This window comes from Ruegeria sp. BJ5, assembly GCF_056537865.1.
This window is the reverse complement of sequence record NZ_JBQFSH010000001.1, coordinates 1,459,594-1,500,426: the sequence shown is the minus strand read 5'-3', so window position 1 is coordinate 1,500,426 and position 40,833 is coordinate 1,459,594. Positions and strand designations below refer to the sequence as shown.

Annotated in this window: 40 protein-coding genes and 1 tRNA gene (1 of these 41 only partly in view); 17 read left to right on the top strand and 24 right to left on the bottom strand. The window is 59.1% G+C overall.

Features of this window, described 5'->3' with window-relative positions; translation table 11 throughout:
- The first annotated feature begins 26 nt into the window (after nt 1-26).
- Nucleotides 27-103 (top strand) — tRNA-Met (locus tag ACR0NY_RS07460).
- 321 nt (nt 104-424) lie between these two features.
- Here ACR0NY_RS07460 and ACR0NY_RS07455 read toward each other — a convergent pair.
- From ACR0NY_RS07455 to ACR0NY_RS07445, 3 genes are all read right to left on the bottom strand, one after another.
- Nucleotides 425-727 carry a recombinase family protein gene (locus ACR0NY_RS07455; RefSeq protein ID WP_170339364.1) on the bottom strand — a complete coding sequence of 101 codons (303 nt, stop codon included), beginning with the start codon at nt 725-727 and terminating at the stop codon, nt 425-427.
- A 6-nt stretch (nt 728-733) separates the two neighbouring features.
- Nucleotides 734-1,258 (bottom strand): recombinase family protein, encoded by a 525-nt coding sequence (locus tag ACR0NY_RS07450; protein WP_170337398.1) that lies wholly within the window; start codon nt 1,256-1,258, stop codon nt 734-736.
- Between the two features lie 219 nt (nt 1,259-1,477).
- Nucleotides 1,478-1,882, bottom strand: coding sequence for a site-specific integrase (locus tag ACR0NY_RS07445; RefSeq protein ID WP_170337399.1), 405 nt, complete (start codon nt 1,880-1,882; stop codon nt 1,478-1,480).
- A gap of 136 nt (nt 1,883-2,018) precedes the next feature.
- Between ACR0NY_RS07445 and ACR0NY_RS07440 the strand changes: the two genes are divergently transcribed.
- Both ACR0NY_RS07440 and ACR0NY_RS07435 read left to right on the top strand, forming a co-directional pair.
- Nucleotides 2,019-2,225, top strand: a complete 207-nt coding sequence (locus ACR0NY_RS07440; protein ID WP_170337400.1) for a cold-shock protein — start codon at nt 2,019-2,021, stop codon at nt 2,223-2,225.
- Nucleotides 2,226-2,297: 72 nt separating this feature from the next.
- Nucleotides 2,298-3,311 (top strand): fatty acid desaturase, encoded by a 1,014-nt coding sequence (locus tag ACR0NY_RS07435; RefSeq protein ID WP_170337401.1) that lies wholly within the window; start codon nt 2,298-2,300, stop codon nt 3,309-3,311.
- Here ACR0NY_RS07435 and ACR0NY_RS07430 read toward each other — a convergent pair.
- The 4 genes from ACR0NY_RS07430 to ACR0NY_RS07415 all read right to left on the bottom strand — a co-directional run bounded on the left by ACR0NY_RS07430 (nt 3,303) and on the right by ACR0NY_RS07415 (nt 7,186).
- Nucleotides 3,303-3,551 carry a ParB N-terminal domain-containing protein gene (locus ACR0NY_RS07430; protein WP_170337402.1) on the bottom strand — a complete coding sequence of 83 codons (249 nt, stop codon included), beginning with the start codon at nt 3,549-3,551 and terminating at the stop codon, nt 3,303-3,305. The two genes, ACR0NY_RS07435 and ACR0NY_RS07430, sit on opposite strands and share 9 nt — an antisense overlap.
- A gap of 74 nt (nt 3,552-3,625) precedes the next feature.
- A complete protein-coding gene (locus ACR0NY_RS07425; RefSeq protein WP_170337403.1) occupies nt 3,626-4,315 on the bottom strand; it encodes a hypothetical protein in 690 nt (229 codons plus the stop codon).
- The gene (locus ACR0NY_RS07420) at nt 4,315-4,452 is read right to left on the bottom strand and encodes a hypothetical protein (protein ID WP_170337404.1); all 138 of its coding nucleotides are present in this window, start codon (nt 4,450-4,452) and stop codon (nt 4,315-4,317) included. Before ACR0NY_RS07420 ends, ACR0NY_RS07425 begins: the two co-directional genes overlap by 1 nt.
- 1,495 nt (nt 4,453-5,947) lie before the next feature.
- Entirely contained in the window at nt 5,948-7,186 is a 1,239-nt protein-coding gene (locus tag ACR0NY_RS07415) for a tetratricopeptide repeat protein (RefSeq protein WP_170368914.1), read from the bottom strand.
- 236 nt (nt 7,187-7,422) lie between these two features.
- On the opposite strand from ACR0NY_RS07415, the gene ACR0NY_RS07410 reads away from it, so the two are divergent.
- From ACR0NY_RS07410 to ACR0NY_RS07400, 3 genes are all read left to right on the top strand, one after another.
- Entirely contained in the window at nt 7,423-7,665 is a 243-nt protein-coding gene (locus tag ACR0NY_RS07410; protein ID WP_170337406.1) for a hypothetical protein, read from the top strand.
- Between the two features lie 35 nt (nt 7,666-7,700).
- Nucleotides 7,701-9,329 (top strand): sulfatase-like hydrolase/transferase, encoded by a 1,629-nt coding sequence (locus tag ACR0NY_RS07405; RefSeq protein ID WP_254432914.1) that lies wholly within the window; start codon nt 7,701-7,703, stop codon nt 9,327-9,329.
- Between the two features lie 378 nt (nt 9,330-9,707).
- The gene (locus tag ACR0NY_RS07400; protein ID WP_170368913.1) at nt 9,708-9,902 is read left to right on the top strand and encodes a hypothetical protein; all 195 of its coding nucleotides are present in this window, start codon (nt 9,708-9,710) and stop codon (nt 9,900-9,902) included.
- 1,606 nt (nt 9,903-11,508) lie between these two features.
- On the opposite strand, the gene ACR0NY_RS07395 is transcribed toward ACR0NY_RS07400, so the two are convergent.
- The 5 genes from ACR0NY_RS07395 to ACR0NY_RS07375 form a co-directional block, all read right to left on the bottom strand.
- The gene (locus ACR0NY_RS07395) at nt 11,509-12,741 is read right to left on the bottom strand and encodes a DUF3179 domain-containing (seleno)protein (protein ID WP_170337409.1); all 1,233 of its coding nucleotides are present in this window, start codon (nt 12,739-12,741) and stop codon (nt 11,509-11,511) included.
- Nucleotides 12,742-12,788: 47 nt separating this feature from the next.
- A complete protein-coding gene (locus tag ACR0NY_RS07390) occupies nt 12,789-14,462 on the bottom strand; it encodes a sulfatase-like hydrolase/transferase (protein WP_170368912.1) in 1,674 nt (557 codons plus the stop codon).
- A gap of 128 nt (nt 14,463-14,590) precedes the next feature.
- Entirely contained in the window at nt 14,591-15,571 is a 981-nt protein-coding gene (locus tag ACR0NY_RS07385) for a CobW family GTP-binding protein (RefSeq protein WP_170337411.1), read from the bottom strand.
- Between the two features lie 4 nt (nt 15,572-15,575).
- Nucleotides 15,576-17,048, bottom strand: coding sequence for a guanitoxin biosynthesis MBL fold metallo-hydrolase GntH (gene gntH, locus ACR0NY_RS07380; protein WP_217354885.1), 1,473 nt, complete (start codon nt 17,046-17,048; stop codon nt 15,576-15,578).
- Nucleotides 17,049-17,058: 10 nt separating this feature from the next.
- Complete coding sequence (locus tag ACR0NY_RS07375; protein ID WP_170337412.1) at nt 17,059-17,292, bottom strand: hypothetical protein; 234 nt, start codon at nt 17,290-17,292, stop codon at nt 17,059-17,061.
- Between the two features lie 99 nt (nt 17,293-17,391).
- On the opposite strand from ACR0NY_RS07375, the gene ACR0NY_RS07370 reads away from it, so the two are divergent.
- From ACR0NY_RS07370 to ACR0NY_RS07345, 6 genes are all read left to right on the top strand, one after another.
- Entirely contained in the window at nt 17,392-18,726 is a 1,335-nt protein-coding gene (locus tag ACR0NY_RS07370; protein ID WP_170368911.1) for a tetratricopeptide repeat protein, read from the top strand.
- 386 nt (nt 18,727-19,112) lie between these two features.
- A complete protein-coding gene (locus ACR0NY_RS07365) occupies nt 19,113-19,562 on the top strand; it encodes a c-type cytochrome (RefSeq protein WP_170337414.1) in 450 nt (149 codons plus the stop codon).
- 24 nt (nt 19,563-19,586) lie between these two features.
- Nucleotides 19,587-19,907 carry a hypothetical protein gene (locus ACR0NY_RS07360; protein ID WP_170368910.1) on the top strand — a complete coding sequence of 107 codons (321 nt, stop codon included), beginning with the start codon at nt 19,587-19,589 and terminating at the stop codon, nt 19,905-19,907.
- Between the two features lie 55 nt (nt 19,908-19,962).
- Nucleotides 19,963-20,535: a c-type cytochrome gene (locus ACR0NY_RS07355; RefSeq protein WP_170368909.1), complete on the top strand. Its 573-nt coding sequence runs from the start codon at nt 19,963-19,965 to the stop codon at nt 20,533-20,535.
- Between the two features lie 9 nt (nt 20,536-20,544).
- The gene (locus tag ACR0NY_RS07350; RefSeq protein ID WP_170368908.1) at nt 20,545-21,444 is read left to right on the top strand and encodes a c-type cytochrome; all 900 of its coding nucleotides are present in this window, start codon (nt 20,545-20,547) and stop codon (nt 21,442-21,444) included.
- Nucleotides 21,434-21,943, top strand: a complete 510-nt coding sequence (locus ACR0NY_RS07345; RefSeq protein WP_480771282.1) for a c-type cytochrome — start codon at nt 21,434-21,436, stop codon at nt 21,941-21,943. Before ACR0NY_RS07350 ends, ACR0NY_RS07345 begins: the two co-directional genes overlap by 11 nt.
- 99 nt (nt 21,944-22,042) lie before the next feature.
- On the opposite strand, the gene ACR0NY_RS07340 is transcribed toward ACR0NY_RS07345, so the two are convergent.
- The 4 genes from ACR0NY_RS07340 to ACR0NY_RS07325 all read right to left on the bottom strand — a co-directional run bounded on the left by ACR0NY_RS07340 (nt 22,043) and on the right by ACR0NY_RS07325 (nt 26,162).
- Nucleotides 22,043-22,822: an IclR family transcriptional regulator gene (locus ACR0NY_RS07340; RefSeq protein WP_170337418.1), complete on the bottom strand. Its 780-nt coding sequence runs from the start codon at nt 22,820-22,822 to the stop codon at nt 22,043-22,045.
- A gap of 11 nt (nt 22,823-22,833) precedes the next feature.
- Nucleotides 22,834-24,192 carry a TRAP transporter large permease gene (locus ACR0NY_RS07335; RefSeq protein ID WP_093962896.1) on the bottom strand — a complete coding sequence of 453 codons (1,359 nt, stop codon included), beginning with the start codon at nt 24,190-24,192 and terminating at the stop codon, nt 22,834-22,836.
- Complete coding sequence (locus ACR0NY_RS07330; RefSeq protein ID WP_093962895.1) at nt 24,192-24,857, bottom strand: TRAP transporter small permease; 666 nt, start codon at nt 24,855-24,857, stop codon at nt 24,192-24,194. The genes ACR0NY_RS07335 and ACR0NY_RS07330 overlap by 1 nt, the downstream gene beginning before the upstream one ends.
- A gap of 66 nt (nt 24,858-24,923) precedes the next feature.
- Nucleotides 24,924-26,162, bottom strand: a complete 1,239-nt coding sequence (locus tag ACR0NY_RS07325; protein WP_093962894.1) for a TRAP transporter substrate-binding protein — start codon at nt 26,160-26,162, stop codon at nt 24,924-24,926.
- Nucleotides 26,163-26,270: 108 nt separating this feature from the next.
- Between ACR0NY_RS07325 and ACR0NY_RS07320 the strand changes: the two genes are divergently transcribed.
- Nucleotides 26,271-27,866 carry a GMC family oxidoreductase gene (locus tag ACR0NY_RS07320; protein ID WP_170368907.1) on the top strand — a complete coding sequence of 532 codons (1,596 nt, stop codon included), beginning with the start codon at nt 26,271-26,273 and terminating at the stop codon, nt 27,864-27,866.
- A gap of 44 nt (nt 27,867-27,910) precedes the next feature.
- On the opposite strand, the gene ACR0NY_RS07315 is transcribed toward ACR0NY_RS07320, so the two are convergent.
- Nucleotides 27,911-29,113, bottom strand: coding sequence for an APC family permease (locus ACR0NY_RS07315; protein ID WP_254432912.1), 1,203 nt, complete (start codon nt 29,111-29,113; stop codon nt 27,911-27,913).
- Nucleotides 29,114-29,499: 386 nt separating this feature from the next.
- Here ACR0NY_RS07315 and ACR0NY_RS07310 point away from each other — a divergent pair, with 386 nt between their 5' ends.
- Together ACR0NY_RS07310 and ACR0NY_RS07305 are read left to right on the top strand one after the other, a co-directional pair.
- Nucleotides 29,500-30,888, top strand: coding sequence for a bifunctional enoyl-CoA hydratase/phosphate acetyltransferase (locus ACR0NY_RS07310; RefSeq protein WP_170368906.1), 1,389 nt, complete (start codon nt 29,500-29,502; stop codon nt 30,886-30,888).
- Nucleotides 30,885-32,132, top strand: a complete 1,248-nt coding sequence (locus ACR0NY_RS07305) for an acetate/propionate family kinase (protein WP_170368905.1) — start codon at nt 30,885-30,887, stop codon at nt 32,130-32,132. Before ACR0NY_RS07310 ends, ACR0NY_RS07305 begins: the two co-directional genes overlap by 4 nt.
- Nucleotides 32,133-32,357: 225 nt before the next feature.
- On the opposite strand, the gene gph is transcribed toward ACR0NY_RS07305, so the two are convergent.
- Nucleotides 32,358-33,032, bottom strand: coding sequence for a phosphoglycolate phosphatase (gene gph / locus ACR0NY_RS07300; RefSeq protein ID WP_170368904.1), 675 nt, complete (start codon nt 33,030-33,032; stop codon nt 32,358-32,360).
- A 220-nt stretch (nt 33,033-33,252) separates the two neighbouring features.
- Between gph and hemP the strand changes: the two genes are divergently transcribed.
- Nucleotides 33,253-33,420 carry a hemin uptake protein HemP gene (hemP, locus tag ACR0NY_RS07295; RefSeq protein WP_005978533.1) on the top strand — a complete coding sequence of 56 codons (168 nt, stop codon included), beginning with the start codon at nt 33,253-33,255 and terminating at the stop codon, nt 33,418-33,420.
- Entirely contained in the window at nt 33,417-33,893 is a 477-nt protein-coding gene (locus ACR0NY_RS07290; protein WP_170368903.1) for a hypothetical protein, read from the top strand. The genes hemP and ACR0NY_RS07290 overlap by 4 nt, the downstream gene beginning before the upstream one ends.
- Before the next feature lie 43 nt (nt 33,894-33,936).
- Here the strand turns inward: ACR0NY_RS07290 and ACR0NY_RS07285 are convergent, their stop codons facing one another.
- The 6 genes from ACR0NY_RS07285 to ACR0NY_RS07260 form a co-directional block, all read right to left on the bottom strand.
- A complete protein-coding gene (locus tag ACR0NY_RS07285; protein ID WP_170368902.1) occupies nt 33,937-37,002 on the bottom strand; it encodes an aminotransferase class III-fold pyridoxal phosphate-dependent enzyme in 3,066 nt (1,021 codons plus the stop codon).
- Between the two features lie 102 nt (nt 37,003-37,104).
- Nucleotides 37,105-37,977 (bottom strand): NAD(P)-dependent oxidoreductase, encoded by an 873-nt coding sequence (locus ACR0NY_RS07280; RefSeq protein ID WP_170368901.1) that lies wholly within the window; start codon nt 37,975-37,977, stop codon nt 37,105-37,107.
- A 133-nt stretch (nt 37,978-38,110) separates the two neighbouring features.
- Nucleotides 38,111-38,869: an SDR family NAD(P)-dependent oxidoreductase gene (locus ACR0NY_RS07275; protein ID WP_170368900.1), complete on the bottom strand. Its 759-nt coding sequence runs from the start codon at nt 38,867-38,869 to the stop codon at nt 38,111-38,113.
- Nucleotides 38,866-39,798 carry an SDR family oxidoreductase gene (locus ACR0NY_RS07270; RefSeq protein WP_170368899.1) on the bottom strand — a complete coding sequence of 311 codons (933 nt, stop codon included), beginning with the start codon at nt 39,796-39,798 and terminating at the stop codon, nt 38,866-38,868. Before ACR0NY_RS07270 ends, ACR0NY_RS07275 begins: the two co-directional genes overlap by 4 nt.
- Nucleotides 39,795-40,697 (bottom strand): bile acid:sodium symporter family protein, encoded by a 903-nt coding sequence (locus ACR0NY_RS07265; protein ID WP_170337429.1) that lies wholly within the window; start codon nt 40,695-40,697, stop codon nt 39,795-39,797. Before ACR0NY_RS07265 ends, ACR0NY_RS07270 begins: the two co-directional genes overlap by 4 nt.
- Nucleotides 40,694-40,833 carry the 3' end of a flavin-containing monooxygenase gene (locus ACR0NY_RS07260; RefSeq protein ID WP_170368898.1) on the bottom strand. Its footprint extends 1,177 nt past the window's final position, so only the last 140 of its 1,317 coding nucleotides appear in the window; its start codon lies off the right edge, out of view; its stop codon occupies nt 40,694-40,696. Before ACR0NY_RS07260 ends, ACR0NY_RS07265 begins: the two co-directional genes overlap by 4 nt.

The following is a 40,833-nucleotide window of genomic DNA, read 5'->3' as shown; positions in this document are numbered from 1 at the left end:
ATAGGCAACAGACCAAACCAAAGTGTCGCGGGATGGAGCAGCCCGGTAGCTCGTCAGGCTCATAACCTGAAGGTCGCAGGTTCAAATCCTGCTCCCGCAACCAAACTCAAAAAATCAAACTACAGCCCGAAAACCCAAACGGCCAACGGGAAGTAAGTAAGATATGCGCGTAGTCACTGCGCGAAAAGTGCAGCGCGCCGCCGAAGAAATCTTGGAATTTTTCGAAACCCTCGTCAGCTCCGCGGCTCTTGGCACACCCGTCACGGTAACCAAAATATCGGTGTCTGCCCTCGGAACGGGACAGTCCGATCACAAGCCGATGGGTGAAAGTAGACCCTGATGATCTGTCGCTATCGGCAGCCGATCCGCCGGATAGGCCGATTGCGGCGCTGCGCGTTTCTTCGTGTCGCCCCTTCACAACGTTCTACAGGTCATCGGACATGATCCGTAGATCGGGCACCTCTTCTATTACCCAGTCTTCGGGCGGGTTCAGTTGCGCCTGTCGTTTGCCGGTGTTTGGGTCTTTGACGAAACGCTGCCGGTTCCAAACCAACCGCCCGATATAGAGTTCGTTGTTCAAGATGCCGGTGCCACGCTGGTAGTTGCCGTAGATCGTCGATGATCCCCATGTGCCAAGGGGGCCGTGAATGCCCTCATTGTTCAGTTGAGCAGCGATGTTGCGTGGGCTTTGCCCATGGCTGTAGTCCTGAAAGATACGTTGAACGATCTGGGCTTAGCTTTCATTGATCCGCCGTTCCCCTGTGGTGATAGACCCGTCTGCGTCCATATCTAGCGCAATGTCGTAACGGTATGTGATACCACCGGTTGATTTACCTTTACGCACACGTCCTTCAAGGTCGCGATGGGTCTTTTGAGCCAGGTCTTTCAGGATCAGGCTGCTCATAGTGCCTTTGAGACCGATATGCAGTTCAGAAATTTCTCCCTCTGCCACGGTTACAATCGGGATGCCCTGAAACCGCATCTGCTTGAAAAAGGCCGCGATATGTTCCTGATCTAGGCTTAAGCGGTCGAGACCTTCGGCTACGACGACTTCGAAATTATCAAGCCGGGCGTCTTCCAAAAGCCGTTGATAGCCAGAGCGAAGATGAGATGCTCCGCTCAGTCCTCGGTCGGAAAAGGTCTGGGCCTCCTGCCAACCATTGCTATTGATCAAGCGCAGGCACAGCCGATGCTGGTCCTCAATGGAGGCGTCACTTTGAAGATCGGTGGAGTAGCCGGCGTGGATAGCGGCGCGCATGGGTCGGGCCTTTCGGCCTTAGGAGCTGGTTGGTCCAACCCGTTATAGGCATGGATTGGGCCGTGTTTTGTACTTTCATTGCAACCCGTTGCAATGAAAGATGCTTCGGTCATAGGTATTTGGCCGAACCGACGAGCGGCTTTAGGGTGCGATAACTTGCCGTTTGCGACCCAAGGTCTTCATCTTTAACTGCAGGAGAGATTGGTAGTCGTCACAGGCTTACAGTCCGATGGAGCGATTGTAATGCTTCTGAGACATGTCCAGCGTGGCATGTCCGAGGATATCCCGGATGATGTTGACATTTTCCGGGTCTGTCTCTGCGAGGCTGGTCGCCGCAATGTGCCGAGAATTGTGTGTGCGCAACTTAACGCCCAGCAAGCGTTTTGCCGCTTTCGGCAGCTCACGAGACAGGCCATTGGCGGTAATCGGGTCTCCATATTGGCTGATCCACAGCGCATTGGATGTCTTGGGTCCAACCAGGATCGGACGATAGATCCCCAGATAAGACACCATCGGTTGCACCAGTAATTTGGGTAGAGGAAACCAGCGCTCTTTTTTGTCTTTGGTGTCCTCAGCCGAAAGATGAACTTCGAAAGCATCAGGGCTTGTATCGTGCGTACCCAAAGTCCATATACACACGGCTTACGTTTTTCTTTTTCGACCTGCTGTCTCCTCAATTCGGCGTTCAGTCTCTCGATTCAGACCGACCACGCCGAGTCGCCGCAATGATGCGGGCGACAAGCATTAGGAGACTTCCACCATGGCAAATGGCACAGTAAAATGGTTCAACTCAACCAAAGGTTTTGGCTTTATCGAGCCTGACGATGGGAAGCGCGACGTGTTCGTGCATATTTCCGCACTTGAGCGTTCCGGCATTAGCGAATTGAAGGACGGCCAGAAGGTTACCTTCGACGTCGAAGCTGGCCGTGACGGACGCGACAGCGCTTCCAACCTGGCACTCGCATAGCCTGCTACGGGCATCCTTCTGGGGTGCCCGGTTGCTCAGAGGGTTCCCAAGAGCCGTTGGAGAACAAGTCAGTTGCAACAGCAGGAATTGACCCGGGCGCTCGTTCAATACCGCGTACCCGATACGAAGCGTAGTGTTTTTGAACTGACTATTACTGTTATCCCTTTTTTCGCGCTATGGGGCGCAGCGTGGTTTGCGCTTTCCCTTGGTGTCTGGGTCGCTATTCCACTGGCAATCCTTAACGCTGCATTTCTGGTGCGTCTCTTCATCATCATGCATGATTGTGGTCACGGATCATTTTTTAAAAACCGTACCGTTTGCAATTGGACAGGCCGGGTCTTGGGTGTTCTCGTCCTCACACCTTATGACGTCTGGCGGCAAAGCCACGCGATTCACCACGCCTCAACCGGCAACCTCGATCGGCGCGGGATGGGCGATATCCCTACGTTAACTGTAGAGGAATATCTGAAGCGAAAGTGGGTCGGGCGTGCCGCTTACAGGTTAATCCGGAACCCCTTCTTCCTGTTCTGTATCGTGCCTGTCTACACGTTCTTTCTGCAAAATCGCTTACCCTTTGGTTTCATGCGGTCAGGCTGGCTGTATTGGGCAAGCGCAATGGGAACAAACGCCGCGATTGCGGTGGTCCTGGCCCTGATTTTTTGGACCGGAGGCCTGGATGTGCTGGTTTATGTATTCCTGCCGACCATGATCGTCGCCGCCTCGATTGGTATTTGGCTTTTCTATATTCAACACCAGTTTGAACACACGACATGGGAACGGGAAGAAGAGTGGAACCTTCAGGACGCCGCATTCTATGGAAGTTCTCATTATGCCTTACCAGGCATCCTGCTTTGGTTCTCTGCAAATATTGGCGTACACCATGTTCACCACCTTGCCAGCCGCATACCGTTTTATCGGCTAAACGAAGTTTTGCGGGACCATTCCGAGTTGGAAAATTGCCAACGTATTACTCTATATGAGAGCCTTCACTGTGCACGATTGCATCTTTGGGACGAAAAAAGCCAGCGCCTGCTGACATTTTCCGAGGCTTTGTCGAACGCCAATTCCAATAGGCATTTAGTGTAGCCTGGCGCGTACCAGATAGGCTTCGACTGTATCACCGCCCAAGGCACGAATGGCCTCTAACCGGTGAAGGCCTTCAATCAGCACGAATCTCTTGTTGTCCGAGCGTATCTGGATCGGGGTTTGCTGGCCGTTTTTCAAAATATCTTCGGCCAGCGTCAGAACTTTTTGTTGATCAAGCGTTTTTGCCCGTTTCACAGGTACATAAATCAGGTCGAGCGGATATGGTCGTTTCTCCAACATAAGCTACGTGACCAACCTTTCGTACATTTGTTCCGATTTAGAGCTCACTTCAAAAGCAGGGGCTGGAACGTGCGTCATAGAACTGAACGAACAGCGTCGCGCAGTTCCTGATGCATAATCCAAGTTGCGGGCTCGTCGTCACTTTCGATGTAAGAAAATGCCAGAACCTGTGCGGCTCCATCATTCTGTGCCGATCCGGCTTCGGGAAGATCCAGCTCCAGATATTCCGCAATCAATAGCCCGATTTTCTTGAAGACCTTGATAGAGGCTTCGCGCGATTTGTAACCGGCCGCCTGAGACAAGTTACCAATGGTCAGACCGTCCTTGCCTGCGATTGTAAGTGCTTTCAGCAACCTGACCTGCGCAGGGGTGAGCCTGATCTGGCGCAATGCCTCGGCATATTCTCTTTCACTGGGAACGAGGGTTCCGGAGTTTCCCTCCAAACGGCGTTGACCGCTACGCTTCCTGTCTCGTGCTTCGAGAATTTCTTTCAAGGCTTCTATAGCCAATGCTGGTGTTTCTCCAACTGCATCGGCAATCATTGTCTGCGTTTTGGCCGGCGGTTTGGGAAATGCCCGTGCAACACTATCGCCGCTCAGAACGCCGGCCTTGATCAAGTACTTTCCAAACTCTTCCTCAATCACTCCTGATACGTCAGCGTTCCGCGACTTACGAACACTGCGGTCCTGAAATGCTCGTTGTTCCAGACCTCGAGCTGACATCTTTGAACCGGAAAGGGTAATTTGAGGGGTATTTTTGCGCATCAGAGAAACACCACTACAACTATCGCTGCGACAAACACCGCCGATGCAATAGATATCTTTATCCCATTGGACCGGCGGCGCGCCTTTTCAGCCTTGATGCTCTTGCCCAGGTTTTCATCAATCGAGTCATTGTTCACGGCTTTGTCCTTCCTGATTTCTCATGCGGCATAGGTTTCCACCAACGCATTGTTATGGCACATTTTCCGTGCACGTATCGTTCTGTCTTGTGAATGGACGATTACATTCCCAACCGTCACCTCTTCGGTTCAAATGAGCGTTGGAAGGAACTTGAATCTTATCGCACCTGTTCCGGTTTGCGCGAAAACCACGTTCGCATTTCCATCCGGAAAAAGTCTCAGGGGCGAGATATGCATCCTGTGGAATTGCCACTGGTTCACAGCTGCTCTCCGCCGCCCTGTAACCTCTGAGGCACACCCATCCATCCGAGCTTCTTTTGTCGCTCAGACGACCGTTTTTTGGGACATCTATTTCAACACAATCCTGGCTCTCTTTACGAAATCCCCAGTTGCAGTGTATTTCCTGCACGCCAAACCGAGTTTCGACGTACCCATTTTGGGGCGAAATCACTTCTTCACACTCTTCTCCGGCACGCTGGAACAGCCGATTGCACGCCCACTGATCTCCGGTTGATGCCAGGTAGGCATTTTCAGGAACTCTTATTTTCTCACAGAGTTCTCCGACATTCTGAAAACCGTGATTGCATTCCCACCCGCGGTCATAGGAGCTACCCGTTAAATATGCGTTTTGGGGTACGTCTGGACTTTGGCAGGATCCGTTTCTGTTTTCGAAACCTTCGTCACAAACCGTTGCACTGGCATTGCCTGCGACTTGGGCAGCAAGCTGCGTTCCTGAGAGCGACACCAAAAGTGTCGAGATCAAACAAAGTATGCAGCGCGTAAACCCAATGAGTGACTGATCCAAACGGAGCCAGAGACCTGATCTATCGGGCATCAAACACGCAATTCATGTGCCAAGTGCTGTTCATGCGGCGCCTTCTTTCCTTGGTCACGCGATGACAGGTGCATGTCCTGTGACAGTTGCAAATGCTTGCGAGGAACGAGCTCATAGCGAAGACCCCAGCGAAACCCGTTCCTATGCTGGGGCACATGCTACAGTTAGTCTGAAGGCCATTGGTTTATCGTAACCGGCAGCATCGCGGCGACGAGATACTTTCACCAATACACTTTTGTGGTTCGTGGCAGCGATAGAGTCAAGGAACTTTCCTTCGTCGCCGTGGCAGCACCGTTAGGGCAGGTAGTAATTGAAACTGCAGGTGACCAAGTTGCCAAACAAGCCTCCGAAAGAAATTAACTGGCAGCGGTCTGACGTTGTAGAGATTTCGGACTGGACCAACAGCGAATACCAACTTTGTCTCGCGTCGCCCTTATCGGGCCTGAGCGCCGCGAAAGTGCTGTACGTGATCAAGGTTTCCAGGTGTCTATAGATGATTGGCCAGACGTCATCAGGAGCAGTGCAGCGACAAAAGTGCCGCATGCTGCGCGATGCTCAAATTACAGCAATGCACATGAAGCGGGCATGGTGCAGTCGCTGAGCATTCGGTCTCAATGACATTGTGAGAAACACTATTGGCCGAAGTTTGAATTCAAACTCCTAACTTGGTGGTTTCCAATTGGCTTGTCTCATGGCGTAACTGAGGTCTTTGCCGTATTTCGAATCTACAAATAGCTCCTCAAAGAGCGCATCCACGCGACTGTCAGGCCACTCGCGTGACAGTTGCTCAGATAGAGTTTGAGCTTCTGCCTTATTCCCCAACATCTGATGTGACGCCATAAGGTAAGCAACGGTTACTGGTCCCACAGGGCCGCCTTTTTCAGCTACGCTTTCAAAGGCTGACACAGCGCCTTCGTAGTCCTTCATATGGAACTTTGCTGACCCCATCGCGTTCTGAAAAACATAACCCCGCTCTAGCTCGATTTTTGAGAGTGCGTCCTCGCTAATTTCTACGACTTGTTCAAACGAACCGGAATAGAGCAGGACCAGCGACACGAACTCCAAAACATGTACATCGTGTGGTGCCAAACGCCGTGCTCTTTGCGCAAATTCTATGGCTTCAAGCCAGTTTCCCTTGGCAAATTTGACCCAAGCCATTGCGGCTTGGCTCCACCCCGCTTCCGGAGCCAATTCGATGGCCCTGTTGGCCTGAGTGTCCGCGTAGTTCAACATGTCCTGAGCTAGGTCGACGTCGGATGTCAGCACTGCAATTGTGGCGGCGACTTGTGCAGCGCCTGCATGGCCGCCGAAATAGCTGTCGTCGTTTTCAATTGCTCCCTGGAATATGGTTAAGGCCGCGTCAAGACGCGCAGGTTCCAAGGCCGGAAAGATCAGGTCCCGACCAGTATGGGCCAGATTTACAGCCTGAAGACGCATTGGGGATGCATCAAAAATGGCGCTGCGCTCATCACGGCTCAGCCCATCGACCGATAAGTCAGTTGGAACATCCTGCTTTGTCGAGCTCACCAAAAAAGCAATCGCACAACAGCCTAGAATTGTGATCCCGACAATCCTAACAGCTGGCCGTGCCAATGCACGAGCACTGGCGTCCAGCTCGGAGAAGTGGGGGTGAGCCGTTTCGGAGCCGCTCCTCGTAATCCGAGGTGCGTAACCACCCTTTGGCAGTTCAAACACCGTTTTTTCCCCGTGCCCATCTGCAGCGTAATATTCGGCAAGCTTGCGTCGCAGGCGCCCAGCGTCCACTCGCACCACATTTTCACGGCGAGCCATCTCGGACATTGATCCGCCATAGACATCCATTGCAATCGTCTTGGCGCGAATTTTATCGGCCCTTCCATTGAGAGACTCCTCGACCACATACGCAAGAAAGTCCTGCAAGCGCTGCGAGCCCGTGAAAGTCGAAGACCTGATAAGCCGCTGAAGTGCCGCCCGAACATCTTTTGCAGCAGGTGACCCGCTCTCATTCAGTGGAGAAGATGTGTCTTTGGTTAAACCCATATTTTCAGTAAGTTACGCATCTGATTACACCGTATTATGCCCCGATATACCTATTGTTAAAAGTGAATTCGTCCAACACTCCCCTAAACCAGTTGATCCATTGAACGAGCTCCGAAATGAAAGGCATCGCCCTTGATAACCTGTTTCCCAACCATCGGGCCGCGATTGCGGACCTAAGGCGGGCGGACACCGTTTTCGATGAAATCTGCCGAGACTATCAGCTTCTAAGTGACGAGTACCTCTCCGTGAACACTGAGCCGAGAAGTCGGTCGTACACGATTGCCCGCGACATCCGCGAGTCTTTGGATGGTCTTCGGGATGAAATTGCTGAATCGCTGCGGCGTGCAGGGAAGATATAATTCAAATAGGGGAAGGGAAACCGATGAGATCAATATTGAAACATGCCACAGCCATGGTGCTGATTTCTGGCGCGGGTTTTGCCCAAGAAGCGCCTATCATACACGACGGCGAGTTCGAGTTTCTCCGCGCGCAGTTTGGCGAGCAATGGGATGCTCAGGATGCGGAGGTAGAAGTTAAGCTTGCCGAGATCCGTGGCGCGAATGGAGGACAACCACCCAACATTCTCTACATTCTGATTGACGATGTGAGTTTCGGTCAAATGGGCAACCGGACGATGAACTATGTCACCGGTTTCGATACGCCCAACATCAATGACTTTGCCACAGAAGGCATGTCTTTGATGCGAATGTACACGGAGCCATCCTGCACACCGACTCGAACGGCGATGTTGACCGGTCGACATCCGGTGCGCGCGGGCGTGGAAGAGGTCAAGGTCGCCCTGGTCGGCGAAGGTCTTGCGTCCGAGGAAGTCACCATCGCCGAAATCCTCAAGGAAGTAGGGTACAACACCGCGCACGTCGGGAAATGGCACCAAGGCGATATTGAACAGGCCTATCCGCACAATCAGGGCTTCGACTGGGCGGCTTTTCCCTTGCATCAGCAGGTTCAGCTGAGCTTGATGACACGTGATGCGATGGTCGCCAACAATATGCTTGGTTACCATTGGTCAGGGCAGTCCAACCAATTTCAATTGGACGAGCGGTTCAAACCCTATGGCCTTGTGACCGGCGTAGAAGGTGAAGCGGGTGGTCTGGCTCGCGAAGTCGAAATGGAGCCCGGCGAAGAATGGACCCAAGCGAAATACGAGGAAATGAACTTGCGCTATCAGCTTCAAGCATTGGAGCAGCTGGAGCGGCTGGCTTCGCAGGACGCGCCATTCTTTATGCAATACTGGCCACTCTATCCGCTGAACTTTGCTTATCCTGAGCAGGCCGTATCTCGCAACGGCGGCTTCCATGCGGACAAATTGCAGGTTCTAGACGGTTGGATCGGCGAGGTTTTGGCCAAGCTGGATGAAACCGGCAAGGCAGACAATACCGTCGTCATGATCATGGCCGACAATGGTTTGATGTACCACTACGAAGGTACATCCGGCCTGAACCAGCTGATATATCGCGGCGGAAAGACACAGCACCTTGAAGGCGGAGTGCGAACCGATGCCTTTATCCGCTGGCCCGGCGCCATTGAGGCGGGCAGCGCGGCAGGTGACATCGTGCACGTATCTGACCTGTTCACCACCTTCGCCCGTATAGCAGGTGCGACTGACCGTATTCCACGGGACCGTGTGATTGATGGCATCGACCAGACGGCATTGTTGCTTGAGGGAGAAGGCAATTCGCGCCGTGACTACGTCTACGTGTACGAAGGGCCTGTTCTGCGCTCAGTTGTGAAGCAAGAGTTCAAGATGCATTTGCCGGCCCCCGGCCAGCCCGGCGCTGCGGCCCCCGTTTTCAATGTCTATCGAGACCCACGTGAAGAACATCCGCTTGTCGGGTACTCACTATGGTCCGGTGCATCTTTCCAAGACATGGTGAAGCGCCATCAGAAAACTATAGCAAAGCACCCGCATCTGCCACTGGGAAAGGGCGTTCCGTATGAGGGGATCGAGAACCTTCGTCCTGAAAGCGAACTGACCCGAGAAGTCTTCTCCAGTTGGCAATGATGAATGTAGACGGCGGCGCAAACCCGTCGCCGTCTAACCAGACCATTCAATTTCTCTCAGGCATATGATGCCACGCATCTTCCTGTGTTTTGTTCCCCTGATCTCTGCGCTGCTCGTGGTGGGCTATGCAGCCGAAGCTGAGGAAACGCGTCAATTCCATTGGCTGTGGTGAACAACACCGACATTCGATATCAGTATTTTGATTTGGGAGGGGGTACAGACCTTCAGGATTCCTTTGTCGATGGTGCATACATGCTGCGCCCTGATCTAAAACTAAAATACGAGCTCCACTAAAATTCAACGAATGCGACTGGCGAAAGGTTCAACGGGTTCGAAAAGACCAGCTTCAAGCTGATCTACTTTCCCTCACAGAAACCCTTGTCTGACACCTGGAGCAAAAAATCCGCACTTGGTTTGGAGTGGATCCTCGATTTTGGTGACCCCGACGAAGGCATCGGCATCGGTACGGATCAGATCGCCCCATTTGGTGGGTTCGCTTTTGCAAACACGAATACTGGGCTGACTCTGATCCCTCTGGTCCAGCACTTTGCTTCGCATAACGCTTCTACTTGATATCAGCCAAATTGCGCTGCGCCTGATTGCGCTTCAGCCATTTGGTGACGGGTATTGGGCAAAAGCAGATATCAAAGCGCCATACGATTGGGAAAATGACGCGTGGCCCGCGACCGCCGAGTTCCAGATCGGTAAAAACCTCAACCCTGGAACTGCTCTCTACACCGATGTGTTGGTCGGTATTGGTGCTAACAGACCCTACGACCAAGGTGCCGGGATAGGTCTCAGGTCCAACTACTAAGCACCGCCAATATGCAAGGAAGCTTTGATGCTCCACCTCAGATGAATTAGCGCCCTCGTAGTTCTGACCGGCGTATTTTCTATGCCCGGGCTTTCCCGCGCTCAGACTCTACCTGCGCCAGGTCAAAACGAAACAGGCTGTCGGCATGGAGCCTCATTCTATCTGTTCACACCCCTGCGAATCACGGGTAAGTCAACCGTGGCTGGACAATCCGCGGATTTGGATCTGGACCTTGGTGACGTTCTGGATGTGCTCGATTTCGCGGCAGCTGGCCAGTACGAGGCATGGAACGGGGGTTTTGGGATAATCGTAGATGCGAATTAAGTGGTGATCGAACAGTATACCACTTTGCCTGGCCCCCTGGGAGCCGGGGTTAACGTTGACGTTCGTCAAAGATGGTTTGGTGAACTGTGGCCTTACTGTATTTCAGATGGCGAATACAGCAGCAGCGGCCAGAGATGTACAATCGATCTCCAGGGCGGCCTGAGGTACAATTCCATCCGTTAGGAAATCGACATAGCGACCCCAGGTCTGGGAAACCCACCAACATTGGACGGAGATCAGGGTTGGATAGAACCAGTCGTCGGCATACGCGGAATGTGGCGGCTAAACCAGAAATGGACTGGGATTGCGTCTGTGGAACTTGGCGGTTTTGGTGCCGGTGGAAATGATCTCCAGATTGGCACAAGTATTGGCTTTGACTATCAGCCCTGGGAGAAAACCTCACTGACATTCGGGTATCGTTACTTTAGCGTCGACTATAGCGACACACTGAGTTCCGGTGAATTTGCCTATGACGTCGATCAGCATGGTCCATACATTGGTATCAAGTACTTTTTCTAGCGAGCGGGCGTAAGGTGAATTTCATAAGAAACGAACTGGGCCGGAAACTCGCGCTGCGTCAGCTCAGTCGCTAGTCTGATCGCGGCCGGGCCACATGTGCTTAATCGCGTTGAAGGTCGATCAACACCGGCATCAACTGCAACTGCAAAGCGCGGTTACCTCCGGCATTTGGTTAGCAAAAAACTCGGTTCATATTGTCTCCCTTGGGTTGCGAACATTCCTTGATTGTTCAGCCTTCGATGACGGCTTTGTCCGCACAACGTAATTCTAAGAGTGGCAACACTGACGTCCGCTTGGCGAATAAACCTGACATCTCAATTGCGTTCGGAAACGGTGGTTGCGCCCTCCCGCAACCAAACTCAAAAAATCAAACTAGCGCCCAAAAAACCAAGCTGTGGGCAAAGGTCGGCCCTATTCCGATAAGGCAATGCCTTGGGGCGCCAAGCAGAAGCGCTTTGGGAGTGTTTCAGCGAAAGTGGTCCACTGTAACGACGCACCTTCACGCCCGATGAGCCAATCCGCCTAACTTACGTTCGCGCTACCGTCGATGCGATTGACATCTGTGTTGGGAAAGAACTCTGCCCAGACGTGCCAGAACAAACCGGCACGCAAGGTTTCAACCCGCGTGAGTTGCCCCTGATCGCTATTTCCCCAAAAGTCACAACGCTTTACTGGTTTGCCGCTGTCGTTGTACCAGACCCCGAGGCTTTCGAAATGTGGGTCTATTTGAACCACAAGATCACGCCCTCCGACTTGTGTGTTCACCAGCCAGTTCTGGTCAACCACGAAGTCGTCGGTCCAACACACGGCATCCGACCCGATGGTCACGCCCCAAACAGGTGTCTTGTTGGGCAGGCGCGTGTCAGGCGCGCGCTCCATGTTGTCCATGACGGGGTCAGCCTCCTGATGCTGCCTGGCGATCCCCCATCCGAAAACGATCTCCAGCACCATGTCCAGCAGTCTCAGGAACGGGTTGCTCGACGGCTTGTTCAGAAAGACCTCACCGTCCGGGTAGGCTTTCTTGAAGCCACGGAATGTCATGCGGAACGTTGGCCATGGCTCCATTTGAGCTTCCGGACGCAATGGGCAGGCGGGCCCGTCCGACGCGGTGTCCCGATCCGCTTCTCGGAACCCATAGATGTGTTGGATTGGCTCCCCGGAGTCGTTGTCCCGCAGGATCAAGTTGTTGCCATGTTGCGCTAGAACTTGAAGGTTAAGCCGTTTTCCTTCGATGGATGGCCTGTAACCCTGACCAAGATTGGCCATTGCGCAATAGGTCATGACCACGTCTTCGCCCCCAAGCCCCTTGGCGTCGCCGGCCAGATGCGGCCGCATGATCTGGGCGTCAGGATGTGCCCGGGCGAGATCGCCGTTTGTTATCACGATCACGGGCGCGGTCGGTCCGACGAACCGTTCGGCTTCGGCAATGCTGTAATACCGGGCTGTGTTGAGCTGGTTTCTCAACCCTAAATGGACCCACACATAGGGAAAGCCATACAGAACCAATGCCAGAGCCGCGCCCAACCACCAGATCGCGCCGATGCCGGCACCGAACGCAAAGTGGGCTATGGTCGCAACCGCAAAAGCCGCAAGGCCAAGCCCGATCAACCGATATTCGTTGCGAATGAAGCGGATCATGTTTTCTCGCTTTACCTTCAGCAACATCTGGGAAACGTCACCGAGGTCGCGGAAATAGACAAAGCCAATCCCGAGCGAGATAGCGAGGCCAGTATAGAAGATCAGATTGGCAAGCATGGAGGTGCCTCTTGAACGTGGCGGGCCGAGGTGAGGTCGGACTGCAGTTAGCGTTCGACCGCAGTCTGTTTGGTCAGAAAGGCTTCGACCGCGGCAACGGTTTCTGGGCGCAGGTTTTCGATGCCTTCATACGGCACGCCGCGCGCAGGTTCGGTATCAGGATACAGCTTTTTTCGGGCAAGATGCCGTCCCAGAATGCGCTGGAATTCCTGGCCGCCCCACGCGCCAACTTCGGTCGAAACCGGGTACTTTTCATGCGTATCCCGATAAATATCGAAGAAATTCGCCAGAATTGCACTTTCTCCGGCACCCGGAAGGTTCAGTTTCAACTGATCCTTCACGATCGCCTTCGGGGATGCCACCGAATAGATGATCACATGATCGCGACGCGTTTTCGACTCGTCGCCGAACAGGATTGACGCGGATTGGTCCACCCCATCCACAAGCCTGTCCCGTGGGATGAACGCGTCGGCACCAGCCAGGCGGGACAGGGTCGTATACAGATCCGACACATGGATGATGTTGTTCACGATCGAGTCCGCCTCGATCATTCCGGGCCAACGGATAAAGGCATCCACACGTACGCCGCCTTCTGTCGTATCTCCCTTGCCGCCACGGAAAATCATCGGCGTGAAACCTGACTGTGGGGAATATTTCGTGAAGTGCCCGTTGTCGCCCATCAGCACCACAATGGTGTTTTCGGCTACGCCAAGCGTCTCCATCTCGTCAAACAGCACGCCCAGATATTCGTCCAGCAGTTGCAACTTGTCCGCATAAAGGCCGCCATTCACGCTTTCAGGGCCGTCGCGTCCGGCGCGCGTGTTGTCGAGCGGGATCATCGGCCAGTATTGCAGAAAGAAGGGGGTGTCACCGCCTGCCAGCCGCTGCAGTTCAGACAGCGCCTTGAGCTGGAACTGTTCGTTCATCTCATCGTATTTTTCTGCGTCCCAACGCTCGCCGGGCTGCATGCGGATTTCGCGGATTGGACCGCCAGCCTCACCTTCGATGACGGTGGCCATGGCGGCAGGATCCGGGCGGAACCAATCGTCTACGATATAGTCCTCTTCAAAGTCCTGGATGCCGACCGAGACCTGCTCGCGGATCGCATCATCGTTGAAGATTGTCAGTTGACCCTGTTGATGGATGGCATGCTGCGCATAGTCGAAACCCTGATTCATCGCCCAGCTTTCGGCGATATCACCCATATGCCATTTGCCGACATGACTGGTGGCATAGCCGGCCTCTTTCAGAACCTCTGCCAGTGTGACCTCATCTCCGGGAAGGCCAAAGCCGGCAATGTCGACCGTAGTGTCGCCCATACCCATGCGCACCGGCAGCCGCCCGGTCATCTGGGCCACGCGCGTCGGCGTGCAGGACGGCTCGGTATACATTCGAACCATGCGCATGGCTTCGTCCGAGAACGCATTGATGTTGGGGGTTTCAATTCCGCGTACCGCATTCAGTTCGGGAATGCCCATGTCGCCGAAACCCAGATCGTCGATCAGAATGGACACGATGTTGGGATGGTTGCCAGCATTGCCTTCCCGAAACTCGGCCAGTAACGCATCGACGGCAGCGTTGTCTTCAATCCACTGCTCGCCATTCTGCGCTTCCAGAATATAGTACTGTGCGTCATGGATGATCGGCGTGTCCTGCGCAAAAAGCGGGGAAGACAACAGGATCGAGATGGCCGGCGCCAAACAAAAAAGTCTTGTGAACATAAAGGGTTCCCCGCTGTAGGAAGGTTGCGATTGCGACAAGTCTAATTATTTCGGCCTCTAAATCAAATTCAGGGGCGGTGGCACGAGGGCCGGTCGCCCCGTTTGGGGGCAAACCACCGGCGTGATCGCTAGGCTGTTTCGAACAGGGCGTCGGTGAGCAGGTGTTCCGAAAGCGCACCGGGCGCGCCGATCGCCACAAGCCGCGTCTCGGGTTTTCGATCACCCCATGCGCCATCCCGTGAAATGTCCATGCGCTTTCCGACGACCTGCACAAGAATGCGATGATCCGGGTCCTCCTCGCTGAAAACAAATCCTTTGAGGCGATAGACGTCGCCCGGTAGCTTTCGAATTGCGCCTCTCAGCGATGACAGGCTGATGGGTTGCTCGGCCTTCATCATCGTGGTTGAGAATCCGTCAGAATGGTCAGCGTGTTGGCACCCGCAGTCAGGCCCATGCTCATGATGCTCCGGCACTTCTGTCTCAAGCTGTTCGGCAGCAAACCGGCCGACCGACAGCAATATGTCCAGCGGGACATCCGCATTGACCGCTTCGACCAGGCGATACCTGCGGAAACGCGAGCCGAGCCAGTCGTGCACTTTCTGAACTGTTTCTCTGCTGACCAGGTCCACCTTGTTCAAGATGACCATGTCGGAAAACGCGATTTGCCTGAGTTTCAACTCCATCTGCTCTGGTGCGGCGAACAGCTGCTCGGCGTCGACAAGGCACATGAGGCTGTCGAGGCGGATCATGTCCCGGAACTTCTGGTCCGTGAACGTCATCGCAATTGAAGACGGATCAGATACGCCACTGGCCTCGAGGACGATGTATTCCGGTTTTTCCGGCCGGGCGAGAACGGCCTCGACCGTTTCGATCAGGTCATCCCGGATCGAGCAGCACACACACCCATTCGCCAGGCTCATCACATCATCTTCCAGGCCAACCACAAGATCAGCATCCACATTGATCGAGCCGAAATCGTTGACCAGAACTGCAACCCGCAGACCATGATTGCCGGTCAGGATGCGGTTCAGAAGGGTAGTTTTCCCCGCCCCGAGAAAGCCGGTCAGAATTGTGACCGGAATTGCCGAAGTCGAACCAAACTCGATCATAGTGTCACTCCGTCTTCTTCTTGCGGTTTGGAATGACGTCGTCGGTTTTGATCACGAAGTCGCTGGGCCATTCGGGATTGGGCGCACGGAACACGTCGGAGGGGTAGTATTCCTTGGGGTCGATCTCCATGTCGCGGTACTTTTGGTCCTGCTGCTCGGCGCGCGATGACCGAGGGGCAGGTGGCTTGATTTCATCGGGCAAGGTGATCTTGCCTTCGGCTTCCATCTTGCCCAATTCACGGAACGGTGCGACCGAGCCTGACTTACCGGGCAGTGTCGCCTTCCGATACCAGATCGCATCTTTTGTGACGTTGACCACGGCCACGTCCAGACCCCAGGCGAACAGCCCATCATAATGGGCCCGGATACCCGCCAGCATCTCGGCATCAATGTCCTCGTCCTGCGTGTAATGGGTCACCATCGCAAGCCGGGGGCGTGCCTCAGCCATCATCTTGCCAACCGCATAATGCGAGGTGTGATGGGTATCGATCGTGTAGTTGAACAGCTCCTGCGGCAGGCCGTATTTGTAGGTCATCAACTGGCCGATATCCTGACCGGACATTTCGGTGACGAACACATCAACGCCTTTGCCGTATTCAAGGCTCAATTCATCCGGTCTGCCGTCCCCGGTCCAAACGAAGCTCAGGCCGTTCCAATCCAGACGATACCCGACCGCGCCGTCCTTGGCGTGGCTGCGTGGCCAAGAGCGCACGGTGACGCCATCTTCGTCATAGACGATGCCGCCTTCCTGACGGAAATCGAACTCGTTGACCTCGATTTCGTAACCGTCTCCGATCGGGAATACGTCGAAGGCCTCCAGATGCCATTTCAGCATTTGCTTCATGCCGTCCACCATGCCCGCCGTCCCAAGCTCGGGGGTCCGACCGGACGGGCCGTAGATCCGCAGCGGTGTGTAGCCACCCGACCAGGCTCTGAACGGGTAGATATAGGGGATGTCGGCGTAGTGATCGACATGCAGATGCGTGATGAAGATATCGTTGATCAATTGCGCAGGAACCTGCATCCCGATGATGTTGCGCACACAGCCCGACCCGAAATCGAAGAAGAACCGTTTTCCATTGCCCAGCTCGACCATCACACAGGTGCCTGCCTGATCCTCACGCGGAGGAAACGGCGTGGACCCGCAGAACGAGATGCGCATCTCGTCTGGCCCCAATTCCTCGGAAAGCGGGAAATAGTTTGCGTTCGACCCGGTCATGTATTTCGTCGGCCGGAAGTACTCGGGCAGAGTGATGCCGCCGGCAGGCCGGCCGCCATAGGGGTTCTTCAGGCTTTCACCCAGAGGGCCGTCCCCCTCATGCGCCTGTGCTGCGCCGGAGCCGTAGCTGACAGCGCCCGTTGCCACCGCACCTGCCGCCAGCCCCTGCATGACATGCCGGCGCGAAGGGTTTTCGATCTCATCCGCTGGCTGGTTTTGCTCGTTTTCGTGATCGTTGCTTTGGTCTTTGTCGGTCATTGCGATACCCTCAGTCGGATGCGTTTCTAAGATTGCGCTTCGCCAGACGACGAAGCTCGTTCACAAGTTCAGATTTGATGTGGGCCCATTCCTCGCGCTCGGACGCGGTGATCGACGTATCCTTAAGCTTTGCGCAGACTTTGCCGAAGTCCTCGATGGCCTCGCTCAGAAATGCGTCCGGTTTGAACTGGCTGGAAAGCGCAGTCGAAAGCTCGGGTAGCTCGTCTTTGAGGTCGTCCGTCACTGGATAAAGCCCGATTCCCACTATCTATTCTCGCATCAAGATGCGTGCGGTTGACCGGGGCGGCCAAGTGAGTCACCGTGAGTTGGGGGTGAGTTTGCAGTGAACCAAGCCAATGATTTATCGATAGATCAAGATGTTGGGCTGCCATCACCTGACCTGGTTCGGCAGGCGCTGCGTGACGTTGTTGCCAGCGCCGAGTTCCAAACGTCGCCCCGGCTTCAGCAGTTCCTCACCTATGTCGTCGAGGAAACCCTCGCCGGTCGCGGTTCCCAGATCCGCGGCAAGGCCATTGCCGTCGAAGTGTACGGTCGCAGCATTGATGGCAGCGGCGGTCGAAATCTGGTTCGGGTAGAGGCCAGGCGACTACGGCGTTTGCTGCGTGAGTTTTACGAAGACCATTGGGACGGTCAGGGCGTTCGGATCTTCGTCGATCCAGGCGGATACAAACCGCGGTTTTCACACCAAGCTTCCCTGGATGATCCCAAGTCGGACTTGGCAAGCCACGGCCCGTCCGGCGGACCCAGCCACCTGCGTGGACTTCTGTTGGTCGGGCTGTGCGTTGTGGCCATGATCGTCATGCTGGGCATGTGGCTGAGACCCGGCAACGACGAGGCCGGGCAACCCACCAACACCACCCGGCAGGCCGAACGGGCTGCGCTTGGTCAGCAATCGCTTGCCAGATTGCAGGCGGCCAACCTGGCGGATCAGGCGCGGGGGATGTTCTTTCCGGTCTTCGATGTCAAACGCCAGCAGATCGCCCTGGGAATGTTCCAGCATTCCACCGAGCTCGACCCGGCCTTGCCCGATGGCTATGCGGGAATGGCTCAGGTCTTGGCCACACTGGCTCTGCTGTCTCAAGACGAGGACACACGAGAGGATCTGTTGCGGCAAGCATCCCAGATGTCAGGAACGGCGTTTGAGTTGTCCCCGTCGGGTGCTTGGGCCAACGCCTCGAACGGTTGGCGATTGGCGGTGTCGGGCGACGCGGATGAGGCTTTGAAATATGCGCGCCTGTCTGCTGAACTAGCGCCTGAAGATGGCCATGTTCTGGACCTTGTCGGGATTGCCGCCCTGATTGCGAACGAGCCTGAACTTGCGGCCGAGGTCAGTAATCCGACGCGGGTCAGATCCGGATCCGGCCGATTTGGGGCGAGAAATATCTGGGGGGTATCCCAGCTTGTGCTCGGGAACTACGAAAACGTTGTCGAAGCCTTTCAGGGCGCACCGGCTGCTGGAGCGCCCGTAAGCGGGCCATCACTTTTATTCCAGGCCGTCGCTCATGATCGGCTGGGCAATTTTGACGAAGCACAAAGACTTGTTGACGAGTTGGACACCACGTGGCCGGATTTTCCGTCCGAATTTCTGGTGCAAAGGATTTTTCCGGGTGATGCCGATATGTGGAAGAAGATACTCGAATCTCTGGCGAAGTACTGACAAGCCCGTCGCAGCCGGCGCCATTCAGAAGTCTTCAAGTTTCAACTGACGGCGTCATGAACGGTCCGGGAGATTTGCGCTGTGCATCCCGGATCCGGCTTACACTTCGACCACAGCGATGGGGGATTCGGCCGTTTCTCACGATTGGAATCCTCGGGCGGCTTAGCTCGGCGATGACCTTTCGGTACGGTGCTGCAGTCCTTCGTCGGCTTTGGGGGAATTTGCAGCAAACTTCTTTTGACCTTCCAGCGCGGGAATGGGGCAGACAGTCCCCCCGAAACTGTGCGCAAGGCGGCAAAACCGGCAGGTCAAGCAGGTTTGATCAGTGTCAGACCGTTTCGGTGTCGCCTGCGCCAAGCCAAAAAACAACCGAGTGAAACGAGCCGATGAACAAACTGACGCTATTGGTAGGCGGCGTTCTGATCGCAGGCGCTGCCGTATTTGTCTACAACTACAACCAGCAGCCTGCGGGCCATTCGATGGTGGTGCCCGACACGTCGTCGCTGTCGCAAGGGGAACCAATCGCGCAGGTCCGGGTGCCAGCGACGTTGAGTGCGCAGGCGCAGATGGGCAAGGTTGCCTTTGACGTCAAATGCGCTGTCTGCCATGGGGCGAATGCCACGGGGTTGGAAGGCCTGGCGCCGCCGCTGGTGCATAAGATCTACGAGCCCAGCCACCACGGGGACGAGGCCTTTCAGCGGGCGGTTCAATATGGTGTTCAGGCCCACCACTGGCGCTTTGGCGACATGCCGCCGGTCGCTGGCTTGACCCGTGCAGACGTGCAGGGCATCGTTGCCTATGTCAGGGAACTGCAGCGCGAGAACGGGATAAACTGAACCTTGCACAGCTGGGCGGACAGGATGATCGGACGGTGGATTCTGGCCTTGGGCCTGGTTCTGGCCGGTATTCTGGTGTTCTCGGAACCCGCCTTTGCGCATGGGGGCGATGGGGGCACACATGCCGTCGTCGATCTGGGAGCACCCGACCCCGAACACGTCGAAAAGGGCCACCCGGGCCATTGCCACGGCGGGGCCTTCTGCAACGGCGTGGCAATGACCGTCGCCGCGCCAGTCCTTTCCGCGCTGGTATCAAGGATCAGCCGTCGTGCCATCCCGCCGGGCCGGTACCGGATGCTGCCGGTGGCCCTGTTCGATCCGCCCCCGCCACGCGCCGTGTCCTGAGTCATGAAAGGCCCCTTTCGGCGGGCGAGTTGAAGCAGACATACAGGACAAGACGATGACCCTTTTCAAACTGACGACGGGCGCCGTGCTGGCGTCGATGATTGCCTTGACCGCCCTGGCGCATGGTGGCGCCACCGGGATCGTGAAGGAACGGATGGACGGCATGTCCGCCATGAAGGACGCCATGAAGACCCTGACGCCGATGATGCAGGGCAAGACGCCCTATGACGCCGCCACCGTCCGGCGCGCAGCCGAGACGATCGGCCGCCATGCCGGCGACAGCATGACCCGGCTGTTCCCCGAAGGCAGCAACGGCATGCCCTCCGAGGCCAAACCTGCGATCTGGCAGGACTGGGACGCTTTCGCCGAACTGGCCGAACAGCTGCAGACCTATGCCGAGGGCCTGGCCCTTGCGGCCGACAACGGGCTGATGATGGCCGGTGCCGGGCAAGGGTCTGGCATGATGGGCGGATCGGGCAAGATGGGCGGCGCCTCGATTATGGGGGGCGGGGCCATGATGGGTGGAACCCCCGGGCGCGAGGAGTTGTCAGAGATGCCCGCCGATGGCGTGTTCATGATACTGGGCCAGACCTGCTCGGCCTGTCACACGCGGTTTCGGTCGGAATAGGGGATTTCGATGAAACGCATCTATCGTCTGGGCCTTGCCTCTGCCGTTCTGGCAGCGGCGGGGCTGGCCGCCGTGATCGCGTGGCCGATCGGCCTGACGCCGCAACTGCCCGACCTGACAGGCGAGGTTGACCGCGGGGCCTACCTGGCGCGGGCGGGCGGCTGCATCGCCTGCCACACCAACTTCGCCGAGGGCGGCGCGCCTCTGGCCGGCGGCGTCAAGCTCGAGACGCCCTTTGGCACGCTGTATTCCCCGAACCTGACCACCGACCCGGACCACGGCATTGGCGGCTGGACGATCGAGGAATTTGCCAAGGCTGTGCGTCAAGGCGTGGCGCCGGACGGGCAGCCCTATTACCCGGCCTTCCCGTACCCGTTCTACGCCGATTTCACCGATCAGGACATCGCCGACCTGTGGGCGGCTTTCCAGACCGTGCCGCCGGTGGCCACGCCGTCCCGCGCGCAGGAGATGGCCTTTCCCTTCAACCAGCGCTGGGGGCTGAAACTGTGGCGCGCGGCGTTCCTTGAGCCGCCGCACACCGATCCGGTCCCCGGCAAAGGTGATGTGTGGAACCGCGGCCGGCTGCTGGTCGAAGGCGTCACCCACTGCGCCGCCTGCCACACCGGGCGCAATCTGTTGGGCGCCCGCAAGTCGGATACCGAGCACTTCAAGGGCAGTGATGCACTGCCGGGCGGCGACAAGGCGCCGGCCATCGACTCTGAAATCCTGCAGATGCGGGGCTGGACCGTCGACAGCCTGGCCTATGCCCTGCGCACCGGCATCATGCCCGACGGTGACGTATTCGGCGGCGCAATGGGCGAGGTCGTGACCTACGGCACCAGCTTCCTTACGGACGAAGACCGCCGCGCCATGGCCACCTATCTGCTCGATGACCATGATGGAGGGTGAAAAGGTGGAGCCGCCGCGCGGAACGATCTCGCCAATGATGAAATGGGGTACACCGGTGGCCGTTGTGATCATCGGCTTGGCCAGCGCTCAATGGTGGATGTCGAAAGGGGTGCCTGACGGAGCATCCGGCGATCCGCTACGTGGGGCGGCGCTTTATGCCGAGAACTGTGCATCGTGTCACGGGGCCAACCTGGACGGTCAGCCCGATTGGCAAACGCCTGATGCGGACGGCGTCCTTCCAGCACCGCCACATGATCGAACCGGGCACACCTGGCATCATGGCGATGGCCTCTTGTTCGACTATACCAAGTTGGGCGGCGAGGAGATGCTCAAGCGAATGGGAGTCTCGGGGGGCAAAAGCGGAATGCCGGGATTTGCCGACAGCCTGTCCGATCAGGATATCTGGGACATTCTCGCGTTCATCAAGAACAGCTGGCCCGAGCGTGAACGCGCGATTCAACGCCAACGCACGGAAGCGGAACATCAGGCAGGCAATTGACTATTGGCCGGGGTAGGCGCGTCAATTCTGTGTCTGCCCAAGTCGGTGGGGCGAGATCACTGCTCGCCTCCGCACGGCTGGATCCCGTGCCGGCCCACCCTACGAGGCAAGCAGACCCGACAGTTTGAGTGCCCCGGACTGCAGCAGTGGCAGGAATTGCTTCAGGCTTGTCAGATCGTGACGTTGTGTGGGTGCGTGCACGGACAGAGTGGCCGCAAGCCGGTCATTCTCGTCAAAGACCGGAACCGCGACGGCGGCCATGCCGGGCATGAACTCCTCGTCGTCGGTCGAGTAACCGTTTTGGGCGATTTTGGCGATCTCGGCACGCATGGCCTTGGGGTCAGTAATGGTTTTCTCGGTGTTCGCGGTCAGTCCGCGGGCCGAGAGAAACCCATCCAAGGTGTTTCGGCGCAGGGTCGAGAGGTACATCTTTCCGCTGGCGGTACAGTGGAATGGCACCTGGGTCCCGATCGGCAGCTGGATTCTCAGCGGCCATTTGGTCTCGACCCGGTCGAGATAGATCATCCCCTCGCGGTCGGGGATGGCCAAGTTGCATGTCTCACCAATTTCGTCGGCTACTCCGCGCAGGATGGCCAGTCGGGCCGTGCGCAGATGTTCGGACGACACGGTGTTCACGGACATCTGCCGCAACCGGGGGCCGGGCCCATAGGACCGGCCGTCCAGATCTCGTTGAAGGAACCCTTCGGCCTCGGCCGTCTGCAGCAGCCGGTGGACCGTCGGCTTTGCCAGACCCAACGCTTCGATCAGATCTGCCGGTTTGACCGCGACCCCGCGCCGCGCGACCTCTTCCAAGATCAGCAACAGGCGCAGGTTCGTTGGAATCTGGGTGTCCTTGTCTTGTGTGTCCGTCGCGGTCATCCGGCTACAGTCTAGTTTTTCGGCAGTAGTATCAAGGCCAGATCAGGCACCAGTGACACCAGAATCCAGACCGAGAGCAACGCCACCAGATAAGGCACCGTATACCGCAGAAGCCGGAAATACGGCACGCCTGTAACTCCCGAGGCGACATACAGGTTCAGCCCGTATGGCGGCGTGATGAAGCCAATGGATGCTCCGACAAGGAAGATCACCGAGAAGTGGATCGGATCAATCCCGACCGAAGCTGCGATCGGCGCCAGAATCGGAGCCAGGATGATGGTCACAGGTAGGCTCTCCAGAACCATGCCCGAGAAAAACACGATCACCATCGAGGTGAACAGAACAGCATGGTAGCCCCCCATCGAGGTCACGAAATTGCCGATCGTTTCCTGGGCCCCCAGCAAGGAAAGGATCTGCTGCATTACCACCGAGATGGCAATCAGAGGCGCCAGGATCCCGGTGATCTGTGCCGAACGGATGACGATTGACGGGATCTCGGGGATCGTGAAGCCCTCGACCACCAGCATTTCGGCAAAGCTCTTGTCCGTTGGGGAAACATCGTCGCGGGCGCCCATGATCCGGTTGATCGGATAACTCACCAGCCCGGCGATGACGCAGAAGCCAACGGTGACCCCGGCGGCCTCGGTCGGAGAGAACTTGCCGGTGTAGATGCCCCACAGCACAAGCCCGATGGCAAAAAAGCCCAGCCACGCGCCGAAGGCGGTTTTCAGAACGCGGTTCAGCTGCAGCGGGATCAGGTGACCCCAGCCGTTCATGCGGCAGATGATCCAGCAGGCAAACTGCATCCCGATGACCATCAGCGCGCCGGGCAGGATGCCGGCCACGAACAGCTCGGAAATCGGCAGGTTCATCAGGAAGCCATAAACGATGAAGATGATCGATGGTGGGATGATGATCCCGACAGTGCCGCCCGCCGCGGCGGTCGCGGCGCTGAAGCGTTCGTCATACCCGCCCTTGACCATCTCGGGGTGCAGCATCGATCCGATCGTGGCTGTCGTGGCCGAGTTCGACCCCGAGATCGCTGCGAACAACCCGCAGGCCCCAAGCGAAGCCATCGCCAGACCGCCGCGTATCCAGCCGAGACAGGCATAGGCGAAATCGCTGAGCCTTCGGGCGATACCCGACTTGTTGATCAGGTCTCCGGTCAGGATGAACAGGGGCATGGCTAGCAACGCGAAGCCCTTGTTGAACACGTTCAAAAGCTCAGCGCCCATGTTGTCGAGCGTCAGGCCCAGAACAAACGAGCAGCCGATCACCCAGTAGCCGATGACCAGAAGGACCGGCACGCCCAACATGAACAGGAACGTCACGCCGAGCGAAATCAAAGTAACCCAAGTTCCGTCTGCCATCAGTCTGCCCCGATCACGGCCTGCTTGATCAGCGGCTCGCCTGTTTTGAAGTTGCGCAGATCGTCCGCCAGGTTCTGGAACACTCGGCCGACCATAAGAAAGAATGACAACGGTGCCGCCAGCAGGAACCACCACTGCATGACGTTGTCCGTGCCCAGAACGATCTGGAAGTTGGACGCTGACAAGGCCACCAGCCGCGACGTGGTCACGATGACGATGACCGCGAAGATGAACCACAGCACCGCGTCCAGGATCAGGCAGGCCAACTGCCCGCCGCGTGGCATCGCGGTCCGGAATTCGCTGAAGCTCAGATGCGTTCTGAGGCGTACGTTGTAGGAGGCCCCGAACCACGCCATCACCATGAACAGCAAGGGTGGAATCGTTGTGGACCAGGGTTCCTGGTCATTGAAGACGAACCTGTCGATCACGCCCCAGAAGATGATCAACGCAATGGCCAGATAGGAATACACCATCACGGATCGTTCCAGATGGCGCTCGATGAAGGGAACCTTGCGATAGATCAGCATGACCAGAAGCCCGCCCAGCGCAGCGACGACGGCGCCGACAACCCACGCTGCGTCGGACTCCAACGCTGATTGAATTTCAAAGGAATCCTGGCTGAGAAAGGCGCTGAATATCGCGCCAATGTCTGCCCAAAATGACATGAACCCCGTCCTCCCAGTCGGTCTTCGGATGAACCGGCCGACGCGGGGCCGGTTCAAATCAGTTTATCAGGCTTGGCCCATCCACCAACGGCGCGGCTCGACATTTTCCGGCAGGGTGTCTGCTGGGATCTCGCGCGCGATGTCGTAGATCTCCTGATAGGTGTCGATGCCGCCGGCCCACTTGTTCAGGCGCTCGCGCCATTCTGCCCAGGGTTCCGGGTTGAAGTTCGGGGCACACATTTCCTCGGCCAGCTTGATCTGGTCGTCCGGCAGGAAGGCCGCACGCACTCCGTTCTCGGCAAAGATCGTGTTGGGCAGCTGCGGATCCGAGAAGCCGACCGTGTTCAGCAGCGCGGCTTCGTTTGCACCCTGGATCAGGGCCTGCGTGAAGTAGGACGATTCCATGACCGCATCCTGCAACTCGCCGCCCAGGCTGTCGAAGACCTTGGCCGACATCGACGTGTGTTCGGTACCGCAGAAGAACTTGAGGTTGACCGACTGAGAAACGACTGGCGCCATGTTCGCATAGGCCACCGCCGATGCCCAGGTTTCGGCCCCATCGATCAGACCGGTCTTCAGCGCATCCAGCGTTTCTTCCCAAGCCACCGGAACCGGGTTCAGGTTCAGCAGCTGCATCGCGATCCGACCCAGCTGAGTGCCGGTCACGCGGTTCTTGGTGCCAAACAGCTCTTCCAGTTTGGTGACGGTGGGCTTGTCCGCAAATGTCGACCCCATCTGCAGCCCGCGCAATTCGCAGTGGGTGAACAGGAACTTCAACCCGTGGCGCTTCTCGAGCGGCTCACGCAGGATCCGCTGGCTGGCGGGGCTGTAGAAGAAATGATATTGCGCTGCGCGGCTTGGGAACATGTAGGCATAGTCCAACACGTTCAGATAGGGTGCGCCACCGGCCGAGTTCTGGGTCGAGGCCGCGTAAATGTCCACGATGCCCTGCTGGGTTTTCTCGACACAGCTCAGCTGACCGCAGATCTGGTTGTCGCCGATGAACTCGATGCGAATCTCACCGTCCGTGCGTTCCTCGAGGTCGCGGGCGAATTCGATGGCGCCGGCCCGTTCGATGAGAAGGTTGCGCGTGTTGAAGCCCGCCGCGCCGAATTTCAGCGTATGCTTAGGCTCTTTCGAGAACCGTTTTTCATACGTGGATTCAGCCGCCTGCGCGAGATTGGCAAGGCTCATGGCCCCACCGAAACCCCCTGCTGCCAGCAGAGTGGAACTCATGCCATAGCGTCCGGCAACGCGGAAAAAGTCCCGCCGTGAAATGCCACTTAACTTTCGTCCGATCTCCATTGCTATCCTCCCGTTTCGCAATTATTGAGACGTTTTGTATCAAAAAATGCTAGCTTAATTCATGCATCTTGCATAGGATTTTTTTAGCAACTTCGGGAGGAGCCGATCATGGAAGTGGACTATGTGATTGTCGGTGCCGGTTCTGCGGGATGTGTCATCGCCAATCGGCTTAGTGCTGATCCCCAAACCAAAGTTGCATTGATCGAGGCGGGCGGACCGGACACCAACCCGTGGATTCACATCCCGGTCGGGTACTTCAAGACCATGCACAACCCCTCGGTCGATTGGTGTTATCGGACCGAGCCTGACCCGGGATTGAATGGGCGTTCCATTGATTGGCCGCGCGGAAAAGTGTTGGGCGGGTCGTCGTCGTTGAACGGGCTTCTGTACGTTCGCGGACAAAAAGAGGACTATGACCGCTGGCGCCAGATGGGAAACGTCGGGTGGGGCTGGGACGATGTTTTGCCCCTGTTCAAACGCAGCGAAGATCAAGAGCGTGGAGAGGATGAGTATCATGGCGTAGGTGGGCCATTGTCCGTCTCCAATATGCGCATACAGCGCCCGATCTGCGATGCTTGGGTCGCTGCGGCACAGGCCGCAGGCTATCCGTTCAATCCCGACTACAACGGCGCCAACCAGGAGGGTGTCGGGTATTTTCAGCTGACCACGCGCAACGGGCGACGTTGCAGTGCGGCCGTCGCCTATCTCAAGCCCATCCGCAACCGGCAGAACCTGACGATCATCACGCGCGCGCTGGTGACGCGGGTGGCCATGGACGGCAAGCGCGCAACAGGCGTTGTTTACCGCGATCGGTCGGGCGAAACCAAAACGGTGAAAGCCCGGCGCGAGGTCATCCTGTCCGGGGGGGCAATCAACTCTCCGCAGATCCTGATGCTGTCGGGCATTGGTGACCCCGATCATCTGAAGGCAAACGGAATCGAACCCGTTCACGCATTGCCGAACGTCGGCAAGGGGCTGCAGGATCACCTGCAGGCGCGTCTGGTATTCAAGTGCAACGAGCCGACCCTGAACGATGAGGTGCGGAGCCTGTTCAACCAGGCCCGCATCGCGCTGAAATACGCGTTGTTCCGGGCCGGTCCCATGACCATGGCGGCCAGTCTGGCAACTGGTTTCATGAAGACCCGTCCCGATGTTCAAACCCCGGACATCCAATTTCACGTCCAGCCCTGGTCGGCGGACAGCCCGGGTGAAGGCGTGCACCCGTTTTCGGCCTTCACGATGTCGGTCTGCCAACTCAGGCCGGAAAGTCGTGGAGAGTTGCGGTTGGATGGACCGGACCCCGCCAGCTATGTCAAAATCATCCCGAATTATCTGTCGACAGAGACCGATTGCCGAACGATCGTCGCTGGCGTCAACATCGCTCGCAACATTGCGCGCCACAATCCGTTGGCCTCAAAAATCTCCGAGGAGTTCCGACCGACGGCCGATCTGTCCTGTGATGACTATGAAGGTACGTTGGACTGGGCGCGCTCGAATTCGGTGTCGATCTATCATCCGACCGGAACCTGTGCGATGGGCACGACCGACGCCGCCGTTGTCGGTCCTGACTTGAAGGTGAAAGGGATCGAGGGGTTGCGCGTTGCGGATTGCTCGATCATGCCGGAAATCGTCAGCGGAAACACCAATGCGCCCGCCATCATGATCGGTGAGAAGGCCAGCGATCTGATCGCGGGAAGCGGCTGACGCCGTGTTTGGGGGTCGGTTTTTGGCTCGGTAGGGTCAGAGCGTCATTCGACCGGCAATCCGAATACCGCGATTGCTGCGCCAAGAATGCAGAACAAAGCAAACATCAACGCGCGGAGGCGCAGGTTCTGCTGAGACGCCGACCGGGCCGCGATGCCGGCCTGCAGCGCGTAATAGGCTGCAAAGGCGCGCGACGCATAGCTGATGATTTCAAAGACATTCGATGTCCAGGTCAGTATCAACCCGACGCCGACCAGAACGGTATAGGCGGTCCGTTCAGAGACGCGCCCGCCTGAAATCTCGGACAGCAATCCACCGGACCCGCTTGTATCCGCGACGGCGGCGCTGAACTGGGCCGACAGGGCCGCAATAACCAGAAGAACGGGCAGTATCGGGGCGACGACTTGCATCAGGTCAATGATTGCCGTTTCGTCCAGAACCAAGCCGCCCGGTTCGACCGAATAGGTCAACAGGCCGATATAGATCAGGTAAACTGCGCTTGCGATCAACTGGGCCCACCGCATGGAGCGAATTCGCGTTTCCGCATCATAGGCGTGGCCGAGGTAGCGCGAGGTCTCAAATCCCTGCACGGTGACGATCAGCCCGGCCAATAACATGAACGCGTGCGAGCCACGCTCGGCCGGCGGGTCAAAGACAAGTGCATCATGGCTGTATTGCTCGGCAAAATACGTGGCAAGTCCGACAAGCAGCCCGGCGATGATTGCCAGTTTCAGGCCGACTGAAATCTGCTCCAACCGTTCCAGCGCGGAAAACCCCCGGGTGCAGCCGACGAAAAGGATCAGCACAAGTACGCCAGAGGTCACAAGGCGGGCATGGAACGCGTCGTCCACTTGGGTCAGGCTCACGCCAAACGAGCCGAACAGGTTCAGGTAGTAGGCGACCGATATGAAGTAGGCAAAAGCCAGGCTTGCCGACGCGACTCTTTCGGCCCGCTCGATACCGGCGCCGCGGTCGGATCTGTGCGCCATGTCGCGGATGTTGTATCGAATTGCGCTTCCGAACCCCCAGGCCGCGGCGCAGAGGCCCAGCATGGCAAGCGGGGCCAGATCGCCAAAACTGACGTCCAGGATCGGACCAAGAACAAGGAACCCGCTGCCGATGATCGACGCCAACGGGGTGATCGAAGCTCGCCACATCCGGGAATTGGCGACACCCGGCCAAACCAGAATGGCCAAGACCACCACGACCGCGGACAGGATCAGCGTATTCTGCAACTCGGTCGTCAAGGGAAGGGTTCTGCCTCGCTAGTGCTCTTCGGGACGCCGCTGGTGGGGGGCAATCGCTGAAGAGGCGATCATGGTATGTGTACCGGCATCCAAGGTCGCTCAGATTTACCAATCAGCGGTATCCCGTTCAACTCTGGCGCTTGGTTATGCCGCGTTCCATCGCCTTTTCCGAAGCCAGATGGCCCGCGCGCCCAAAAAACCGGCTGGCTGTCAACGTCTTGTTCCATCTTTCGTGAAAGGTCTTCCTGCACGCCAATATGACGTGACGTGCCGGGGTATGAGTTGGACATTTCGCGTGTAATCCATCAGGTTCCGGGCAACACAGCTCCGGTCGCTCGGCCCTTGCATGGCCGCGTTCGGCGCGCAGCATTCGCAGGTTGAACCAGATGCAGTATCACAACAAACCCTATGATCAGCTCAACATCGGGGACACGGCCGAACTGAAACGTTTGTGCACCGAGGATGATTTTTATGCCTTTGCCGCGAATTCGGGCAATCACAACCCGCTGCACCTGGCCCATGAAGACGGGGACGGAGACGATCGGCCCGAGGCGGTAGCGCCATCGCTGTTCGTGGGCGCGCTGATCTCGGCGGTTCTGGGAAACATCCTTCCCGGGGCCGGGACGCTTTACAAATCGCAACAGTTCGACTTCGTGGGCCGTGCCATGGCCGGGGACGAGCTTTTGGCGCGTGTGGTCGTCACCGAAAAGCGCGCCAACCGGGAGGTGGTCCTGGATACCACCGTCACCCGATGCAGGGATGACGCGGTCATCGTCAGCGGCAAGGCCGTGGTAATCGCGCCGGACCGCGCCCTGTCGTTCCGTGAAGTCGAGGTTCCCGGCCTGATCGTTCAGCGGCACCGTCACTTCGACGCGTTGCTGGAGAAATCCCGGCCGATGGACCCCATCCCGACCGCCGTCGTTGCGCCGGAGGACCCGAACTCGCTGGGCGGCGCGATCCTGGCTGCGCGGGAAACGATCATTGAGCCGATACTTGTCGGTCGCCCGGACCTGATCGGGCAGGCGGCGCAGGAACTGGGCGAAAGGCTGGATGGTTTCGAGATTGTCGCCGCGGAAGAGCACAGCGAAGCCGCCCGCATCGCCGTCGACCTTGTGGTCGAAGGCCGGGCCGGGGCGCTGATGAAGGGGCATCTGCACACCGATGATCTGCTGAGGGCCGCATTGCGGAAGGATCAGGGATTGCGCGCGGGCCGGCGCTTTACCCATGTCTTCGTCATGGACGTGCCCGGGCAACCGCATCCGCTGCTGGTGACCGACGCCGCGATCAATATCGAGCCCGATCTGCAAACCAAGATCGACATCACCCAAAACGCGATTGATCTGGCGATCTCGATCGGGATGGAAACGCCCAAGGTTGGCGTATTGTCGGCGGTCGAGACGGTGAACCCGGCCATTCGGTCCTCGATCGACGCGGCGTTGCTATCCAAAATGGCTGAACGTGGCCAGATCAAAGGAGGCTTGGTCGACGGTCCTCTGGCAATGGACAATGCGGTCAGCATGGCCGCAGCACGGATCAAGGGAATTGTCTCGCCAGTGGCCGGACAGGCCGACATACTTGTGGTTCCAAACCTGGATGCGGGCAATATGCTGGCCAAACAGCTGACATATATCGCCAACGCCGAAGCGGCAGGGGTGGTTCTAGGGGCGAAGGTGCCGATCATCCTGAACAGCCGCGCGGATGACGACAAGGCGCGTTTGGCATCCTGCGCCGTGGCTGCCCTGCACGCCGCCCGCATTGCCGGGGGGCGGTCATGAGCCATGTCATCACGCTGAACGCAGGTTCGTCGTCTCTGAAGTTCGGGCTGTTTTCGTTGCCATCCGATGACCCGGTGGCAATCTGCACCGGAATCGTCGACCGCATTGGCGCCGCGGGCGCGACCATCCGCGCCAAAACGTCGGATGGCCGCACGTTGGGCGGTGATGTGGCAGACGGGATTGCCGATCATCACGAGGCCCTTAACCATGTTCTGGACCTGATCATCCAGCAATTTCCCGCGGCCAATATTGCAGCCGTCGGCCACCGCATCGTTCATGGTGGTCCTGACCACGATCAACCGATCTTGCTGACGCCGAAAAGCCTTGCGGCGCTTGACGAACTCTCACCGTTCGCGCCATTGCATCAGCCCTACAACCTCAGCGGCGTTCGTGCCTCGGTCGAACGGTTCCCCGATGCGGTGCAGGTTGCCTGTTTCGACACCGCCTTTCACCGTAGTCACCCCTGGGTCAATGATACGTTTGCCTTGCCGACCGAGTATTATGACAAGGGCGTTCGCCGCTATGGGTTTCACGGCCTCAGCTACGAATACATCTCGGGTCATCTGGCCAAGACCGCGCCGCTGCTGCATGGCGGCCGGGTCATCGTGGCGCATCTGGGCAACGGCGCGTCGATGTGCGGTATGATCCACGGCCGCTCGGTCGGGTCCAGTATGGGGTTTTCGGCCATAGACGGTCTGCCTATGGGAACCCGATGCGGCCAGTTGGACCCCGGTGTCGTTCTCTACCTCATGGACCAGAAGGGCATGAGCGTAGATGAGATCACCGAACTTCTGTATCGTAAATCCGGCCTGCTGGGTCTGTCCGGTCTGTCCAGCGACATGCGCACGCTGGAAAAGTCCGACAGCGGCAGCGCGCGCCGGGCCATCAGCTATTTCAATTTCCGTGCGCGGCGTGAACTCGGTGCCCTTGCGGCTGTGCTGGGTGGGCTGGATGCGGTGGTGTTCACTGGTGGGATTGGCGAGAACTCTGCGCTGGTGCGCGAAAGGATTTGCGTCAACATGGGGTGGTTGGGGATTGAACTGGACCATGATGCCAATACGGACCACGCCCGGATCATCTCAACACCGTTGTCCCGGGTTCAGGTCATGGTCATCCCCACCAACGAGGAACTGGTGATCGCCCGTGCGGCTGCTCGCTTCGTCTATCCGCACATGTACGAGACGCTTTTGGACAAAGCGAGCCCAGCCGCGCCGCCCCCGGCAGATGGTTCGGGGCCTGATTGATCAGACGGTAGACGTCAGCGAAGGGTCTTCGGCGAATTTTTCGCAAAAACTGGCTCTCTACGGGAAACCCCCAATTTCGGGCAGAGGTGGGCTGGGCTATTGTCTGATTAACCAAGGTCAAACTTGGCCTACCACTTTCCCCGAAGAGGGGCTGGCTACCTACCCCCTCAGCCGGCCCCTCAAAAAAACCCCAGAAATCAGTTGAATCCCTTGGCAGCCAAAGCGTTAGAGCCCGGTGCCAGATAAGCCTATGATGCGCAGTGCCAGGTCAGGGAGGCGCGCAAAGTCGTCGAAGCTGGCCAAATGGGGAAGTTCCGAGACCGGCGACTTTCGGTACCCTTCCGAATACAGAAGAAATGGGACTTGGGCACGTTGGGCGGTTTCTGCGTCTACTTCGCTGTCGCCCACAAAGACACACGCGTCGTTTGTGCCCAGTGCCTCGAACGTGGCGGACAGGTGGGCGGGGTCGGGTTTGCGAGATTTCAAAGTATCTCCGCCGATCACCACGTCGAAGAACTGCGCCAGATCCAGAACCTCAAGGATGTGCTGCGCGGGCGCTTCCGGTTTGTTGGTGCAGACCCCTAGCGCGATATCTGCAGCCTGCAGTCGTCGCAGAGCATCTTTGACACCTGGATAAGGCCTGGTCATCGCACTTGATGCTTGGCTGTAGTGGTTGAGCGTGACCTGTGTCAGTTCGGAATGGCGTTCAATGTTCAGTCCGCAGTGAAGAATCACGCGTTCAACCAGTTTTGGCAGACCATTGCCGACGAATCCCCGGATCGTTTCCTCGGGCAGGGGCGCATGGCCCTGATCGGCCAGCATCCGGTTCGCTGCCGCCGCAATGTCGGCGAGGCTGTCTACCAGCGTGCCATCCAGATCAAACACGATTGCCGCCGTCATCTCCGCTCCCGTCTCTCAGTGTCGAGACCCGGCCTAGCGGGCCTGCCGCAAGGGCGCAATGGTTCGGTGTACGAATAGCAGGAAACCGGCACTTGACATACCTTAGTATTTTTATCAGATTAAACGCGAATACACGCAGCCAACCCGGTTCCGGGCCAGCCAGATCCATGAAAGTTGAACGGAAAAGGCGCTTTGCCTGAACACAACCGGAGATGACCCGATGAACGCGCAGAACCCGAATCCGACCCAAGCCTATGCCGTTTCGATGCTGCCGGCCCACAAGGCCGAGGATCTGACGCAGGGCGGCAACCTGGCCCATATCGAACTGGGCGACCAGCTGTACACCCTGCGCATCACCCGCGCGGGCAAATTGATCCTGACGAAATGAGCGGCGCATCCACCCGGGGCGGCGCCCCGGTCGGGCGGCTGGCGGATCTGACCCCGATCGAGGCTGGCGCCGTCATGTACCTGCGGATGTGGAGCGACGGCGCCGCCGGCCGTGCCGACACGGCGCATGATTTCGACATCGCGCTGGGCGCCGATCATGGGCAGCTGGCCATGCTGGCGCTGGATCGTCTGTGCAGCCTGTGCGCCCATCACGGCCGCCGTCCCCTGATCCGGCACGGGCTGGGCTGCACCTGCCTGGGCGCGGACGAAAGCTGTTTCGCGCAGATGATCGCCGCGGCCTCGGAAGGGGCGCGCGAGGATGCGATGATGCTGGCCGCCTTGATCGTACGCCCCGATTTCGCGCCCGCGCTGGCGTCGCTGTCCGAAGAGTTCGGGCTGGCCCTGCGGCGTATGACCACCGCCATCCCATTGCCGAGCACCGGCCATCAGACCCCCTCGGCCGTGCTGCACTGACAGCGCGGTTCAGTGCCCTGGCCGAACCCGGCCGGGGCGTATCTCAGCAGCAGCCGCACCCGTCATGGTGATGGGTGTGGTCGCAAACCGGAGCAGGGGCATAGTCGCCCACCTCGGCCAATACAGACCGCAGCGTCCACAGGATCATGTCCACATCCTCGGCTTCGATGGTCAGAGGCGGGCGGATCTTCAGGATGTTATCCTTCGGCCCCTCGCTGCCGATCAGGATGCGGTGGTCCCGCATCCGGTTCTTGACGTATCGGCAGATCTCGGTGCCTTCCGAGCCGTCGGGGTTGATCAGTTCGACCCCAAGAAACAGGCCCATGCCCCGCACATCACCCACGCAGGCGAACTCGGCTTCGATCGCGCGCAGACCATCCATCAGCCGTGCGCCCATCATGCGGGCATTCTCCTGCAGGCCCTCGTCATCGACGATGTCCAGCACCTCTTTGCCGATCCGGCAAGACAGGGTCGAGCCGCCGAAGGTCGAGAAGAACTCGATCCCGTTGTCGAAACTGTCGGCGATCTCGCGCGTTGTGACCAGCACGCCCAGAGGGTGGCCGTTGCCGATGGGCTTGCCCAGAACCACGATATCGGGCGACGCGCCCTGGTGTTCGAATCCGAAGTAGTACTCGCCCAGCCGGCCCAGGCCCGTCTGCACCTCGTCGGCGATGCAGACGCCACCGGCGGCGCGGATCTTTTCATAGACCGCTGGCAGATAGCCCTTGGGCGGGATGATCTGCCCCCCGACCGAGGGGAAGGTCTCGGCGATGAAGCCGGCCACCCCGTGCCCCTTGCGCTGAAGGGCGGCAATCGCGTCGTCCACAAGGTCGGCATATTTGCGCGCGCGGTCGGGGTCGTCGCGTTTGAACCGGCCGCGATAATCGTCGGCCACCTCGACCAGTTCGACCCAATCGGCCTGACCCACGCCGCCGGGCTTGTTGAACTTGTAGGCCGAAATGGCCACCGCCGCATTGGTGTTGCCGTGATAGCCGTGATCGGGCGTCACCATGCCCTTGGCCCCGCTATGCGCCCGCGCCAGACGCAGGGCCAGCTCGTTGGCCTCGGTGCCCGAATTGACGAAGAAGCACACCTGCAGGTGGTCGGGCAGCTTCGACAGCAGCTTGTCGGCAAATTCCACCTGCGCGGGATGCAGATAGCGGGTGTTCGAATTCATCCGCTTCAACTGATCTGCCACCACGGCCTGAATGAGCGGATGCGCGTGCCCCACATGCGGCACGTTGTTGTAGGCGTCAAGATAGGGCCGCCCCCATTCGTCAAACAGGTGATGCTTCCAGCCGCGCACCAGCATCACCGGGTCGTCATATGTCAGGCTCAGGTTGCCGCCGAAATGCGCCCGCCGTTTGTTCAGGATCTCGGCCTTGTCGGTCGGGCGATAGAAGACCTTCTCGTCCGGCAGGTTCAGCAGGGCCGCCGGGTTCGGGCAGACCGCGTGCCACAGGTCCAGCTCGTTCGGGTCGGCGACGCCTGGCCAGTCGGCCTGCATGCCGGTCGTGGTCAGGGCCAGCTGGAAATGCACATGCGGCGCCCAGCCGCCGTTCTGGCCAGCATCGCCCAGCCGGGCGAACGCCGCCCCCTGCGCCACCGGATCGCCGGGTTTCAGCCGGTCACAGACCTCGGGGTCCAGATGCCCGTACAGCGTATAGAACGAGTCACCCTCGGGGGTTTCGTGATGCAGGATCACCACGCCGCCATAGTCCAGATGGTTCGCCCGGTTCTCGACCGCCTCGACCCGACCGCTCAGCGGTGCCAGCAAAGGCGTCCCCGCCGGCGCGAACACATCCACCGCCAGATGCACCGTGCGCCGGTCCGACGCCTTCCACGGACCCTTGCGGAACGTCGGCTCGGCATAGATCAGGCGCGGTTCGTTGTAATAGCCCAGCCACAACCCGTCGCCGAATTCCGCGCCCACCCGCGCGGCCTCGTCCAGCGGCATGTGATACGGGTTCTGCGGCCAGGTCGAGTTTTCGACCGACAGCGAACCCATCGGAACGTCCGACAGATCCTGTCCCAACAGCTGCGCAAATTGACCACGATGTTCGGACAGGTACGCGTGAATGCGCTCGGCCCCGTCGGTGACGGGCAGCCCGCAGGCCGCCCGCAGCCGCGCGGGCATCAGCTCGCCATTAACCGAACCATCCTGGAGGAACCGCCAGGCCGGTGCCTGGCTGATCGTCACATACGGGTCGTCCGGGTTTTCGGCGGCCATCAGCGTGGAGTTGACGACAGACACGGCCAGCCGCATCCGCAGCAGGGGCCAGATCAGGTCCACTTCCTGCGGGCGCAGCCGGTTTGCGGCGTGATAGCCCCGCACCAGCGCGGCCAGCGCCCGTTCGGGGCGGGGGTGATCCAGCACCACATACGCCCCGGCGATCGCCAGTTCGCACACCCGCGGTGCGGCGCACATGTCACCCAGATCGATCAGGCCCGAAACCTGCCGGCGCTCCGACAGCTCACCTTCGACCAGGATGTTGTAGTCATTCACGTCATTGTGGATGGCTTGCCGGGGTAACTCGGCCAGCATGTCCGAGACGGCATCGAACTGCGCGCAAATCTCGCGCAGAAGGGCTGCACGATCCGGGTCGGCAACCGCATCCAGCTTGTCAGCGATCCAGCGGGCCTGGGTCAGGTCCCATTTGAACTCCGGCCGCTCCAGGCCGGGATGCGAAAACCGCTCCAGCGCCCGATCGGTCGCCCCCAATACCCGGCCCAGTTTCAGGATCAGGTCCTCGGATTTCGGCGCCGTCTTGGCATAGCAGCGGCCCGGCAGCCGCTCCAACAGCCACGCCAGCCGCGGCCGCCCCGCGTCGTCGTCGATCTGCGGCAGCAAACCTCCGTCCAGCCCGGGGATCACCTTGGGAAACGGCAGCCCGGGGGCCTCGGCCGCGATATGCTCCAACGCCTTGATCTGCAGATCCACCAATTGCGGGTCACACCCGGCCCGCATGACCTTCAGAACATAGTCCCGACCATTGGTGGCCTGCACCAGGAAATTCAGGTCATACTCGCCATCCAGCCGCGAGAGCCGGGCGTCCAGTCCCCAGACCCGCCGCAGCGCGGCCGCCCAAAACTCACTGACATCATTCATTCAAACTTCCGCCCCGCGCGCGCCGGGGCCCTCTTCATCTGGCCAAAAGTATCCTCGGGGGGAATCGCGCCTTGGCGCGATGGGGGGCAGACAGCCCCCCGTTTACCCCATGGCCCGCAGGCGCTTGATCAACGACGAGGTGTCCCAGCGGCCGCCGCCCATCTTCTGCACATCCTTGTAGAACTGATCGACCAGCGCGGTCACCGGCAGCGATGCCCCGGTCTCGTCCGCCGTGTCCAGGCAGATGCCAAGGTCCTTGCGCATCCAGTTCACTGCGAAGCCATGGTCGAAATGGTCGTCCAGCATGGTCTCATACCGGTTCGACATCTGCCAGCTTCCGGCGGCCCCCTGGCTGATCACCTCGACCACCGCGCGCCCGTCCAGGCCGGCCTTCTCGGCGAAATGCAGCGCTTCGCTCAGGCCTTGGACCAGCCCTGCGATGGCGATCTGGTTGCACATCTTGGTCATCTGGCCCGCGCCGCTGTCTCCGATGCGGCGGCAGATCTTGGCATAGACCTGCATCACCGGCTCGGCCCGGTCATAGGCGGCCTGATCGCCGCCGCACATGATCGACAGGAACCCGTTTTCGGCCCCGGCCTGACCGCCCGAGATCGGCGCATCGACAAAAGAGATCCCGCGCGCCTTGGCCGCCGCGTACTGCTCACGCGTGACCTTGGCCGAAACGGTGGTGTGGTCAACGAAAACCGAGCTTTCCGCCATGCCGTCGAACGCGCCGTCCTCGCCGGTGCAGACCATGCGCAGATCGTCGTCGTTGCCGACGCAGGCCATCACGAACTCGGCCCCTTCGGCGGCACCGCGCGGCGTGGTCGCCATCTGGCCACCATGCTGCGACACCCATTTCTCCGCCTTGGCCGCGGTGCGGTTGTAGACGGTCACCTCATGCCCGGCCGCCTGCAGATGCCCGGCCATCGGATAGCCCATGACGCCCAGGCCAAGGAATGCAACTTTCGCCATTTTCGAGATCCTCCCTGTGACCGGTCCAAGGCAGAAAACGCCCACTGGCCGGAATGCTTGCCAGAGACAAAGCAAAGCCGCGCCCAAAGGGCAACCCCGCACCGGGAGACAGGCCGCAAATAATGGCCGCGCATCACGCGCCGCTGATATTGCGCTCCATCAGGCGCTGGTACAGGCGTGGGGCCAGCCGGTTCAGCCACCAGGCCAGCCGCGCCACCCGGCCCACCGGGATGACGGGCCGCCCGCGATCCAGCCCTTGCAGGATCACGCGGGCGGCCGCCTCGGGGGTCATCTCGTCCATGCCGTCGCTGGCCGATCCGGGGCGTGCGGTGCCGTCGGGCTGCCGCTCGGCCCGGCCCGGGTTGGTCGCCACGAATGAGGGCGCCGCGATATGAACCCGCACGCCATGGGGCCGTTCTTCGGACCGCAGTGATTTGAAGAAACCTTCCAGCGCGTGTTTCGAGGCCGCATAGGCCGTGCGGTGGTACAGAGGCGCAAACCCCGCCACCGACGAGATCGCCAGATGCGCACCGCGCGACCGGCGCAGCGCGGGCAGAAAGGCGCGGGCCATCGAGACGGCCGCGAAATAGTTGATCTCGAACACCTTGCGGTGGCTGGTGTCGTCGGACTGATCGAACCCGCAGATCTGGGTGATCCCGGCGTTGTAGACGACCAGATCGATGCTGTCGCAATGCGCAAGCGTATCGGTCACGGCGCGCGCCAACTGGGCCGGATCGGTCAGATCACAGGCAATCGCCATCTGCGTGGCGGTGTCCTGCACCCCGTCCACCTTCAGATCCAGCAGGACCACGCGCCATCCACGCTCTTGCAGCGCGGCCGAGAGCGCCTGACCCAGCCCGCCGGCCCCGCCCGAAATCACTGCGGTTTTCACAGACCCACACTCCTTTTCCAAAGGTCGAACACCTCGGCGCTGGTCTTCTGCGGGACATAGCCGAACACGGTCTTCAGCGCCGTATTGTCCAAAACCGGTCGGTATTGCAAGAACCGCACCTGTTCAGGCCCGTAGCGCGACAGGCGCAGAGGACGGGCCACGGCCAGCGCCGCCTTGAGTGCCCAGGCCGGCAGGCGCAGCACGGGTTTGTCCAACGCGCGGGCCAGATCGTCGACGCTCAGCGCGCCGTCCCCGGCCACGTTGTACACCCCCGGCGGCCCGTCGGTGGCCGCGCGTTTCAGGATGCGGGCCAGATCGCGGGTCCAGATGAACACGAAGGGGCTGTCGCTGCCCGCCACCGCCAGCAGGCGGGGTTTGCGGAACAGGGCGGTGATCTGGTTGTCGGTGCCGTCGCCCAGCACCGTGCCCACCCGCAGCACCACCTGCTCCAGCTGCGGCGCGGCGCTTCGGGCCTCGGCCAGCAATTCCTCGACCTGCCGCTTGTGGTCGGAATAGGGAAACTCGGGGTTGCCGCGCACCGGATCGGTTTCGCGCAGCGGCACCGGGTTGTCCGCGTGATAGCCATAGGCCGCTCCCGACGAGGTGACGACCAGCCGCCGTACGCCATGGGCCAGCGCGGCATCGACCACCTTGCGCGTGCCGCCCACATCCACCGCATGGGCCTCGGCCCGTGACATGCCCGGCGGCGGCGTGACGATCGAGGCCAGGTGCACGATCACCTCGGGCTTCACCTTGGCGATCACCCGTGCCAAGTCGCCCGTGGTGACATCCATGCGCAGAAACGGAACCTCTTCCGGCAGCGTGTCCGGGCGGCGCAGGTCGGTGGCAAACACCTCGTGGTCGCTCAGCTCGTCCAACAGGGCGCGGCCGACCAGCCCCGCGGCGCCGGTGATCAGAATGCGGGTCATCGGGCGGCCTTGGTCCGAGCCATCAGCTGCGCCAGCGCCAGCCCCGAGATGGCATGCCAGATCCCCCAGAAGGCGGCCACCACGGCCATGCCGCCCAAGCCGTTGAAAAAGGCGAAGATCAGCACCAGTCCAAGGCCCGAATTCTGGATACCGGTCTCGATCGTGATTGCACGCCGGTCAAAGGGGGGCAGCCGGGTCAGAGTGGCCACAACCCAACCGCCCCCCAGTGCCAGTGCGTTGTGAGCGATCACAAGCCCGGCGACCGCCCCGGCGTAGCCCAGGAAGAAACTCCAGTTGGCCGCCAGGGCGAGCACGACGAAAGCCATGAAAATAGCCATGGACAGGATCTGCAGCGGCCCGCGCAGCCGCGCCGTCAGGGCGGGGCGCTTCTGGTTCAGCGTCACGCCCAGAACCAGCGGCAGGATCAGCATCAACCCGACGATGATGGCGATCTGCACCGGGTCGATCTGGGTCTGCTGCAGAATGGCGCGGGTCGGCGGGTACAGCCCGCCCCAAAGCGCGATGTTGAACGGGGTCATCACGATGGCCCCGATGGTGGCGAAGGCGGTCATCGACACCGAAAGCGCCGCGTTTCCGCCCGCCCGATGGGTGATGAAATTCGAGATATTCCCCCCCGGACAGGCCGCCACCAGGATCAGCCCCAAGGCGATCGAGGGGCGCGGCTCGGTCAGCCAGACCAGCAGGAAGGTCAGCGCCGGCAGCACCAGGAATTGCGAGGCCAGCCCCACCACCACCGGCTTGGGCGCGCGCCGCAGCCGGTCGAAGTCGCGTGGTGACAGGTCGATGGCGATCGAGAACATCACGATCGCCAGGATCGCGTTCAGCAGGGTCAGCGAGCCGGGGTTGAAATTCAGCGTGATCTCGTCGATGCCGGTCATGCGCGGGCTTTCCGGAACCGCGCGATCCAATCCGTCACCGCCTTGCGATAGGTCGCCTTGTCCACGTAATAGGCCATGCGGGGCAGGTTCAGATACTGCATGCCTCCGGTGGCGCGCTGATAGTCTTTTTGTTTTT

What these genes read in the sequence shown, in the direction of transcription:
- ACR0NY_RS07395 (WP_170337409.1), bottom strand. Translation starts at nt 12,741, where the DNA reads ATGCTTGCCAATCTGATCTTCTATACTGGCCTCGCTATCTCGCTCGGG.
- ACR0NY_RS07270 (WP_170368899.1), bottom strand. Translation starts at nt 39,798, where the DNA reads ATGACCCGCATTCTGATCACCGGCGCCGCGGGGCTGGTCGGCCGCGCC.
- ACR0NY_RS07305 (WP_170368905.1), top strand. Translation starts at nt 30,885, where the DNA reads ATGAGCCATGTCATCACGCTGAACGCAGGTTCGTCGTCTCTGAAGTTC.
- ACR0NY_RS07440 (WP_170337400.1), top strand. Translation starts at nt 2,019, where the DNA reads ATGGCAAATGGCACAGTAAAATGGTTCAACTCAACCAAAGGTTTTGGC.
- ACR0NY_RS07355 (WP_170368909.1), top strand. Translation starts at nt 19,963, where the DNA reads ATGACCCTTTTCAAACTGACGACGGGCGCCGTGCTGGCGTCGATGATT.
- ACR0NY_RS07310 (WP_170368906.1), top strand. Translation starts at nt 29,500, where the DNA reads ATGCAGTATCACAACAAACCCTATGATCAGCTCAACATCGGGGACACG.
- ACR0NY_RS07450 (WP_170337398.1), bottom strand. Translation starts at nt 1,258, where the DNA reads ATGCGCGCCGCTATCCACGCCGGCTACTCCACCGATCTTCAAAGTGAC.
- ACR0NY_RS07425 (WP_170337403.1), bottom strand. Translation starts at nt 4,315, where the DNA reads ATGCGCAAAAATACCCCTCAAATTACCCTTTCCGGTTCAAAGATGTCA.
- ACR0NY_RS07265 (WP_170337429.1), bottom strand. Translation starts at nt 40,697, where the DNA reads ATGACCGGCATCGACGAGATCACGCTGAATTTCAACCCCGGCTCGCTG.
- ACR0NY_RS07390 (WP_170368912.1), bottom strand. Translation starts at nt 14,462, where the DNA reads ATGTTCACAAGACTTTTTTGTTTGGCGCCGGCCATCTCGATCCTGTTG.
- ACR0NY_RS07340 (WP_170337418.1), bottom strand. Translation starts at nt 22,822, where the DNA reads ATGACCGCGACGGACACACAAGACAAGGACACCCAGATTCCAACGAAC.
- gph (WP_170368904.1), bottom strand. Translation starts at nt 33,032, where the DNA reads ATGACGGCGGCAATCGTGTTTGATCTGGATGGCACGCTGGTAGACAGC.
- ACR0NY_RS07360 (WP_170368910.1), top strand. Translation starts at nt 19,587, where the DNA reads ATGATCGGACGGTGGATTCTGGCCTTGGGCCTGGTTCTGGCCGGTATT.
- ACR0NY_RS07335 (WP_093962896.1), bottom strand. Translation starts at nt 24,192, where the DNA reads ATGGCAGACGGAACTTGGGTTACTTTGATTTCGCTCGGCGTGACGTTC.
- ACR0NY_RS07320 (WP_170368907.1), top strand. Translation starts at nt 26,271, where the DNA reads ATGGAAGTGGACTATGTGATTGTCGGTGCCGGTTCTGCGGGATGTGTC.
- ACR0NY_RS07325 (WP_093962894.1), bottom strand. Translation starts at nt 26,162, where the DNA reads ATGGAGATCGGACGAAAGTTAAGTGGCATTTCACGGCGGGACTTTTTC.
- ACR0NY_RS07430 (WP_170337402.1), bottom strand. Translation starts at nt 3,551, where the DNA reads ATGTTGGAGAAACGACCATATCCGCTCGACCTGATTTATGTACCTGTG.
- ACR0NY_RS07285 (WP_170368902.1), bottom strand. Translation starts at nt 37,002, where the DNA reads ATGAATGATGTCAGTGAGTTTTGGGCGGCCGCGCTGCGGCGGGTCTGG.
- ACR0NY_RS07410 (WP_170337406.1), top strand. Translation starts at nt 7,423, where the DNA reads ATGAAAGGCATCGCCCTTGATAACCTGTTTCCCAACCATCGGGCCGCG.
- ACR0NY_RS07345 (WP_480771282.1), top strand. Translation starts at nt 21,434, where the DNA reads ATGGAGGGTGAAAAGGTGGAGCCGCCGCGCGGAACGATCTCGCCAATG.
- ACR0NY_RS07330 (WP_093962895.1), bottom strand. Translation starts at nt 24,857, where the DNA reads ATGTCATTTTGGGCAGACATTGGCGCGATATTCAGCGCCTTTCTCAGC.
- ACR0NY_RS07290 (WP_170368903.1), top strand. Translation starts at nt 33,417, where the DNA reads ATGAGCGGCGCATCCACCCGGGGCGGCGCCCCGGTCGGGCGGCTGGCG.
- ACR0NY_RS07280 (WP_170368901.1), bottom strand. Translation starts at nt 37,977, where the DNA reads ATGGCGAAAGTTGCATTCCTTGGCCTGGGCGTCATGGGCTATCCGATG.
- ACR0NY_RS07385 (WP_170337411.1), bottom strand. Translation starts at nt 15,571, where the DNA reads ATGATCGAGTTTGGTTCGACTTCGGCAATTCCGGTCACAATTCTGACC.
- ACR0NY_RS07350 (WP_170368908.1), top strand. Translation starts at nt 20,545, where the DNA reads ATGAAACGCATCTATCGTCTGGGCCTTGCCTCTGCCGTTCTGGCAGCG.
- gntH (WP_217354885.1), bottom strand. Translation starts at nt 17,048, where the DNA reads ATGACCGACAAAGACCAAAGCAACGATCACGAAAACGAGCAAAACCAG.
- ACR0NY_RS07365 (WP_170337414.1), top strand. Translation starts at nt 19,113, where the DNA reads ATGAACAAACTGACGCTATTGGTAGGCGGCGTTCTGATCGCAGGCGCT.
- hemP (WP_005978533.1), top strand. Translation starts at nt 33,253, where the DNA reads ATGAACGCGCAGAACCCGAATCCGACCCAAGCCTATGCCGTTTCGATG.